Annotated in this window: 36 protein-coding genes (1 of these 36 only partly in view); 11 read left to right on the forward strand and 25 right to left on the reverse strand. The window is 49.1% G+C overall.

Translation table 11 applies throughout. From position 1 onward, the window contains the following. Both VC28_RS11435 and VC28_RS11440 read right to left on the reverse strand, forming a co-directional pair. Positions 1–452, reverse strand: the start of a protein-coding gene (locus tag VC28_RS11435) for a hypothetical protein (RefSeq protein WP_049630758.1). The gene continues 1,750 nt to the left of window position 1, outside the view; only the first 452 of its 2,202 coding nucleotides appear in the window; the start codon lies at positions 450–452; its stop codon lies beyond the left edge, outside the window. Between the two features lie 315 nt (positions 453–767). Continuing rightward, positions 768–2,762 (reverse strand): L,D-transpeptidase family protein, encoded by a 1,995-nt coding sequence (locus tag VC28_RS11440; protein WP_082191511.1) that lies wholly within the window; start codon positions 2,760–2,762, stop codon positions 768–770. 263 nt (positions 2,763–3,025) lie between these two features. On the opposite strand from VC28_RS11440, the gene VC28_RS11445 reads away from it, so the two are divergent. From VC28_RS11445 to VC28_RS11465, 5 genes are all read left to right on the forward strand, one after another. Beyond that, positions 3,026–3,781, forward strand: a complete 756-nt coding sequence (locus VC28_RS11445; protein WP_082191512.1) for a murein L,D-transpeptidase catalytic domain family protein — start codon at positions 3,026–3,028, stop codon at positions 3,779–3,781. A 234-nt stretch (positions 3,782–4,015) separates the two neighbouring features. Further along, positions 4,016–4,825, forward strand: coding sequence for a 3-keto-disaccharide hydrolase (locus VC28_RS11450; protein WP_082191513.1), 810 nt, complete (start codon positions 4,016–4,018; stop codon positions 4,823–4,825). 109 nt (positions 4,826–4,934) lie between these two features. After that, positions 4,935–8,189 carry a DUF7133 domain-containing protein gene (locus VC28_RS11455; RefSeq protein WP_049630759.1) on the forward strand — a complete coding sequence of 1,085 codons (3,255 nt, stop codon included), beginning with the start codon at positions 4,935–4,937 and terminating at the stop codon, positions 8,187–8,189. A gap of 180 nt (positions 8,190–8,369) precedes the next feature. Then, positions 8,370–10,232: a TonB-dependent receptor plug domain-containing protein gene (locus tag VC28_RS11460; protein WP_049630760.1), complete on the forward strand. Its 1,863-nt coding sequence runs from the start codon at positions 8,370–8,372 to the stop codon at positions 10,230–10,232. Between the two features lie 225 nt (positions 10,233–10,457). Then, positions 10,458–11,096 (forward strand): hypothetical protein, encoded by a 639-nt coding sequence (locus VC28_RS11465; protein WP_049630761.1) that lies wholly within the window; start codon positions 10,458–10,460, stop codon positions 11,094–11,096. A 90-nt stretch (positions 11,097–11,186) separates the two neighbouring features. Here VC28_RS11465 and VC28_RS11470 read toward each other — a convergent pair whose 3' ends face one another. From VC28_RS11470 to VC28_RS11530, 13 genes are all read right to left on the reverse strand, one after another. Continuing rightward, positions 11,187–12,707, reverse strand: coding sequence for a tryptophan halogenase family protein (locus VC28_RS11470; protein ID WP_049630762.1), 1,521 nt, complete (start codon positions 12,705–12,707; stop codon positions 11,187–11,189). 12 nt (positions 12,708–12,719) lie between these two features. Continuing rightward, the gene (locus VC28_RS11475; protein WP_049630763.1) at positions 12,720–14,210 is read right to left on the reverse strand and encodes a tryptophan halogenase family protein; all 1,491 of its coding nucleotides are present in this window, start codon (positions 14,208–14,210) and stop codon (positions 12,720–12,722) included. A gap of 10 nt (positions 14,211–14,220) precedes the next feature. Continuing rightward, the gene (locus tag VC28_RS11480) at positions 14,221–15,723 is read right to left on the reverse strand and encodes a tryptophan halogenase family protein (RefSeq protein ID WP_049630764.1); all 1,503 of its coding nucleotides are present in this window, start codon (positions 15,721–15,723) and stop codon (positions 14,221–14,223) included. Positions 15,724–15,794: 71 nt separating this feature from the next. Continuing rightward, entirely contained in the window at positions 15,795–19,070 is a 3,276-nt protein-coding gene (locus VC28_RS11485; protein ID WP_049630765.1) for a TonB-dependent receptor, read from the reverse strand. Positions 19,071–19,414: 344 nt separating this feature from the next. Next, positions 19,415–20,713, reverse strand: a complete 1,299-nt coding sequence (locus tag VC28_RS11490; protein ID WP_049630766.1) for an adenylosuccinate synthase — start codon at positions 20,711–20,713, stop codon at positions 19,415–19,417. Between the two features lie 44 nt (positions 20,714–20,757). Next, positions 20,758–21,930, reverse strand: coding sequence for an ATP phosphoribosyltransferase regulatory subunit (locus VC28_RS11495; protein WP_049630767.1), 1,173 nt, complete (start codon positions 21,928–21,930; stop codon positions 20,758–20,760). 189 nt (positions 21,931–22,119) lie between these two features. Continuing rightward, positions 22,120–22,992, reverse strand: coding sequence for a protease modulator HflC (hflC, locus tag VC28_RS11500; RefSeq protein ID WP_049630768.1), 873 nt, complete (start codon positions 22,990–22,992; stop codon positions 22,120–22,122). After that, the gene (gene hflK, locus VC28_RS11505) at positions 22,992–24,125 is read right to left on the reverse strand and encodes an FtsH protease activity modulator HflK (RefSeq protein ID WP_049630769.1); all 1,134 of its coding nucleotides are present in this window, start codon (positions 24,123–24,125) and stop codon (positions 22,992–22,994) included. The genes hflC and hflK overlap by 1 nt, the downstream gene beginning before the upstream one ends. 50 nt (positions 24,126–24,175) lie before the next feature. After that, complete coding sequence (gene hflX, locus VC28_RS11510) at positions 24,176–25,519, reverse strand: ribosome rescue GTPase HflX (protein ID WP_049630770.1); 1,344 nt, start codon at positions 25,517–25,519, stop codon at positions 24,176–24,178. 36 nt (positions 25,520–25,555) lie between these two features. Continuing rightward, positions 25,556–25,822, reverse strand: coding sequence for an RNA chaperone Hfq (hfq, locus tag VC28_RS11515; RefSeq protein ID WP_039912679.1), 267 nt, complete (start codon positions 25,820–25,822; stop codon positions 25,556–25,558). 132 nt (positions 25,823–25,954) lie between these two features. Continuing rightward, on the reverse strand, positions 25,955–26,962 hold the full coding sequence (gene miaA, locus VC28_RS11520; protein WP_049630771.1) for a tRNA (adenosine(37)-N6)-dimethylallyltransferase MiaA: 1,008 nt from the start codon (positions 26,960–26,962) through the stop codon (positions 25,955–25,957). Next, entirely contained in the window at positions 26,962–28,866 is a 1,905-nt protein-coding gene (gene mutL, locus VC28_RS11525; protein ID WP_049630772.1) for a DNA mismatch repair endonuclease MutL, read from the reverse strand. The genes miaA and mutL overlap by 1 nt, the downstream gene beginning before the upstream one ends. A 24-nt stretch (positions 28,867–28,890) precedes the next feature. After that, entirely contained in the window at positions 28,891–30,555 is a 1,665-nt protein-coding gene (locus VC28_RS11530) for an N-acetylmuramoyl-L-alanine amidase (protein ID WP_049630773.1), read from the reverse strand. Positions 30,556–30,704: 149 nt separating this feature from the next. Here VC28_RS11530 and traF point away from each other — a divergent pair, with 149 nt between their 5' ends. Beyond that, positions 30,705–32,201, forward strand: a complete 1,497-nt coding sequence (gene traF, locus VC28_RS11535) for a conjugal transfer protein TraF (RefSeq protein WP_082191514.1) — start codon at positions 30,705–30,707, stop codon at positions 32,199–32,201. Between the two features lie 80 nt (positions 32,202–32,281). Here traF and VC28_RS11540 read toward each other — a convergent pair whose 3' ends face one another. From VC28_RS11540 to VC28_RS11550, 3 genes are all read right to left on the reverse strand, one after another. Further along, complete coding sequence (locus tag VC28_RS11540) at positions 32,282–33,898, reverse strand: glycoside hydrolase family 32 protein (RefSeq protein WP_049630775.1); 1,617 nt, start codon at positions 33,896–33,898, stop codon at positions 32,282–32,284. 92 nt (positions 33,899–33,990) lie between these two features. Next, positions 33,991–35,709: a RagB/SusD family nutrient uptake outer membrane protein gene (locus VC28_RS11545; RefSeq protein WP_231591733.1), complete on the reverse strand. Its 1,719-nt coding sequence runs from the start codon at positions 35,707–35,709 to the stop codon at positions 33,991–33,993. Between the two features lie 47 nt (positions 35,710–35,756). Continuing rightward, positions 35,757–38,738 (reverse strand): SusC/RagA family TonB-linked outer membrane protein, encoded by a 2,982-nt coding sequence (locus VC28_RS11550; RefSeq protein WP_053094196.1) that lies wholly within the window; start codon positions 38,736–38,738, stop codon positions 35,757–35,759. A 420-nt stretch (positions 38,739–39,158) separates the two neighbouring features. On the opposite strand from VC28_RS11550, the gene VC28_RS11555 reads away from it, so the two are divergent. Both VC28_RS11555 and VC28_RS11560 read left to right on the forward strand, forming a co-directional pair. Beyond that, a complete protein-coding gene (locus tag VC28_RS11555; RefSeq protein WP_049630777.1) occupies positions 39,159–40,094 on the forward strand; it encodes a carbohydrate kinase family protein in 936 nt (311 codons plus the stop codon). Between the two features lie 168 nt (positions 40,095–40,262). Beyond that, entirely contained in the window at positions 40,263–41,483 is a 1,221-nt protein-coding gene (locus tag VC28_RS11560; RefSeq protein WP_049630778.1) for an ROK family transcriptional regulator, read from the forward strand. A 105-nt stretch (positions 41,484–41,588) separates the two neighbouring features. Here VC28_RS11560 and VC28_RS11565 read toward each other — a convergent pair whose 3' ends face one another. The 5 genes from VC28_RS11565 to VC28_RS11585 form a co-directional block, all read right to left on the reverse strand. Beyond that, positions 41,589–42,917, reverse strand: coding sequence for a sugar porter family MFS transporter (locus VC28_RS11565; protein ID WP_049630779.1), 1,329 nt, complete (start codon positions 42,915–42,917; stop codon positions 41,589–41,591). 94 nt (positions 42,918–43,011) lie between these two features. Then, positions 43,012–45,837 (reverse strand): glycoside hydrolase family protein, encoded by a 2,826-nt coding sequence (locus tag VC28_RS11570; protein ID WP_197085519.1) that lies wholly within the window; start codon positions 45,835–45,837, stop codon positions 43,012–43,014. Between the two features lie 388 nt (positions 45,838–46,225). Further along, positions 46,226–48,559, reverse strand: a complete 2,334-nt coding sequence (locus tag VC28_RS11575) for an EAL domain-containing protein (protein ID WP_156184322.1) — start codon at positions 48,557–48,559, stop codon at positions 46,226–46,228. A gap of 127 nt (positions 48,560–48,686) precedes the next feature. After that, a complete protein-coding gene (gene tsaE / locus VC28_RS11580; RefSeq protein WP_049630781.1) occupies positions 48,687–49,151 on the reverse strand; it encodes a tRNA (adenosine(37)-N6)-threonylcarbamoyltransferase complex ATPase subunit type 1 TsaE in 465 nt (154 codons plus the stop codon). A 13-nt stretch (positions 49,152–49,164) separates the two neighbouring features. Further along, positions 49,165–50,664: a bifunctional ADP-dependent NAD(P)H-hydrate dehydratase/NAD(P)H-hydrate epimerase gene (locus VC28_RS11585; protein ID WP_049630782.1), complete on the reverse strand. Its 1,500-nt coding sequence runs from the start codon at positions 50,662–50,664 to the stop codon at positions 49,165–49,167. Between the two features lie 160 nt (positions 50,665–50,824). Between VC28_RS11585 and VC28_RS11590 the strand changes: the two genes are divergently transcribed. The 3 genes from VC28_RS11590 (at position 50,825) to VC28_RS11600 (ending at position 54,105) form a co-directional block, all read left to right on the forward strand. Next, the gene (locus VC28_RS11590; RefSeq protein WP_049630783.1) at positions 50,825–52,639 is read left to right on the forward strand and encodes a DUF1631 family protein; all 1,815 of its coding nucleotides are present in this window, start codon (positions 50,825–50,827) and stop codon (positions 52,637–52,639) included. A 32-nt stretch (positions 52,640–52,671) separates the two neighbouring features. Beyond that, a complete protein-coding gene (locus VC28_RS11595; RefSeq protein WP_197085520.1) occupies positions 52,672–53,025 on the forward strand; it encodes a PilZ domain-containing protein in 354 nt (117 codons plus the stop codon). A gap of 78 nt (positions 53,026–53,103) precedes the next feature. After that, entirely contained in the window at positions 53,104–54,105 is a 1,002-nt protein-coding gene (locus VC28_RS11600) for a GGDEF domain-containing protein (protein ID WP_049630785.1), read from the forward strand. A gap of 107 nt (positions 54,106–54,212) precedes the next feature. On the opposite strand, the gene VC28_RS11605 is transcribed toward VC28_RS11600, so the two are convergent. Together VC28_RS11605 and VC28_RS19855 are read right to left on the reverse strand one after the other, a co-directional pair. Next, positions 54,213–56,090 carry a tetratricopeptide repeat protein gene (locus VC28_RS11605; protein WP_049630786.1) on the reverse strand — a complete coding sequence of 626 codons (1,878 nt, stop codon included), beginning with the start codon at positions 56,088–56,090 and terminating at the stop codon, positions 54,213–54,215. 173 nt (positions 56,091–56,263) lie between these two features. Further along, positions 56,264–57,337 carry a PEP-CTERM sorting domain-containing protein gene (locus VC28_RS19855; protein WP_049630787.1) on the reverse strand — a complete coding sequence of 358 codons (1,074 nt, stop codon included), beginning with the start codon at positions 57,335–57,337 and terminating at the stop codon, positions 56,264–56,266. Between the last annotated feature and the right edge of the window lie 334 nt (positions 57,338–57,671).

Here is a 57,671-nt window from a genome sequence, read left to right on the forward strand (position 1 = left end):
AAAAACACCGGCTTGAGTTGATGTCCGCCCTTTAAATGCAGGCTGCGCTTGATCCAGCGCATAGGCTTGTCTTGTTCGCGGACTTCTTTTTCTTCGCTGTTGAATTCATTGAGATAAAAGTTGCGCGCGTTATAGACCAGCGACGCAACATCCAGTGCAATGTTGGAACCGCAGCGCCCCAAGCCAATCAGGCACACCGATGGGAATTGTGGCTGCTTGTAGTTATCGGAATCCTGCTGGTTGGCCAGGTGCGGGTAAACACTGGTGCGCAGGATATCCAGGTTATGCAGAATTTTGCTCAGGTCGCGCTCGGTAAAATACATGTAGCCACTGCCTGGCATGCCGGGGGCAGTCAAGGTATTGATAACGCCCTCTTCAGGCGGCGCATCCAGAGTGATTAACTCCTCCTGCTCTTGCGGTTCGGCGGTACGGGAGGATTTGCGAGTGGCCATGTTGGGTTGATCCTTATTGGTCTAAAGCATTTGTTATTGGATCAGGCGGGAACGCCTGGGAGCTGAACATTTGGCGCGCGCAGGCGCACGCACCACGACTAATGGTCTAAATTCCTATTAACGCTAGCCTTGAGTTGGGATAAATACAACTTTGCGCATTACAACAACGCAAAAAAGTTCCCTGAATGGATTAAAAAAGAACCAAAACAGCAATCCCTTGGTACTTTATCGTCACTGCCCTTTGGGGAGCCCAGCAATTAGCCTTAAAAACTATGGATCCCCGCTAGCGGGGATGACGATTTGGAGCTCAGGTTACTAATCACGTCGATTGAGTGCCGCCAACACCTGTGCATCGCGATTGTAGATGTCCGGTTTGAACGCCACTTCTGTCTCGCCAAGCGCATCCACCGTCCAATACGCCAGCAAGATAGGCACTCGCTTGGCCAGAGTGACATTGCGCGTCTTGCCTGTTGCCAGAGCTTTATCAATAGCGGCTTTATCCCAGCCGGGCGTCTCCGCCAACAGCAGTTCAACCAATTCCAGTGCGCGCTCAACACGGATACAACCCGAGCTAAAGGCGCGCTGGCTTTTATTAAACAGCTTTTGGTGCGGGGTATCGTGCAGATAAACCGCATAGGAATTGGGGAAGCGGATTACCGCTTTACCCAGTGCCGCATGGGGCCCTGCATCCTGACGCAGGGTGACATTGCCCGGTTTGTACCAATCCACAGTCGCCGGGTCCAGCTCCTTGCCATTGCTATCCAGCACACGGATGTTGTTATCGCGCAGATAACTCAGGTCCTTACGCAATTTGGGTAGTACATCCTTGCGCAAAATAGTGGGCGGGATGGTCCAGGTGGGGTTGAGGGTAATGTAATTCACTTCCGAGCGGAAAATCGGGCTGGTGCGGTACGACATGCCCACCTGTACACGCGAGCGCCAGATAGGCTGGCTGGCCTTGAAATAGGTAATTTTAAAACCGGCCACATCCACCAGCAGCATTTCCGGCGGGATGTTGTGCAACAGCCAGCGGGCGCGATCGAGGTTGACGCGGATCTGGTCAATGCGCGATTGCACCGATACATTCAGCGCCGCCCGGGTCGCAGGCCCAACGCTGCCATCATCCTCCAGATACTGCGCGCGCTGGAAGCGTTTGACCGCCTCGACCAGGTGCTCATCAAATACCTCATCGGGACTTACCGGCGCGGCACTGGAGGCACTGGAAGAGGATGCAACACTGCTTTCATCTAGCGATGACGCGCTCGCAGCAGAGCCATTGATCACGGCGCTATTAACACCAGCACTATCAACGGCGGCAGCATCAGCTGATACAGAAACAAACGACGATGCCAGCGAAGCATTCGATGACGCAGCCAGCGAGGACGCTGCAGCCGCACTTGCAGCAGCGGCTTTGGCGTTCGCTAACACACACACTTGCGCAGGTGTCAGCGCCTGCGGATCTTCATCTGGAGTTGGCTCAATGTATTCGCCTGTGATACGCAAACGCTGGCGCAGTACGGCCACCTGCGGATCAATCATGCAAGGTTTTAGCGTCGGTCCAACGGGCAATGAAGGCCACCCACCTTGCCCGGCCAAATAACGGTAATGTTTTAAACCCGCGACAAAACTGCGGTAGATCATATGTTGGGGACGGGTTTGGTCGAACAGACTGGCGATTTGTCCGGTCTCGATCACATCGGCAAGGCGTGCGGCATCGGCTATGGGTGCCATGTCCTGCAAATCAAAGTTCCACTGGGGATCAAGCCCGGCAGGATTCACCTTGCCGTTGTACAGGTGATACAACGCACGCAGGTAAGCATTGGTTGCGCGCAGCTCATCGGCAACACGCGCGGACAGCTCGCGGGCACTGTTATCGCCCTGCAGCGTATCGCGCAATTGACCAATCTGGTAATCATCGGGGGTTAAACCGTCATCCGCCAGCGACTCCAGCGCGGCAACCAACTGCTGTACACGTGCGGGTCTGTCCCATACAGGGCGATACTGCCGCTGCACATAAAAGGCAATCAGCGCCTGCGCCAGATGCCCCGCACTGTCTTTGGCTTCACCCGCGACCGCATCCAGCTGAAGGGAGATCATGTGCGCCTCTATCGCTTGCGCCATTTCTTGCTCTTGCGCCTGCAGATTGCGGTAATCCTGTGCCTTGCCCAGCGCCATTGCGGCATCGCTCACCTGAGCCTGCGCAGGCTGCACCAGACACAATATGGCCAGCATCGCTAACAATCCCTGTACCACCTGCAAGCGCTTCTGCAACACCTGCACGCGGTAAAAACAACCATCCAATAACAACATAAACAAGCGCCTCTGCACGCTATTTACCCGGTAAAAACCATAAAACTCACACAATACGATGAATTTGCTGAACTTTTGTTATTTGCCGCACTCCCAAACGGATGCTAGCATTTCAGCAGATCCCGTATCTGCAGGACAACTTTATCCGCAGGACAACTATAAAAAACCCGGCGTACTGTTTTTTAAGCGCGATTTCTTTTTATAGCCATAAAACCATAGCAAGGTCGCTACAACTTTAATTACCCAGAATTTCGGGGATATCCATGTTGTACACCAGTTTCAGGGCCTTGTCTTTTTCCGCCCTTCTTAGCGTCGTCTTCGTTAGTTTTGTGTCATCTGCGCAAGCAAGCGTAGCGCAAACTCCCGCTGAAAACCCTTTTAGTCAGGTGTTTAATCACGAGCACACACAGGCGTTATTAAACAAACTGACGCGTGCAGCACCGGCGGCCAATCCACAAGTTATCAGCCTTGCACTGTCGGCACTGGATTGCGCCCTTGCGCAAGGCATGTCGCCCGCGCGCAACCTGACGGTAATTGATTATTCATTGGTGTCCACCAAGCCCCGCCTTTGGGTGTTTGATCTGGTCAGCGGCAAATTACTGTTTCAGGAACTGGTCGCCCACGGCATGAATACCGGCAAAAACGTTGCCCGTCACTTTTCCAATGATTACGGCAGCCACCAGACCAGTCTGGGGTTGTTCCGCACCAAAGACACTTATGTCGGTGCCAATGGCTATTCCCTGCGTATGGAAGGTCTGGAAGACGGCTTCAACGACAGGGCGATGGAACGTGCGATTGTTTTCCACGGTGCCGATTACGTCGATCTGAAACTCGCCCAAAAACTGGGGCACCTTGGCCGCAGCCACGGCTGCCCGGCAGTGCGCAGAGGTATCGCACGCAAAGTGATCGACACCATCAAAGGTGAGCAGTTTTTGTTCTCTTATTATCCCGACAAAAACTGGCTGAGCAGATCGCAATTCCTGAATTGCCCCGCCAGCCAGCGCTGGGCAAAAAATTGATGCGCAACGCCTGCGCAATACCCGATTGATACTGCGATGCTTGTGCGCCGCAGCATCGCTTCTGACCGCACTGTAAAGCAACGTTAACGAAATCCATATTTATCAGATAATTTTATCAAGCTGTGTAAAAGACTTCGCATATCCCTTATCTGGCCGCTATAAATAAACTCACTTTCTATAAAAAACCAAAAGCAATCATCATAAAAACGACCACAACACAATCAGGAACCATCCATGAACAATCACCTATTGAAGCGCGGCCTGACACCGGCTTCCGTTGCCTGTTTCAGTGCAGCACTCGTGTGCTCTACTTTTACCTTTGCCGCTGAAAAAGCCGCCCAGGAAAAAGCCAAAGAGCCGTGGCAATTAGCCGAGGAAACTGAAGTTTGGGAACCGGTTCCTCCGGTCATCAGCTCACCGGCCAACGGCATTCCCTCTGATGCAATTGCCTTATTCGATGGAAAAAATCTGGCGCAATGGCAAGGTGCCGAAGGTGGCGAAGCCAAGTGGAAAGTGGCCGATGGTGTGTTGACCGTAGTGCCATCGACCGGCGATATCAAAACCAAAGAATCATTCTGCGATGTGCAATTGCATATTGAATGGAAAACCCCGACCTTGATCACCGACGACAAGGGCAAGTTGTTAGAAGGCCAGGCGCGCAATAACAGCGGTGTGTTTTTCCAGGAACGTTATGAAATCCAGGTGTTGGATTCCTACAACAACAAAACCTACCCCAACGGGCAAGCCGGTTCGGTTTACAAGCAAACTATCCCCCTGGTAAATGCCTCGCGTGCACCGGGCGAATGGCAAACCTACGACATTATCTTTACTGCGCCTAAATTCGATAGCGCACAAAAACTCAGCAAGCCGGGTTATGTCACCGTGTTGCACAACGGTGTGCTGGTGCAAAACCACGTTGAAATACAGGGCACTACCGAGTGGATTGGTAAACCGGTATACAAAGCCCACGGCTGTGCACCTCTGCGCTTACAGGATCATGGTAATGCCATGGCCTTCCGCAACATTTGGGTGCGCAAACTCTAATTTTTCCGCTCTATCCGCTGACTGTTATAGCTAAACGCTTTGACCGTCGTCTGTTTGCGCCGCAGTGATTCACTGCGGCGCTTTTTTAATTAGATCGCAGGTACGGATTATGTCTTTTCTGAAAAAAACATTACTCTCTTCTTTCATCGTTTTCAGTGCACCACTGTTTGCCGCGAATAACGCGCAAAACCCGGCCGAATATTTCAAGGTAAACAGCGACTGGATCAGCGCCAGTAAAGTCAGCGCTGTTGGCAATAAATTGCAAATCACACCGGCAACAGATGGCGATATTCTGGTGCTTAAGGCTAACGGCAGCAGCGAACATCTGAACACCATCGAGCATATTGGCGATTCAGTACTTGAAACTGAATTTCTGGTTCCCGAAGGCAGCGATGCAAAATTGTATGTGCAAGGCCGCTATGCCATAGATCTCAAAAACGTTAACAACGAATGGCAAAAGCTCTACGTGACCTTTCGCGCACCGCGCTATAACGAGGCGAGCGCAAAAGTGGATTCGGCCTTGATTGTAGAAGTCCGCATCAACGGTGAAACGGTAACGGTGAATGACATTCGCACCGGTATGAGCGAGAACGCCAATGTCGGCTGGGAAAACCCTGCGGGCATCACCAGTTTTTTAGTGAACAAAGGCCAGCTTGCACTGCGCAATTTCACCATTGCACCGGCGGATTTTTCATTGCTCACCATGCCCAAAAATTCTGGCGAGATGACTAACCAAAAAGAGTTGGTCGATTTTGTTGCGCTGGGCAAAGAGACGTTTGAGTCAGTCGGTTGTAATGCTTGTCACTCCACCATTAAAAACGATGCAGGCGTGAGCACCGGGCCAAATTTGTTCGGCTTGTTTAAACGCGAACCGCGTGACCGCGAAATTGTTGAAGGCGGCGAAGGTCATCGCTTTACCATTAAAGCTGATCGTCAATACTTGCACCGCAGCATCCGCGCCGCTACCGACCAATTGGCTGTTGCAGAAAGTGGAGCGAAGAAAGGCGAGCCCTTCTTGCCGATCATGCCGGCGTTTTCGCAACAGGTATTGAGCGATGTGCAAATTGATGCGATTGGCGATTACCTCGCAACATTAAATGACCTGCGCGATCAGGGTCCAACCATTAAATTACTCGCGCAAACCGGCGCAGAAGAATACGACCCGATTGCCGACCGTTTGCAACTTTTGGTGGATGATGAAGTGCGCATCCAACGCGGGCCCCTCGCAGGAAATGTGGCGACAGGTGTATCCGGCCGAGCCATTCACGTGGGATCGCCTTGGGGTGTTAACTATTCATTTGATCCACGCCTGCTCGCCATTACCAAAATTTGGCAAGGCGGCTTTTTGGATATGACCGGCGAATTTACCAACCGCGGCGGTAAAGGTTTGAAGATGGGCTTTGAGAGCCGCGAAATTAATTTCGGCAATCAGGAATTTTTATTTGCGCCACTGAATGCACAAGGCAAGATCATCGACTTCTCGTTTAAAGAAGCCAAATTTGGCGATGTAGAAACCATTAAGGCATCGCTCAATAGCAAAGAAGATCACCTGCCGCGCGTGGCTGCAATGGATGCGCAATTTTTGGGTTACACGCGCAATTCCAAACAAAAAAATGAATTGCCAACCTTTAACTATCGCGTTGGCAAAAACACGCTCAATATCCAAACTGCCATTGCGGCTAATGGCGATGTCACCATCAAGGTCAATGGCGATCTAAAAACAGCGCAACAATTTTCATTGAACACGCAGCTTTTACAAAATGCGGCCGTGAGCAAAGGTGAAATCAAAGACGGACAATGGACATTGCCAGCCGGCAGCAAAAACGTAACGCTCACCGCAAAAATGCAAGTGGCGGCCAATGTGTGGCATGCGAAAAAATCTGAATTTGATTATCGCAAACAACCCATCCGTATCACCGAATCCAAAGCCGATTTGCCAGCGGGTTATCGCGTTGAAAGTTATTACCCACCAAAAGATAATTTTGGCCGTGAGCAATTATTTGAAGCACTGGGGCTGACGTTAACCGATGACAAAACCGTTGTTGTGGCCACGCGCACTGCAGGTATTTGGCGCATCGTGAAAGGCCAGTGGCAGTTATTTGCCGAAGGGACATTTGACAGCCTCGGCGTGTTAGCCGAAGACAAAAAAGGCCTCACCGTGATTGCCGGACAAAAAGCCGAACTCACACGCATCCGTGACACTAACGGCGATGGTATTGCCGACAGTTACGAAACATTATTTGATGCGCACTCCTATCACGGCAATTACCACTCGTATATGCACGGCCCGACACGCGGCAGTGATGGAGCTTATTACATCAGCATCAACCTCGCTGATGGCGGTGATGGCTCCACTTACAAAGCCGGTGGCAAATACATGGGCACTCAAGGTGGTTTATCCGGTTGGAATATCCGCGTTGAACCCAATGGCAAATTTGAGCTTTGGGCAAATGGTTTGCGCAGCCCTGCAGGCTTGGGCACAGCGCCCGATGGTCGCCTCTGGTATTCCGATAACCAGGGCGAATACATGGGCACGTCAAAATTGTTTGATATCCAAAAAGATATGTTTTTTGGCCACCCATCGGCACTGGTTGATTTACCCGGCATGACACCCGATTCCGCGGAAATTGCATGGGAAAAAGTACAAGACAAACGCACTAACGCGATCGTTTTGTTGCCGCATAACCGCGTTGCCAATTCACCGGGTAACCCGGCGTGGGATACCACCAAAGGAAAATTCGGTGCATTCGCGGGGCAAATGTTAATGGGCGACCAAACCCAATCGAATTTGCTGCGCATCGCGATTCAAAATGTCGATGGTGTTGAGCAAGGCAGTGTCATGCCGTTTATCGATGGCTTGGAATCCGGCGTGATGCGCCCGCTGTTTTTACCGGACAACAGTTTGCTACTCGGTCAGACCGGTCGCGGCTGGCAAGCCAAAGGCGGTCATGTGGCCAGTTTGCAGCGCATTGTGTGGGATGGAAAAACCATCGCACCTGCGATAACACAAATGCTTGCAACACCAACAGGCTTTGCAATCGAATTCACTCAGGCAATTAGCGCCAAACCCACGGCAGATGAATTACTATCGCTGATAGCGCTGGAGTCCTGGGTTTACCGCGACGCGCCGGATTACGGCTCTGAAGAGATGGATGTAACGCAAGAAGCAATCAAAGCCGTATCCATTAGCACTGATCGCAAAACAATAAATATCGATTTGTCATCACTGGTACAAAAACAGGTTCATCCACAACAAACAGCGCGGGTTTATCACGCACAGGTAAAAACCCAGACGCTGTTTGAAAAGAATGCGCCGGAAAAAATGGATGCGTATTACACGCTGTATCAATTTCCCAAAAAGTGAGATTAGAAATCTTTCCAAGTGAGATAAAAGTGGAATCCGGCATTTACTCCGGGACCGTGCGCAGCATAGATGCTGTGCTCGAGCCTACAGGGATGTATTTACGGCGCGTCCCGGAGTGAATGACGGAGTCCGCTTCTCTTGCACATCAGTAAATTTTGTAAATCACGCTCAAGGTCTTCAATGAAAATTTTTCGCTTTACTCCACTATTCCTCGCTATCGCTGCCGCGCCTGGTTTTTCTGCGACGGAAGAACTCATCGTCACCGGTAGTTATAACCCTGTTACCAATGAGCAATTGTCTTCATCGGTCTCGGTCATCAACAAACAAGAATTGTTGCAATTAAGCAGCAACAACGTGATTGATGCCCTGCGCCAAATTCCCAGCCTGTGGGTTGAAGAGCAAGGCGGCCCGGGCGGCGTAACGTCCATTGCCCTGCGCGGCGCAGAAGCAAACCACACACTGGTGTTATTGGATGGTGTGCAATTAAATGACCCAACCAATACCCGCGGCGGTGCATTTGATTTGAATAGCATTAATATCGAATCGATTGAACGAATTGAAATTATTCGCGGCGCACAATCGGCTGTGTACGGTTCAGATGCATTAGCCGGTGTTATCCACATCATCACCCAGGCACCGAGCAAATCCACCACCCAGTTTAATGGCACAGTAGGCAGTGACGACTACGGCAGTGTCGGCATGAGCACCTCGGGTAAATTCAATAATCTGGGTTACGCCTTCGCGGTGCAATCCAAGGATGCCGGTGAACCCGTTCCCGGTAGCACCGCAAAAAATACTGAATTCACCAGCCGCTTAAACTGGCAGCAAGACAATCACACCGTGAATTTTAATTACCGTTATTTTGATGGCGAGCGCACCAGCTTCCCCGAACAAAGTGGCGGCCCGGAATTTGCGGTAGACCGCAACCTCGACCGCAGTGAATACACCGACCAAAACGCGGGCTTGGGTTGGACCATGCAAGTGAATGATGTGTGGCAATCGCGCGTGCAAACCAGTTGGTATCAGCGCGAAGAAACTATCGATTCGCCCGGTATCGCACCGTATTTTGAATTGCCACCCAATGGTTCGGTGATTGATTTTGATCGCACCAATGCAAGCTGGATCAACACACTGGGCGATAAAAATACGCTGTGGTTTAACGTCGGCGTAGAACACAAACGCGAACAAGGCACCAATCTGGGTTACGCCGTATCGCGTGATGTATTCCCGTTGGATTTCAGCCTCACGCGTGAAATCAACAGCGCCTTTATCAATGCAAATGCTTACGTGACAAAAGAATGGTTGATACAAGCAAGCGTGCGCCATGACGACCCGAGTAATTACTCGGCAGAAGACACTGCACAAATCGGTACACGCTATCAGTTAAATGATCAGATTTCGCTGTTCGCCAACTGGGGCGAAGGCTTCAAATTGCCGAGCTTTTTTGCATTGGGCCACCCGATGACGGGCAACGAAGATCTGGTGCCGGAGACTGTCAAATCAGGCGATGTCGGAATTGAATTTTCGGGCAGCGAATTTTCATCGCGCATCAGTTATTTCGATCACCACTACCGCAACCTCATCGACTTTGATGCGGAGGCATTCCAAAACGTGAATCGCTCGCGCGTGGAAACCAGTGGTGTGGAATCGGAATTTACCTGGCAAGTGCAAAGCCATTTGAAATTGCGCGCCCATGCCAGCTACACCGATATCGATATGATGTCGTCGGACAACCATTTGCTCGGCCGTCCGCAAACCACCTACGGTGCATCAGCACATTATGCGCTCAATGATGATTGGCAATTTAACCTGAATTATTTGCGCGTCGATGAACGTTTTGCGGCGAGCCTTTATACGGGGAGCACCGTTGAGCAAGTGTTAGGAGCTTACGACCGCTTGGATGCCAGCGCGAATTGGCAGATGAATACCAATGTCCGCTTTAATGTGAGCCTGGATAATCTGACCGATGAAAACTACTACACCGACATAGGTTTTCCTTCGGCTGGCCAAAGCGCCAAACTCGGCGTCACCATTACGTTTTAACTTATGCCTCATGCTCCCTGTGCCCCGACAGGGAGCAAAACCCCTGCTGTAACGTCATATACAGTCGAGTTGTTTTACAACTGTCCTCTTAATCATCTTTTTGAGCAAAATACAACCTATTGTTTCACAAGCAAATTTGTGAACTGGCACACATAATGCTCTTATCCATAACTGCATAGATCATTTTTACTCACTCATGTAGTTAATGGACAAAGGAAGATTGCAATGAAACTCATCAAAATCGCCGCTGCAGCGCTCATTTCCTTGAGCTCGTTTGCAGCACAAGCGGGACTGCTTTACATCGACAGCCCTTATGCTGATCAAGTCGTCGCAAACAGTAACGACTTCAAATTCGGCAAATCAATGGCAGCCTTGCCATCCGGCCAAATGTACAACATTGGCGGAAACCTAAAAGCAAATCAGGACGCAGTGCTGGATCTTGACTTCGTATTCCTGGGCAAAGAGGCTGGCTGGAACAATAAGTTCACCTCGGGCGCGCTGACTAACCTCATCACCACTGGTGGAGGCGGTTCGTTCTCGTACAGCCAATACTTCGCTGCAGGTGCGCTTATTCCGTTCACCTTCACCACTGGCGGCGCAGTACTGCCACCTAGCGTGTCAAATGGCAGCAATAACGACGGCGACCACTGGGTATCTTTCGCGATTGCGTTGGACACAACCTTCAAAGGTATTAAGTACGATGCCATCCTGTTCTTTGATGATACCGGTGGCTACAACGATGACGATAACCACGATGATTTGATTATCGGCCTCAACGTCAAAACAGTACCCGAATCATCAGCATTTCTGCTGATGCTGATGGGCTTGGCAGGCTTGTTTGCTGCGCGTCGCATGAAATCTTAATCAACGTTAAGTGCTTGAAAAAATAAACCCGGCCTATGCCGGGTTTATTTTTTCTGTGCAATTACTTTTATAGAAAATAAACTCTCAGTTTCAATAGACGCTTTTTTCAGCCCTGCAATTCTCGCTAATAAAATGCTCGTGTGTCGGCATCATATTCAAGCGATTCTGGATGCCGGTGCGGATCTGGGTAAGGCGGACGCGCAAATCATCATCCGACACCACATCCGCAATCGGGTGATATGACTCCGGATATAACCCCTGCCCCACCAATACACTGAACCAACTTTGCTCCTTGAATAACTCATCCAATTTCACCATCACATCGCCACGGGTGCGGAAGGTATCCAGTTTTTCCTGCAACGTTGCCGGTATATCCATATGCTTCACATAACGCCAGAATTCGGTATCTTCCCGTTCAGACACTTTGTAATGCGCGATTAAAAAATCTTTGATGTCAGTATATTCGTGCAACATTTCGCGGTTAAATCGATCGACAACAAAATCGCTGATATTGTCCTTGGGGAACATGGTCAGCAACTTTGCAATCACAACCTGAACCAAATGGATGCTAGTGGATTCCAAGGGTTCTAAAAATCCGCTGGCAAGACCAACCGCAACACAATTTTTAATCCAGCATTTTTTACGCACACCGGTGACAAAACTCAACACACGTGGCGATGCGGTAGCTTTGCCATCCAAACGCGACAACAGTGTTTCAGTCGCTTCATCGACATTTAAAAATTTATCGCAAAATACATAACCATTACCGGTACGGTGCTGCAACGGAATCCGCCACTGCCAACCAAATTCCTGCGCAGTCGCGCGGGTAAAAGGCAACAAAGGCCCGGCGCTTTCACAGGGAACAGCCACAGCCTTATTGACCGGCAACCATTGGCTCCAATCTTCATAACCGGCCTTCAAGGTTTGCTCAATCAGCAAGCCTCTAAAACCGGAGCAATCAATAAAAAAATCCCCTTCAATACCCGTTCCGTTTTCCAGTATGACCGACTCTATGTATCCGGAATCGGAATGCTGTTTTACTTGGGTAATTTTGCCTTCTATGCGTTTAACTCCACGCAACTCGGAATAGCGGCGCAAATAATTTGCGTAAAGGCTCGCATCAAACTGGAACGCGTAATTAATTTTTGGCATGTACGCGGGGCCAGTTTCTGAATTGGTGCGGATAAATTTATTGGCGCGTGCCGCTTCGGTTTCGATACTGAACTTGGAGTAATCCAAACCGCCGCCACTGTTTTTCCAGCGCATCCAAAAATGATTAAAGCTAATGCCCTCCATGTCCACACCCAATGAACCAAACGGATGAAAATAGGTTTTGCCTATTTTTCCCCAATTGACAAATTCGATGCCTAATTTAAAAGTCGCATTGGTTTCACGTACAAACTCATCTTCATTCAGGCCGAGAATGCCGTTAAACAAATTGATCATTGGAATAGTCGCCTCACCTACTCCGACTGTACCAATCTGCTCTGACTCGACCAGCGTTATCGTGTAATTATTGCACCCCAACACTTTGGCAAAAACAGAAGCGACCATCCACCCCGAGGTTCCACCTCCCACAATCACAATATTTCTGATTTTATTTTTATTCATAATTTTTCATACTCACATTAAATTCATTTCAACATAAGCCTGCATACTGGGCATATGTTGTATTTCATTTTTGATATTCGAGAGTAATGTTTGGAAATATTCAATCAGCTCTTGTTCCGGCAATACATCTACCAATGGATCGTAGGTTGTGGTTTCCAGTTTTTGCCCGACAAATAATGAAGTCCAGTTTTCCTGTAGAAACGTTTCGTTTTCATTCAGGGAAACCACACCGCGAGCCGCAAATAAATCAATTTTGTGTTTTAAGGAATCCGGAATCGCCATATGACGAACATAATCCCACAGCGGTTCGTCATAGCGTTTATTTAAATGGTAATGCGCAATTTGGAAATCGCGGACATTTTCCATAAACGAAAAAAACTTCTGGTTATACACATTCGCTTCCGGCATGGCACTACTATTGTTCGGAAACAATTCATGCAGCAAAGATAAACCAATATGCAAAGGATGAAGCTGCACGGCATCTAGCGGCTCCAAACTCACCGCAGTAGCGCCTAAGGCTATACAATTGCCAACCCATGATTTTTTGCGCGCACCGGCGGAAAAAGGCACATCCGTTACATCGATAATTGGCATGCCGGTATACACGCTGGCAAGATCCGCAAGCGCAGCCGGGGTCACTTCTTTGGATGAATAGGCAAAGTTAATTGCTGTTCTATCCAACAGTGGATAGATTCCAAACCAGCCATGTTTAAACGCTGATATCTGGCTGAATGAGGGCAGCGAATTTAATACCGGTGCCGATGCAACCATGATGTGATCGGCAGGCAGCCAATCGGACCATCGCTCAATATTATTTTTTTCTACCGCTTTCATTAAAACGGCTTCTGTTCCTGAAGCATCAATAAACAGATCGGCTGTTATTGTTTGCCCGTCTGCCAGCACAACAGATGTTATTTTTTCACCCTCGGTATTCACAAGGGCAATCTGCGCAGGTATGCGTTTCAAACCATTGGCCATCACACCTTTTGCAATAGCCTGCACGTATTCCACAGCGCTTAAATGGTAGCCACAGGAGGCACGCGAAAAGATTTTTGCTGCGCGCTCAGGCTCAACATATTTTTGCTGCTTGGCAGCCGCTGCGCCCAGGCAAAAATCTTCAAGGGGGACTTGCAACCCATTCGCTTTTGCTTTGAGCCAGTACTGATAAAAATCAACACTGTTAAAATCAAAACCAAAACGGTCATAGGCATGCATATAGGGCGCAGCACCACCACACCAATTGGAGAAGCGCTGCGCAAAACAATAATGCCCTTTGGATTCCTTTAATAGTTTTCGCTCGTTCGCGCCCAATACTTTATGCAAAATTTTATAGGCTGGGATGACCGAAAAAACATCCTGCCGGGTTAATTCTGCAGGCAATTCAATCAACACAACATCAACCGCAGGTTGAACACCCGCCAGTGCCTGCTGCAAATACAACGCCGTAATCCAGGCATCTGCATCGCGCCCTACAATTGCGACTTTTTGAATAGCATTACTCATGCGTGATACCTCAGGACTTGGCAGGACAGTAGCGTGCAATAAAGTCTTTGTGCGATGGCGTATCCGCAAGTGCTGTGGTGATATTCTGATAAATACCCTGCAGCTTTTGGCTCGCCATTTCTACACTTATTTTTGATGCAAAGGGATCTATCCCCTCTTGTTTAAGATCCTGGCCAGCCAAAACCGACACCCAACTGGGTACAGAAAACAAACCATAGGTGTAAGAATCCACATAACCCCTGTGTTTAAACAACTGTATTTTTTCTTTGAGGCTGTCAGGCACTTCCATTGCGCGGCAATAGCGCCACAACTCTGAATCGTCCCGCTGGTTGAGGTGATAATGCAATATCAGAAAATCGCGGATCCGCTCATATTCAATATCCATCAAGCGATTGTATTCATCCAATATCGCCTGCTGCGGATGTGCACCGGGAAGTAGTTTTATAAAATTTAATATAGCGGCCTTAATTAAATAAATACTGGTTGATTCCAAAGGCTCCAGAAACCCACTGGCCAAACCCACAGCGATACAATTTTTAGTCCAGGATTTTTGATATCGCCCCGAGGTAAATGTTAATAACCGCGGTTCAGACAACGCATCGCCATTAATATCCTGCAGCAGGGAACTTGCCGCCTCATCATCACTGATGTAATGGCTACAAAATACATAACCATTGCCGGTGCGATGCTGTAAGGGAATGCGCCACTGCCAACCCGCCGCTTTGGCTTTTGATTGTGTATAGGGCGGGAGCTCATCGGTCAACTTACTTGGAACAGCAAAGGCTCTATCGCACACCAACCACTTGGACCAATCCTCAAACTGAGCCTGAAGATTTTTACCCAACAACAGCGATCTGAAACCGGAGCAATCAATAAAATAATCACCACTGATTTTTTCACCTGACGCCAACACGATAGATGTTATGTTGCCACTATCAGGATGATTAGTGATCTGGGTTATCTTGCCTTCAATACGTTTGGCATTTTTTTGCTCTGCAAAGCGCCGTAAATAATTCGCATACAGCCCTGCATCAAAATGATAGGCATAGGAAAACGTAGAATTAATATTCTGCTGGTCTTGGCCAGGAAATTGAAATTTATTCTGCAACGCACTTTGGATAGCAAAAGAATAGGCATCGATTGGCTTTGTTGCATCCAGATGCTGGGCTCTCGCCCATTGCTGATGAAATTCCACGCCGTCAATGCGCGCACCATGACTACCAAAAGGGTGGACATAGGAATTGCCCAACGCCCCCCAATCGACAAATTGTATTCCGAGCTTAATCGTTGCTTGAGTCTGTTTCATCATATCGGCTTCATCGATACCGATACGATCATTGAAAAATTTCATGTGTGGCAAGGTTGCTTCACCCACGCCCACACTACCAATCTCATCAGATTCAACGAGCGTGATATTGCAAATTTTTTCTCCGGCCAGCGATGCCAGTGCGGCTGCACACATCCAACCTGCTGTACCGCCACCTACGATAACAATTTCCAGTTTTTTTAACATTTTTATAATCCAGAAATAAAAAACGCCACTACAGCGTAGCAGCGTTTTTTTTCAACAACAATATAAACAACTTAGTACTTCAAACGCAGACCAAGCGTGTAACGACGATCGTTTTCATGCCACGCATTCGGCAATCTCAAACCACCTTTGTCGTAATCTTGAACTTGCTGGGTAAGTACAGTTTGCTCATTCAGGATGTTACTGATCTGGAATGACACCTCAACATTATCATTGAAAGTATATTTCACCGATCCATCCATTGTACCTGTCGCTTCTGTCCAAATAGGCACAGCAACACAGCAATCGATCGCGGTGATCATATACTCGGAACGCCAGTTATACGCAACACGGGCAGCCCAATCATTCTTCTCATACATCAACACGAAGTTGGCTGTGTGATCCGACAGACCTTCCAAACGATCTACCTTAACGCTATCAGGTGCTTGTCCGGATACCGCATCAGGGTTAGAGGTATCGTTTTTGATACCGGTATTGGTAATACCATCGTTTTTCAGATAGGTGTAGTTTGCTTGCACACCAAATCCATCAAATGGCTCAGGCATAAAATCGAAGAAGCGTTGGAACGCAAATTCAAGACCGCTGATTTTTGCACCTTCACCATTCACCGGCCCACGCACTTCAACCGTATTGGTTATACCACCATTGGTAATTTCACGGTTGTAACGCGAGAATTGAATGTAATCTTTAAACTCTTTTGCAAAGGCTGTAGCAGTAAATGATCCCACCGCCGCAAAATAATATTCAAAGGTCAAATCAATCTGATCAGCAATGATCGGTTTCAAATACGGGTTTTGCGCATCTGCGGTATAAACGATCTCGGCACCGGTGATATTTCCACTCGCATCTTTAATCCACAATGGATCAGTTGCAGATGAAATTGAAGGCGCTGTTTTACTGACAGAAATGTAATTGCGCATGTTACCGATATCCGGACGCGCCATTGCACGCGATATCGCCAAACGCATTAACATTTCATCGTTGAGCTCATACTTGATGTTCAAGCTTGGCAATGCGTTGTGATGTGTAACAGTGGTACTTGAGAGGATGTTCGCACCATTTGCGTAGGCTATATCTGCAGCCGACAAATAGTGCCCCAAGGTATAAGGTACTGGTGGAGTTTCCGCCGGGTTCTCGGAGACAACTGGCTCATCTTTCAAATCGGCATCGGTAAATTGCGGAAGCTTGATACCGCCCGAGCTTTCCACTTCGGTCTCGACATAACGAACACCCACGTTACCGGTAATAGGCTTGCCGAAGAGATTTAAATTATCGCCACCAAAATGCAACTGCACATAGAAGGCATTCGATACTTCAGAAATGTCCACCATATCGGCTGGCTCAAAACAGGTACCGTCAACTTCATCACTGCGATCACCTTTGCCGGAACAAATCGGGTTCCAGCCATTAAAACCATCCGGAATTCCCAGTGCATCTTTCGACATCAAAGATGCCCAACCCTTACGGTCTTGCAGCAGTTTTGCATCCGCAAACACAAACTCCATATTGCCGGTTGATGTAGCAAGAGTGCCCACACCTGCGTCAAATGTTTTGGTTCTGAATACATCCGGATAGCCTTTGAAACCCGTTGTTGCATTAGGGCCGCTATCCAAGTTAAACCAGCTGGCACTGGCACCACTGGTCCAGGTGTTGGAAACACCGTTCCAGTTGTAGCCCGCATTTCTGATTTGTTGTTCACGATCAGCAAAACGGTAACCAAATTTCAACGAATCAACCCAGCCGGAATCAATGTCTAACTTGAATGCGGTCTTGAAGGCAAACTCGTCACCCTCACTCGCTTCATAGTGATCCATGATATTGGCGAGGTAGTAGTTGTTAGGATCAGACCACAGCGCTGAACTCAGGTTTTGGTTTGGCGGAGCTGAGAGTGTCAAAGAAGGCACGCCTCTTAAATCAACAGCGGCAGTGGCAAAGCTCTTGTTGTCGGTACTGATGTCGTAACCATCAACAGTCGAATCTACGTAGTGCACATCAAACACCGCGTGCAACGTATCGGTTGGCTCCCACTTCACATTGACACCAAAATCCTGGGTCATGTTTTTGCTGGCAGATGCGCGGGTGGTACTCAGGATACCCATACCTCTGTTAACCGGCTCAGGGCCATCGGTACAACCGTTCCAGGCAAAGCACACATTGGTTAAAGGCAAGCCGCTAGCCATAGTCGCGAACTGCTTGGACTCTTCATTACTGCCACCCCACCAACCATGCTGGGCGGTCAACACACCGGTCTGGAACATACCTCTGTCATCAAACGTGAAGGGGTCTGAACCATCAGCCGGAAGAGGGATCTTGTCACTGCCAGCCTCAACTTCCCAGAATACGCTCTGACCAAACGAGGCATTACCCATATCGGTCGCAACAACATACTCTTCCATGCTGTTTTCGTATTCGGAGCGATTGTATTGGAGGGCAACTTCGTATTTACCATCGTGGTCTTTCCACTGTGCCGCCAGCGCAACGCCTTGGCGATCGCGGTCATAGGTGATATCACGGAAATAAACACCATCAGGAATGTAGGTCAGCGATGGCGCATCGGCACCGAAGGTATCGCGGAAACGGTTGATACGGAACAACTGGACACCCTGTGAAGCCGTTTCGATTTGGGACATCGCTATGTTGCCCAAAACCCCGAACTCACCGGCAGCGGTATCCCAGCGGGTACTGTAAAGCGCTGAAACCTCTGGTGTGTATTCTTTAGACAGATCGCCGTAGTTGTAATTGAGCGTCACGGCTTTCAAGTCGCCTTCCTGATCAAAAGGAAGACGGGTACGCAGGTTAATGGTACCGGCGATACCACCTTCAATAAGCTCTGCAGTCTGGTTTTTGTAGGTATCAACACCAGACATCAGTTCGGGCGATACATCACCCCAACTCAATCCACGTGAAGCATTGGCGCTGAAAGAATCGCGCCCGTTAAATTCGGAACGAACTTGCTGTAAGCCACGAACCACCACACCGGCTGGCTCCGCCGAGAAGTGCGATGTATCAGATGGCGCAGCAAAGCGGCTGACAGATATACCCGCAACGCGTTGCAATGCCTCACCTACTGATTTATCCGGGAAAGAACCCAGATCTTTTGCAGTAATTGAGTCAACAACAGTATCTGCATTTTGCTTGATGTCCTGGGCGGTACTCAGCGCTTGACGCATACCGGTAACGACCATCTCCTCAACTTCTTCCCTCTCTGGTACAGCGCTGTCATTTTGTGCAAAAGAGGGCGCGCTCAACGCCATTATGCACATTGCCAACATGGATTTTTTAAACTGTATCGATTGCTGTGCGGTCTTGTGATTTTTATTAAAAACCATAGCCAACCCCTTTGTTAAATTTATGATTAGGTAACTTTTTATTTGCCTGTTGCGGGCAACCAAACTTAAAACTCGTAAATCAGGGAGTTAAATACCACCCTATCCCGATACTTTTATGCACTCATACCTAGGATCACCTAATATTATGCGAATGTAACCGGTTAAGTCAATTTGACAATAAGATAAATAACATCCAATTTGCTTGTGTTTTGATAAAAAACAGCAATATTTGACAGCGCTATCAATCAAAAGCGAATTGCGACTTCAAAGATGAGCGAAGGTTTTGTAAATAAAAAAGCCCGCTGTCAGAAGCGGGCTTTAGAGGAGTAGAAATGAACGACTATTTAAGCAGAAAACGGATGACGCAAAACGATCGTTTCAACACGATCAGGACCGGTAGAGATGATATCAATCGGTGCCTTGATCAGCTCTTCCAAACGACGGATATACGCGCGAGCATTGGCGGGCAATGCATCCAATGATTGCACACCAACAGTAGATTCGCTCCAGCCAGGCATTTCCTCATATACAGGCTTGATGCCCGCCCAACCATCCGCATCATACGGCATACCCACAATAGGCTTGCCTGCAGCATCCTGGTATCCGATACAGATTTTGACCGTCTCCAAGCCATCAAGAACATCAAGCTTGGTCAAACAAATACCCGTCACACTGTTGATACGGTTAGCGTGGCGTACAGCAACCGCGTCAAACCAGCCACAGCGGCGCTTGCGGCCAGTTGTCGCACCAAACTCATGGCCTTTCTTGCCAAGATATTCACCAATCTCACATTCCAATTCGGTCGGGAAAGGCCCCGAACCTACACGAGTGGTATAAGCCTTGGTAATACCCAATACATAATCAAGGTAAAGTGGACCAAAACCGGAACCAGTGGCTGTACCACCAGCTGTCGTATTGGATGAAGTCACAAACGGATAGGTACCATGATCGATATCTAACAGGGAACCTTGAGCACCCTCAAACAGAATGCTCTCGCCGTTCTCACGTGCGGTATGCAGCTGCTCGGTTACATCCACCATCATTGGTAACAACTGCTCTGCCCATACGATGCAGTCAGCCATCACCTTGTCGAAATCAACAGCTTCCACCTTGAAATACTGGGTCAACACAAAGTTGTGGTAAGCCAGAATATCTTTCAGCTTAACAGCGAAGCTTTTCAAATCAGCCAAATCACCAAGGCGCAAACCGCGGCGAGCAACCTTGTCTTCATAGGCTGGGCCGATGCCGCGACCGGTGGTGCCAATTTTGGCATCGCCACGCGCCAACTCACGCGCCTGATCAAGCGCAACATGGTAGGGAAGAATAAGGGGGCAAGCTGGTGACAGGCGAAGATTCTGACGCACCGCTACACCGTTTGCTTCAAGACCTGCGATTTCCTTGAGCAATGCTTCGGGTGATAACACCACACCATTACCAATAAGGCAGGTCACACCCTCACGTAAAATGCCCGATGGAATCAGATGAAGTACGGTTTTTTTACCGTCGATCACCAAGGTATGGCCTGCATTGTGACCACCTTGGAAGCGGGTCACCAGGGAGACCTGATCTGTCAGCAAATCTACGATCTTGCCCTTGCCTTCGTCACCCCATTGGGTGCCCAATACCACGACGTTCTTGCCCATGACTGGTTTAACTCTCTGTGCTAGATAAAAAGAAAACGGTTTGATTAAAGCGCGATGACTTGATACTGGCCATCTTTTAACAACAGCTGGCGATCACACCCCAAAGCGGCAATATCTTCGTTGCGGCCAACGGCAATAACTCGCTGCCCGTCTTGCCTCAGTTTTTGAACCGCCTGCCATTGCAATACATCGCCCGTATCAACCACAGCAATAGCCGATACAGACGACTTGGACAGTAAGCCCAACTTGCTAATGGCTGTGATATCGACTGCAAATCCGGTCGCAGGACGCGCACGCCCAAATACTTCGCCGATGTGATCGTAGCGGCCACCACTGGCGATGGGATTACCATAACCGGGAGCAAAAGCGGCAAATACCAAACCGGTCAGGTAATGATAGCCGCGCAACTCGCCCAGATCGAAGTAGAGCTCTGCTGATGGATAACGCTGCTCAATAACTTTTGCAACCTCATCAAGCTGGTCTACTGCAACCTGTGCAGCCTTGACGCTCTTGAATAGATCACGAGCTTTGTTCAATACACTGCGGTTGCCTGCCAAACCAGGCAGCGCCAAAAACAGCTGCGCTTTGGTTGCATCCGAAATGTTTGACGCGACCCAACCGCGAATCTCCGTGGTCGCCTTGCGTTGCAACAATTCAAAAAAAGTATCTTCTTGGTCTTTAGTCAGACCGGCATCCACAGCAATAGCGCGATAAATCCCCACATGCCCTAAATCGATATGCAATCGAGGCAAGCCCGCAACCTGCAGGGATTCCAGCAATAACGAAACCACTTCAATATCAGCTGCGATACCCGATTCACCATAGAATTCAAGACCGGCCTGAATAGGAGTTCGTGTCGCCAATGGATTTTTTGGTCTTGTGTGAACAACATGTCCAGCATAACAAAGACGGTTGGCACCATTGCGATCAAAACTGTGGGCATCCATACGTGCTGTTTGCGGGGTGATATCCGCACGGATACCTAAAGTGCGACCACTCAGCTGGTCAGTCACTTTGAAGGTCAATAAATCGACATCACGCCCCAAGCCAATCAGCAGGGAGTCTGTGTATTCAAGTAATGGTGGGATCACCATGTCATAGCCCCAAGTGCTGTACAAATCCAGCAAGCGGCGGCGCAAACTATCTATGGCTTTGGCCTCGACCGGAAGGATTTCTTCCACTCCGTCCGGCAACAGCCAGCGATCAGCGTAGGTCATAAGCGACTCTAGGTTCAAGATGCAGGGTTAAATGCAGGTTATCCAGCAAGCGCGCATAAAAAAACCGAGCTCCTGGCTCGGTTGCGGCATTTTAACACTGTTTACTAAAAGATTTGTAGGCCAAATGCAAACAGATGCCCTACAAAGAACATCGCCCGCAATGCGGGCGATGGGATCAAGCCTTGATATCTAGTTTTTACCCTGCGGATCCTTCAGATAGCGGAAGAAATCACTGTTGGGGTCAACCACCATCAGATCTTCTTTGCCACTGAAGCTTTGGCGGTAAGCATTGAGGCTACGCACAAAACTATAAAACTCAGGGTCTTTATTGTAGGCCTCGGCAAAAATCGCTGCCGCACGCGCATCGCCATCACCGCGGATACGCTCTGCATCGCGGTAAGCATTAGCTTCCAGTACAGCAACTTGTTTATCCGCATCAGCACTGATTACCTCAGCCTGTTCTTTACCCTGTGAACGGTATTCACGCGCTTCTTTTTCACGATCTGCAGCCATACGGGCAAATACAGATTGACTTGCCTCTGGAGGGAAATCGATACGCTTTACACGAATATCTTTTACTTCAATCCCCAGCAATTTCACTGCATCAACATTGATGCTGGCAGTGATTTCACTCATCAGCTCATCACGTTTACCCGATACAACATCATGCAAAGTACGGCGACCAAACTGGTTGCGCAAACCATCCGCTACACGCTGGGCCAAACGGTTTTCAGCTGTCGCCTCATCGCCGTTGGTTGCCTTATAGTAGGTCTCAACATCTTTCACTTGCCATTTAATGTAAGAGTCAACTACCAAGCGCTTATTTTCGACAGTAAAAAAACTTTCGGGTGTCATATCAGCCGTCAGTATACGGGCATCAAATTTGGCTACCTTGGCCCAAGGTTTTTTAACATGCAAACCGGGCTTGATATCTGCCTCTACCAAACGACCGAACTCCAACTTGATTGCGCGCTGATATTCAGTAACCACGAAAATTGAGTTAAATGCCAAAAGCAACACAATTATCAGCGCAATTAATGAAGCAAAACCTTTAGTTGACATTAGCGCATCTCCCGACGAACAAGTGGCTTGGTTGGCTCAACCGTCTGGGTGGCCCTGCTGTTGTAGCTCTCTGCCGGTACTTGGGTTTGTGGCTCTACTGCCGACGAACGGCTGCCCATACGATCAAGGGGCAGATACAACATATTATTGCCACCCTCTACATCAACCATCACTTTCGATGAATTTTTCATCACACTTTCTACAGTTTCCAAATAAAGTCGTTGACGCGTCACTTCGGGAGCACGCTTGTACTCGGTTAGCAGACTTTCAAAGCGGTCAGACTCACCCTCTGCACGAGCAATCACTTCTGCTTTGTAGGCCTCTGCCTCTTCGATCATACGTTGAGCGCGACCGCGCGCCTCAGGGATGATGCCATTCGCGTAAGCTTGCGCCTGGTTTTTCAACCGCGCCTCATCCTCTTTTGCCCTGATCACATCATCAAAAGCAGAACGCACTTCTTCCGGCGGACGAGCATCTTGAATATTGACATTAATAACCTGGATACCCGCACCATAAGAGTCCATGTAAGCCTGCAGGCGCTGTTTAACTTCCGCTGCAATTGCTTGACGCCCCTCAGACAACACCTGATTCAATTCACTTGAACCAATTACGTGACGCACAGCAGAATCTGTCGCATGACGTAAACTGATTTCAGGATCTTTTACGTTTAATACATAAGCGCGCACATCAGACACGTTGAATTGCACAGTAATTGGCAACTCAACAATACTTTCATCTTCGGTCAGCATCAGGCCGCGAGAAGGATACTGGCGCTCGCCGGTTACGTTGACTATGTACACCTCGGTGATAAACGGCGCATTCCAATTCAGACCCTCGGTTTTTATCTCCGAGAAGGCACCAAACTTCAGAACCACTGCACGCTCTTTGGCATCTACCTGATATACGCCAGCGCCCAGATACAAAACCAAAGCGACAACCGCAATAATCGCGAACAAAGATCCAAAACCACCACTGGAGCTTTTGCCACCTCCACCGGAGCTGCCACCAAACATACCGTTCAGTTTTTCTTGCAATTTTCTGAACGCCTCATCAAGGTCTGGTGGACCATCGTTATTCCTGCCACCACGCCCCCCCCAGGGGTCTTTGTCTTTTCCCGGTTCATTCCAGGCCATAGTTTTTCTCCACGTAGAAAGTAAAGCTGTCATGGGGACGATGATTCAATTTACAACTCCCCGGAATTCCCATTAATTGGCTTCTGATCCAACACCGGGGTCTGGTCAACCCACTGCAAATCATCAAAAGCAATTGCAACTGCACTGAGAATTCTTAATAAATCACTTTTGGGTATACGGATATGAAGCAAAGTGGAGCCATCATCCCGATACCCTTCATCCAGTACTGCTTGCTGGGTGTAGAGCATAGCGCGCAATCGCCCTTGGGTGGGAGTCAAAACCAACCGACCTTGCACGACCTCTTTACCCAACAACTCAGAGATAGCCGCTGTCAGTAAATCACAACCTGCGCCTGTTTGGGCAGAAAGCCAGACAGCAACAGGCTTGCCCGCGTCATCCCGATCAATATGCGGCTCGGTATCCGCTAGCAGATCCAGTTTGTTATACACACGCAATTGCGGTAAATCTGCCGCACCAATCTCTTCCAACACCAACTCTACCTGCTCGGTATTGCGCATACGCTCATCGGCAGCGGAATCTATCACATGTAAAAGTAAAGTTGAGTTACTGGCCTCTTCCAAAGTCGCACGGAAAGCTTCGACTAATTTATGAGGTAGATGACTGATAAAGCCCACAGTATCAGCCATCACAACCGCACCAATGTCAGATAACTCAATACGGCGCATAGTAGGATCAAGAGTTGCGAATAACTTATCAACCGCATACACATCAGAGCCCGTAATGCGATTAAACAACGTCGATTTTCCAGCATTGGTGTAACCAACCAAAGATACCGTCGGTATCGCTGCTCGCTGGCGAGAGCGACGGCCTTGCTCTCGCTGCGAACGCACTTTTTCCAAACGCTGTTCGATCATGGTGATACGGTTACGCAATAGACGGCGGTCTGTTTCCAGTTGGGTTTCACCTGGGCCGCGTAACCCGATCCCGCCTTTTTGGCGCTCAAGATGTGTCCAACCACGAATCAATCGTGTCGCAGTGTGGCGCAGCTGCGCCAACTCCACCTGCAATTTACCTTCAAAGGTGCGTGCGCGCTGGGCAAAAATATCCAATATCAATCCTGTCCGATCAAGCACACGGCACTGGAGAACTTTCTCAAGATTACGCTCTTGGCTCGGCGTGAGAGTGTGGTTAAAAATCACCAGCTCAGCTTTATGTTCAGCAACCAGATCAGCTAATTCTTGTAGCTTGCCCGTGCTGATAAGGAATTTAGCGGTAGGGGTGACGCGAGAACCGGTCAGGAATGCCACAGGATCACCACCTGCCGACAAAACCAGTTCTTCAAATTCGCGGGGATCTTCGGCTTCTTGGCCGTGAGATAAATTCAGGTGAACCAGCACCGCCAGTTCACCCGATTCGGGGCGATCAAAAAACAATTAGCGACCTCGAGGCTATATCAATAGCTTGATAGATTACTCGGCTTGCTCGTCTTCTTCGCCTTCGATACCACCTGCTTCGTTCAGCAGAGGTACGCGTACTGCACGTGATGGAACTACAGTGGAGATGGCGTGCTTGTAAACCATTTGGCTTACTGTATTTTTCAACAGCACGACAAACTGATCAAATGACTCAACCTGACCTTGCAACTTGATACCATTTACCAAATAAATGGATACAGGTACACGTTCTTTACGCAGAACGTTCAGGTAAGGGTCTTGTAAACTATGCCCTTTTGACATGTTTATTCTCCTCGGGACAATAAAATTTGCAGTTTAAGACTGCATTAGTTACCCACCCAAAACACCTTATACATCCAGTAAGGAGGGGGTGGAAGAAAGCATGAAAATCTGACTAGGGTTCTCACGTGGACATTATATGGCTGCGGAACCTATAAAATTCAAGGCGCAACGCACAATTTCTTCCTTTGTGAGTGAAATTCCCTGCTCAGTCTCAGTGTATATCCAGTGTAGATCACTATTTGGTGTTGTCGACCAGCCGCGCAACCAAGTGAATTGACGCTTGGCTAATTGGCGCGTGGCGATCACACCGCGCTCAATCATTTCATCGTAATCCCACACACCATCAAAGTGATCCCATACCTGGCGATACCCCACAGCACGAATCGCGGGCAAATCTTTATGCAAGTCACTTCGATCATAAAGTTTTCGCACTTCATCGAGCAGACCGCTTTTGAGCATTTTTTCAAACCGAAGTTCAATACGTTTGTGCAGTACTGAACGATCACGTGGTGCAATCGCTAATTGACAGAGATTGTAGCGTTCGGAAAAAGCACCTACCCCAGCCTGTGAGTGTTGTCGCTCGCGTAACTGCGACATAGTTTTGCCGCTTACGCGATATACCTCAAGCGCACGACTTAACCGCTGTGAATGATTGGGATGGATCTCTGCTGCTGTTTGCGGATCTACTGCTGCAAGTTGCGCATGAATGTAGGGCCAGCCAAATTCTGCCGCCTCGCGCTCGATTTGCGCACGCACTTCAGCATCAGCTTCTGGCATATCGGCCAAGCCATCAAGTAATGCGCGAAAATAGAGCATGGTCCCGCCAACTAACAGCGGGATTCTGCCTGCGCGATGAATGTCGGTAATTTCCCGCTCTACATCTGCAAGAAAATCAGCCACGGAATAGGGTTCAGATGGATCGCGAATATCAATCAGCCGGTGTGGTGCTGCGGCCAATTCTTCCTCGGTGGGCTTGGCTGTGCCTATATCCATGCCGCGATAAACAAGCGTCGAATCAACACTGATCAATTCCACCGGCAAATGCCCGCGCAATGCGATAGCCAGATCCGTTTTTCCGGAAGCCGTTGGACCCATTAAAAAAATAACGGGCAACTTTTTTGTAGCCGTTTCAACATTCATTACTGGCCGCGCATGAATAATTTATCAAGGTCATCAAGCGACTGTAACAACCAGGTCGGGCGACCGTGATTGCACTGGCCGCTGCGCTCAGTTGCTTCCATATCGCGCAAGAGCGCATTCATTTCTGGAATCGTTAATTTGCGATTAGCACGCACTGAACCATGACATGCCATAGTGCCAAGAATTTCATTGATGTGATGCTGGATGCGCTCGCTGGTGCCATGCTCAATCAAATCGGACAATACATCGCGCACCAACTGTTCTACTTTTGCGCGATGCAAAATCACCGGTAGCTGTCGGATCAATAATGTCTCTGGCCCTGCACGCTGCAATTCAAAACCGAGTGTTTTAAAAATGTCAGAAAAATTCTCTGCACAATCCGCTTCTTTTTCACTGACCGCAATACTCTCAGGGACTAACAGCGGTTGCGTTTGGATACCCCCGCAAGCAAAGGATTCTTTCATTCGCTCATACGTAATGCGTTCATGCGCTGCGTGCATATCCACCACAATCAAACCCTGCGCATTTTCGGCGAGAATATAAATACCTTTGAGCTGCGCAATTGCATAACCAAGAGGCGGAATATCCTCACTGGAGGATTCAGGCAAAGCGTAGGTCGCAGTGGAATTTACAGGGCGATGCAATTCACCATAACTCGCCATCTGCTCGCGCACAGCATCCACATTAATCGCGGCAGGTTGATAATCTTGTGATGAGTAGCCTTGTGATGAGTAGCCTTGCGATGAATAGCTGGCGCTTGGCGATGCGCGAAAGCCGATTGTTTCTTGCCCTTTGAATTCACCCGCTGCGATGCCTTGTACAGGGCGCATTGATGTCAATGCAAACGGATTTACGCCTGCATCGTCCCCCGCCATATCACGCCGTGCGAGCGTGTCTTCCGGGCGCACTTTGGCGAGCGCGTGATGCAAACTGGAATAAATAAAATCGTGCACGCTGCGGTTATCGCGAAAGCGCACTTCATGTTTGGTGGGATGCACATTCACATCGACAGTCGATGGATCAAGCTCCAGATACAACACAAATGCCGGATGACGGCCGTGATATAAAACATCTTGGTACGCCTGACGCACCGCGTGGCTGACGAGCTTGTCGCGGATAGCGCGGCCATTCACATAAAAGTGCTGCAGGTCTGCCTGGCTGCGCGAAAAAGTCGGTTGCGCAACCCACCCCCACAAACGCAACGGACCGCGTTCAATATCGATATGCACCGCATTTTCCATAAATGCAGGCCCACATACCTGTGCAACACGGCGCTCTTGCTCCAACTGCGAATCGCCCGCGCGCCAGGAATAAATCGCGCGGCCGTTGTGGCGCAAATTAAACGCGACATCAAAGCGCGACAACGCCAAACGTTTTACAACATCTTCAAGATGGGTGTATTCGGTTTTATCCGTACGCAAAAATTTTCGCCGCGCCGGTGTGTTAAAAAATAGATCGCGCACTTCAACGGTTGTACCGCGCGGATGCGGTGCCGGTGACACTTGCGTTTCCATATCGCGCCCTTCTGCAACCACTTGCCAACCTGCACTGTCATCGTTAGTGCTGCTGATCAACGCAAGACGCGCGACAGAACTGATACTCGCCAGTGCTTCACCGCGAAACCCCAAAGTGGCAACGGCTTCAAGATCATCCAGTTCATAAATTTTGCTGGTTGCATGGCGACTGAGTGCGAGCGGCAAATCTTCTTTGTCGATACCACTGCCGTTGTCACGCACACGCATCAATTTAATTCCGCCCTCCTCCACATCAATTTCCAAACGCGTTGCGCCAGCATCGAGCGAATTCTCCAGCAACTCTTTAATCACCGAAGAGGGGCGTTCTACCACTTCACCAGCAGCAATCTGGTTGGCAAGGCGCGGGCTGAGTAATTTAATTTTTGACATGGGACGGAACCGCAGCAGGATCAATCAAGAAGTAGGAATTTTCAGGGTTTGGCCAATCCTGACCGTCGAGCTCTTCATATTGTTGTGACGTTGCAATGCTCTCACACTTACACCATAGCGCGATGCGATGCGCGATAAAGTATCGCCCGCTACGACACGATGCTGTTTTGGCAATGCAGCCGGAGGTGTATAGGTTGCGCGCGTGACAGGTTGACTTGTGACCGCACTCGCAACAGGCGCTGAGCCGCCGGGAATTTTGATTGTCTGGCCGATGCGAACATTGGTATCGCGCAGGTTATTGTGCTGCTGTAATTGCTTCATGCTCACACCATAACGCGCCGCAATTCCCGATAAGCTATCGCCTGAGGCAACCGTATGCTGCCTCTCAAAATCTTTCAAATTACCTGATTCCAACTGCGCTGCAACGTAAGTCCCGGCAGGAGGATGCTGGTAAAAATATTGTTTGATGCCTTTAAAAACCGACTGCGCCATTTGTTTACGATACGCCGTTGTTGCCAGTTTGCGCGCCTCTTCCGGATTGGAAATAAAACCGGTCTCAACCAAAATCGATGGCACATCCGGCGATTTGAGCACCATAAATCCCGCTTGCTCGACATGACGCTTGTGCAAATGCGCAATACCACCCATGGAGTTCAATACGTGATGCCCCACTTGCAAACTCGAATTCAAAGTCGCCGTCATGGACAAATCTACCAACACACCGGCCAACACCTGATCTTTATCATCCAGACTGATATTGCCCACACCGCCAATCAAATCTGATTCGTTTTCGCGCTGCGCGAGAAAGCGTGCCGTTTCAGAAGTCGCACCGTTTTGTGAAAGCGCAAATACCGAGGCACCGCGCGCGCTGGCTTTGGTGAACGCATCGGCGTGGATGGAGACAAACAAATCCGCTTTCATGTTGCGTGCAAGGTCGCGGCGTTTTTTAAGCGGGATAAAATAATCACCCGTGCGCGTCAACTTGCCGGTAAAGCCGGGTTGCGCATTGATCGCCGCAATTAATTCTTTGGCAATCGCAAGTGTGACTTCTTTTTCGCGCAAACGGTTTGGCCCCATTGCCCCCGGGTCTTCACCGCCGTGGCCAGCATCTACCGCAATCACAATAAAACGCTTGCCCGCCACATCGGCTTTTACCACCGGTTGAGGTTGGGCTGCGGGTTTATTTACCGGCTTATCGGCGACCGGCACGGTTGATGTGTTGGGTACCGGTTTGTTGGATGTCGGCGCTGGCGCTGCTGTAGAGGGCGTTGCCGTCGCAGTGGCTGCCGGAACATCATCGTAGAGATCAATGACCAACCGGTCGTGCATGCCGCCATGGGCTTTCAGCAAAAAACTATTGGGCGCGACTTTGTTTTTTAAGTCCAGCACCAAGCGCAGATCGGTTTTATTTTGCACAGAGCTACGAATGATTTTGACCGGCGTATCGGCAAGCGGCAGGCGCGACACATCGCCTTGCAGGCGCGTGTTGGACACATCCAGAATAATACGATCCGGATTGGCAGCCAGTGTAAGGCTGTGTTTCACCGGTGCATCCAGATCCAACACAATTCGGGTGTGGTCAGGCGCGCGCCAGACACGCACCCCATTCACCGTGGCGGACTGGGCAATCTGGGCGAAAATCAAAAGCCCAAGACAAAAAGCCGTGCTCAGCCAGCGAAAAAAAGACATAGGCAATCTCAGCAACATCAAAACCAAACTGATTGTAGTTATAGGGAAATCGTTAAAGGCAGACCGCGGGTTCCGCACTAAGAGCACCAGAAACCGGCACAAGTTCGCACTTTACCGCAAAACGCCAATGTCGCCCTAGCAAAATTGCCATGGCAAGTTCATCAGGCATGGGGGATTACTGTGCGTTTTACCCCGTTTCTGTGAACCATGTACGGCTAATCGCCATAGAGTCTCTGCATTATGGCGGCCAGTATTTTCATCTGGTACTTATCATGTCACCTATCACAGCGTTAGCCGCCCAGCTTTCTCACCCACTCCGCCCAGTTGTCGCCACCTGCTTCGCGCTGGGCGGACTGTTGATGGCCGCCCCAGCCAGCGCAATCAGTTACGGCGTTTATGATTCACGGGCACTCGCGATGGGGGGCGCAGCGACCGCCATAGGCACCCATGCCCAAGCTGCGTTTTACAATCCGGCTCTGCTGGCATTCCATAACCGTGAAGAGGAGGAAGGCCGCGATGGCAGGGTTTATCTACCCAGCCTTATTGTGCAGGTTTCAGACGGCGCGCAGGATGCCGTAGATGCAGTAGAAGATGAACTGGACATCCAGCTCAGTAATGCCGTCAATCAATTTAACAGTGCGCCCTTACAAACATCCGCCGGGCTGGTACGCGATGTCGCAACCGACCTGCGCGACCTGCTCGATGACATTTCAGATGATGATTTATCAGTCGATAGTTTTGTTGGCATCAACATCAGCGAGCCAAGCAACGGCGAAGGTGGCAGCTTTTATGTTGGCTCGCGCGTGATTGCCGGTGGTGTTGCCAATGTAAGCGATGAGGATCGCGCGCTACTGGAGGACTATATTGAATCCATGGGCAGGGTTGCCGCAGGCGAAGACCCAGGCAGCGTAGCGGCGGATTATCCGCAATTGATCGACACCAATGGCCAACTGATCGACCCCACCGAGACGCTTACCTCTAATGCTGATGTCAACGCACTGGTGATCAGCGAATGGGGCATGGCGATGGCCAAACAATTTGAATGGTTCGGGCAAGCGGTCGCTATTGGAGTTACCCCGAAATTGATGCGCGTTGATGCCTTTCGCGATACTGCAGACTTCAACGATAACCTGGGCTCAGTTGATGAAGCCGAAGATGAGTTTAAAGATACCCAGGAAACTCATCTGGCATTTAATGCTGACTTCGGCATTGCCACCACACTCGCCGAACACTACCGCATCAGCCTGACAGTGAAAGACGCGTTCAAAAAAACCTTCAGCACCAAACAGCAACCCGACTCTATCACCGGCGAAACACCCGAGCGCGATATCACATTAAGTTCGCGTGCGCGTATGGGGCTGGGTTATGTGGGGGAAAATTTTACCCTTGGACTGGATTACGATTTAAGTGAATCCACCCCCATGGCAGAAGAGGCAGGCATACAGGAATTATCGCTCGGTGCCGAATACCGCTTGTTTGATAGCCTCGCGCTGCGCGTAGGTTATCGCAATGACCAAACCGGCCTGCGCGACAATTTAATTAGCAGTGGGATTGGTTATCGCTGGAAACGTTTTGTGATTGATGCAGCTTATGCAAGCGGTGGCGATTATCGCGGTGGCGGCTTGCAAATGGGTTGGACGTTTTAATAAAAACATCAAAAAAAACCGGGCATAACGCCCGGTGAAGAACCACAAACACAAGCAAACCGTTTACAACTAAAAAAGTATTAGTTCCAAATTGAACCCAGAACAAAGGCACTCGCTGATTGCAGTGTCACCTCGGCATCGGCGTTCAGGCTGACGCTGTCATAGGGCGCGGTGGGAAATATCTGGCTGGTAAAAACACGCTCACCGCCATTCACAAAAATTTCAATCGATGAACGATCCAACACCACATCCAAATCCACTCGCGTTAACGCACCCGATAGCGCAGCGATTTGTGGCTTGGCAAACCCACTCTCAAATGCGACCTGACCTGAATCGGCGCGCTGCAACTGCAATTGCTTGCGCTGATTATCAATACTGAACACCACTCGCTCATCGCTATTGCCGATCACCAGACTTGCAGTTGTTGCCTGTTGTAAATGAATACTTAATTGGAAACGCTGGCGCATATTTTTCATCGCCAAGGCTTCGCCAACGTTGATGCTTTTAGCGGTGATGGGCTTGGTTAGTTTGAGCGGTGTTTGATGCAACTTTTCTATTTCTGCCACCAGGCGCGAATGCACGCGATAATCATCGCCGCGCTTCACCAACACCAATTCACGCGGCAAAGTCATGGCTCCGCGCCAGCGGTCAGTTGGGATCTGGTTGGCGTAATTCCAATTATTCATCCAGCCAGCAAACAATGTGCGCGAGTCTGTCGCAGGCAGGTTTGCCCAAGTGACACCGGCATAATTGTCCGTGCCATGGTCGAGCCATACACCTTTATCCATAACATCCGCAGCCGGGTGCGACGTTAGATCGCGCGCAAATTTTTTATCCAGCGTAAAGGTTTTGCCATCAAAATCGCCGACAAAATATTGCGTACCCGATCCACCGTTTGGCGCACCGGGATTAATACTCACCAATAGAACGTACTTTTCTTCCGCACTCCCCTCGACACGCATTTTGATAAGATCCGGACACTCCCACACGCCACCGTGTGCGCCAATTTGTTGGCCGAAATCGCTCAAGTGCTGCCATTTTTTGAGATCTTTGGATGCATAGAAACTGATTCGATCTTTTACTGCCAAGGTCATTAGCCATTGTTTTGAAGCTTCATGCCAGGTTACTTTAGGATCGCGGAAATCGGGAATATCCGGGCTTTTTAATACGGGGTTGCCTGCATACTTCGTCCAGCTGCGTCCTTTATCCAAGCTGTAAGCCAAGCCTTGTGATTGAAAGGTTTTTGCGCCGAGCTTTTCCGCCCAGTGATCGTGGTACGTGAAAATGGCCACCATCGGCGGATTTTTTTTGCTGCCAAACCCACTGGTGTTATTAAGATCCATTACCGCACTGCCAGAAAAAATAGCGCCGTGATGATCTGGAAATAATGCAATCGGCAAATGCTCCCAATGTACCAGATCCTTACTCACCGCATGCCCCCAATGCATAGGCCCCCAGATGGTGCTGTAAGGATTGTGCTGGTAGAAAAAATGATATTCACCCGCGTAATACACCATGCCATTAGGATCATTCATCCATTGCTGCACAGGTGAAAAATGGAATTGCGGGCGATACTGTTCCTGATATAAACCGGTTGCAGAACTTGCGCCGCCAGACGCAAACGTCTGCGTTAAGCTGCAGGTTAAACCGAATGACAGACCCAAGGTCACACCCAGCACAGAAAGATACCGTTTCATAAATTGGCCTTTTACAAGAAGTAATGATTCAAGCCATGCTGGACATGGGTGATACCCATATCCAGCACAGATTTCACAGACAACAATACGTATCAATAACCCGGCAACTGTTTGTACAAGCCGCCACTCAAATTAATTTGTTGCTGGGGAATCGGCAGATATTCATCGCGGCCTTTTACAAAAATGGCTTCATCCAAATAGGGTTTACGCAAACGCTCTACTTCGAGATATTCATCGATTGTTTCTTTCGCCACACCCCAACGCACCAAATCAAAAAAGCGATGCCCTTCTTGCCCCAACTCCAGACGACGCTCCCAGCGCAACGCGCGACGTGCAGCCGCTTGGTCAGCGAACGCTGGATACAAACCCACTTTATAAATACCCGCATTGTTCAACATGCCGGTACTGTTGGCAGCGCGGGCACGCAACCGGTTGATAATTGGTAATGCTTCATCCTGACGGCCGAGTTCAATTAGCGCTTCTGCTTTCCAAAGAAGTACATCGGCAAAACGCACCAATACCGTATTCAATGAAAACACCGGAAAGGGACCATTCTGCATGCGGCAATCACATTCAGGATGCTCCAATTCCTTCATCGAGATAAAGTTGCCGTAAATCGCCGGTGCGCGCGCCCATGCATTGGCATTTTCAATCATCAACGCAGTGTCGTATTTAAAAGGCTTACCTTGCATAGCGACAGTGTGATCCAAGCGCGGATCGACTGCATCGGTTGCTGTTACGTAGTTGGCAAGGTTAAAACTATCAAACAAAGGCAAACCTGCCGCGCTGGTTTTAAATGCATTGACAAAATTTTCGGTGGGCACATGGAACCCACAACAGCCAAATCCACCTTGCAAAGGCGCATTTAACGCGCTTGCCCAAGAGCCGCGGCCATCGGGCGATCCATCGTTATGCGAGCGCTGGATCGCGAAAACAGACTCTTCGCTATTTTCAAACTCATGCATAAAGTTATAGCCAAAATCATCGAGCAGGCCGTAAACATTCGCCGCCTCAATTTCACTGACCAAATTGACCACTTCAGTTAATTTGGTTTGGTTAATGGCAATGACCGCGTTGGAATCATCCTGCTCATAAGCTTGGAACAACAGGGTTTTGGCAAGGTAAGCTTTCGCACTGAGCTGATTGGCGCGGCCAATTTCAGGCTGAGTTACCGGTAAAGTAGTTGCCGCAAAACGGAAGTCTGCCGCTATGGCATCCCACAATTGCTGATCCGTCAAATCCATATTGGATACGGTTTTCACCTGATCGGAATCCATAGTTTCATCGATAAACGGAACGCGTTTGTGATGAATTTTCAAATCAAAATAAAAAATGGCGCGAATGAATTTTAACTCAGCCTCGCGAATTTTCTTTTTGGGAAAATCCGCTTCAGTGACATTCGCCAGCGCTTTCAGCGCGGTGTTTGCACGCGAAATTCCAGTGTAATTGCGCACCCATTTTTTATTATTGAGATCAATAAAATCCGGCGGATAGGATTCCATATCCGGAATAATGGCCGAATAGACTGACATAGCGTGATAGGCAAAAATATCGCCCGGCCCATTGCCGCCTTTGTGTGCATCACCCGCGCGCAGATCACCTGTTGGCCACCAGAAATTCGGCGCGGTGTAGTGATCATTGCCCAAATAGGAATACGCCGCCGTCACCAAGCCTTCAAGATTTTCATTGCTGGAAATTTGCTCTTCAGTCAATGTGCCTTTTTGGTCTTTACTCAAATCTTCTTTACAGGCAGTTAGGCCGCCGATCAATAAAGCAGCCATTAATACGCTTAACAATTGTTTGGTTTTCATCATCGATATCCTGTGAATTCTCGCTGTTGTTATTTATCGATCAAGGATTAAAAATTCATCTCGACACCCAGAGTGACTCGACGCGGATTGGGGAACACGCCATTAGGTGCTTCCGGGTCCTGACTGAGCGTACTGCTGGGAACGATAGTGATCAGGTTTTCACCGCTGAGATAAACACGCGCCCGTTCAAAACCGATGTTTTCAAAGGTGTAACCAACCGAGAGGTTGCGCAGTTTCAGATAAGTGGCCGACTCCCAATAAAAACTGGATTCGCGCCCTTCGTTATTGCGGTCTACCAAGGTGAGTGCGGGCACATTGGTGTCAGTATTTTGTGGAGTCCAGGCATCGAGCGTGCGGTCACCGTAATTGGAGCCGATATTCAGCGAGGTAAAATCAGTGAACAAACGCCATTGGTTTTTAATGTACCCGCCATGTACGCCTTGCCAGAACATATTAAAGTCCCACTGCTTGTAAGTGACTTTAACATTCAGGCCGTAAATAAAATCAGGATCTGTCGTTGCGAAAAAATCCTGATCCTGATCATTGATAACACCATCGCCGTTCAAATCTTTGTAGCGAATGCGCCCAAGACCCGCGCCCGATTGGGTGGCGTGTGCATCTATCTCTGCCTGATTCTGGAATAAACCATCGGCCACATAACCATACACAGTGTTGATGGATTCACCGAGAATCGTTTTATCGCGGCCATTGCCACCAAATGAATTAACAACCGCAGCAGGTAAATCGACAACCTCATTTTTTACCGCAGAAATATTGCCGGTGATGTCTACACCGAACACACCAAGTTGCGCCACTTCAAATTCATCGACATAACCCAACATTAATTCCACACCGCTGTTATCAATGGTGCCGCCGTTAACAATCATTTGCGCACCTTCACCTTCGGTGGCCAATGGCTGGGTTGTTGTCAAAATATCTTCCGTGCGCTTTTTAAACCAATCGACGCTGCCATAAACACGGCGATCCCACAAATCAAAATCCACACCAAAGTTTGTCTGGGTTGAGGTTTCCCATTTCAAATCAGGATTGCCGGTTTGGATTTTGGCAAAACCGGAAGGCAATGTGCCTTGGTCTGCACCATATAAATCGTAAGCAGTGCCTTCATCTTGCAAGGTAGTGAACAGCGACTGGGTGGCGTAACGCGATTCATAAATCGTAGCAATTGCGCGGGTGTTAATTTCCTGGTTGCCGTTTTGGCCCCAGCTCGCGCGCAATTTCAACTCATCAATTGCATCGATATTAAAAAAAGTTTCGTCGCTGATCCGCCAACCTACCGATGCTGAAGGGAAATCACCCCACTGATTGTTTTCACCAAAACGCGAAGAACCATCGCGACGCACAGTAACAGACGCGAGATATTTTCCATCGTAGTTATAATCGACTTTGCCGAAGTAGGATTTCAAAATCCATTCATTGCCCGAACCGGTCACTGCCACACCGCTGGAACCTTGCGACAAAAATGCATAATCACGATCTTGCGACGCAAAACCGGAAGCAGTGCCGCTAAACGCTTCACTTTCAAAATCAATCGTCTCGGTACCAATCAAAGTATCAAAATGATGTGCATCCGCGAGCGTGAATTTGTATTGCGCTGTGTTAGACCACACAGTGCTGAGATTCCAATCGTCGGTCACTGTTAAACGATCACTAAACTGCAAACTGCCTGCGGTAAATTTTTTAGTGAAATTGCGGAATTTGAATTGCCCGTAATTAACACCGTAACTGCTGCGCAAGGTCAGGTCGTCAATTGGGGTCACTTCAACGTACACATTGCCCAATACTTTATTAAAGCGGCTGACATTGTCACGGTTCATTTCAATAATGCGCACCGGATTGTCGCGGTCGGTAATGCCCGCTGTCGGCCCGCCCCAACCTTCACCATCTTCTGTGCGCACCGGCACAATCGATTGCTGCTCTATAGCAAGGCCGAGAATATTGCCCGCTAAATCATTGACCAGATTTTGCTCCTGATTGGTAATGGTCAGGTTCTCACCAATTTTGACTTTGCCGTCGGCAAATAAATGCTCCGAATTCAGGCGTGCACTGATACGCTCAAATGCCGAACTATCCACAACGCCTTCGCGCTTCAAATAACCGAGCGATGCATAGGCCGATGTATCGTCATCGGCACTGGATAAACCTATGTGCACATCTTCGGAGGTTGATGAACGGGTGACCAAATCAAACCAATTGGTATCTGCCGGGCGCATGGTTTTTGCGCCGTCAATATAAGTGGGCAGGATCACTGAATAGAGTTGCGGATTTTCATAATCACCATTCCAGTCATAGGAATAAAGCGGGCTGGCATTATTGGGATTGGAGCCGTCATTCACTGCTGCGCGCCATACGGCTTCGCCGCGCTGTTGGGTGTTGAGCGGATTCAGATCGTAATCAAAATTTTCTGTTGTATGGTTGACCTTCACATCCAAATGCGTGCCTTCACGGCCTTTTTTGGTGGTCACAATAATGACCCCGTTAGCCGCGCGCGAACCGTAAATACTGGCCGATGCTGCATCGCGCAATACCGCTATGGATTCAATATCGTGGGAATTAAGCTCATGCATGCCCGAATTGGTCGGCACACCATCAATCACATAAAGTGGATCGTTGTAACCCAGCACCCCCAAACCCTGGCCGCGAATGCGCACCGTTGCGTTTGAACTGGGGCTACCATTGGTAAGGATCTGCACACCGGGGATACGGCCTTGCAAATTTTGCATGATATTGCCGGACGGTTTGCTGCTCACTTCATCCAAATTGACAGCAGCAACCGCGCCGGTGATGTCTTCTTTTTTGGCAGTGCTGTAACCCACCACCATCACTTCTTCTATCTGGCTCTCTCCTGCCTCTCCCGCGGTATTTGCTTGCGCATCGAGCGCTTTTTCTGCTGCAGGCGCAACCTCAGTACTGACGATCTCCTCCTCGCTTTGCGCTTGCGCAGCCGATGCCATCACCGCCGAATGTACCGCACAAAAAACGGCACTTAGCACAAATTGTTTTTTATTCATGATCACGATGCCTCGTTGATTATTTTTTAATAGTTATTTTTCAAGCGTTAAATTATTCGCTCCAGACAAATATATAACACTGATTAACTTAATTAAAGATTAATTCGCTATAAAAATACCAAACAACGACCTATTACCGGCAAACACCCATAAAATAAAATACTAACTTATTGATTTTTATCAATTAAAATAAACCAAAATGAATAATCACAAAAAATAAAAATTTATTACATTGATTTACTTATAAAACTAAATAACAATAGATAAAACATATAAAAAGAATATTTTTTGTGTTTAAAAACTGAAATTTTGTTACCAGTTTTCACTAAAAAATGAATTGTGTTACCGATTAACACAATACAAACACATAAGTTCACTTTTTAAAAATGCAGCGTTTCTAGTTTCGCAGAGGAAAAAATAATGATTGCGGTGATTGGCGAGAACATTGTTGATTTATTGATGCAAGCCGATGGCAGTTTTAAACCCCATCTGGGAGGCTCACCTTTTAATGTGGCAATTGGCATTGGCAGACAATTAATTCCCTGCGCTTATTTAACGCCAGTATCCGAGGATGTGTTTGGTGTGCAGTTTGTGGATTATTTAGCAACAAATGATGTGCACTACGCTGCTGGTCGCCGCTCGCCTCTGCCATCGTCAATTGCATTGGTAACGCTGGATCACAGTGGCCATCCGCACTACAGCATTTATCGCCATCACATTGCCGACCGCGACACCACCGCCGCACAATTGATTCACGTACTACCCGATACCACCCGGATTCTGCACACAGGCTCACTCGCACTGGAGCCGCAAGATCTGCCAGCCATTATTGAAGTACTTAACCATGCTAAAAAGCGCGGGATAAAAATCAGCGTGGACATTAATGTCCGGTTGCAATTTGTTTCCGATGTGCGCGCTTATATTGATGGCCTGCAGCAAATTATTCCGCTGTGCGATTATCTGAAAGCCAGCGATGAAGATCTGGCGATGCTCTACCCCGGCCATAGCGAAGCGCAGGCCATCAACATTATCCGCGAGCAGCTGGACAATTCCCTGCTTGCTTATACCAAAGGCGATAAGGGTGCTCGCCTGATAACAAATTCGCTCGACATCAGCACCCCCGTTATTACCCCCAGCACAATAGGTGACACGGTCGGCGCAGGCGATACTTTCTACGCTTGTTTGCTGGCGTATTTGCATGAATTTAATCTGGACAGCTGCGACAACAGCCAGCTGGATTACAAGGACCTTCACAGCGCATTGATACGCGCGGCTACCGCAGCGAGCATTAATGTCTCACGTCATGGTTGCCTGCCACCCACCCGCAGCGAACTCCTGCTCGCACTAGGCCACTAATGATCCGCTGATAAAACAGCGCAGCAAAAACGGAGCATTGAATATGCCGCCCAACTGGCGGCTTGCACATCATAGGGTTATCATCACACCCGTTTTATCCTGCACTTAATTTATTAATTTCATATTCATGTTTTTTATTGCCCACAAACAACTTGCAAGTAACCAACCATGAGTCAAGGCAGTAATTCTTCCACCCTCCGCCAATACAACGAACGCGTTGTCATTTCCGCATTGCGCAAAGCCGGTGCAGCATCCAAAGCCGATTTATCGCGCTTGATGGGATTAACACTGCCCGCACTCACGCGCATTGTGGACGATCTGGAACAGCGTGGTTTGATTGAAAAATCCGGGCGGCGCAGCCAGGGTGTTGGCCAACCTTCGCACCTTTATCAAATAAATGATGATGGACTCTATTCGGTGGGCATTAAATTAGGCAGGCAAAATATTGAATTTGTGCTGGCCAATTTTGCAGGTCACTTGCTGGCAAAATCTACCGCCGATTACAGCTCACCAACGCCATCAGATTTGTTGTCCATTATCGAGCAGGGCGTTGCGCACATGGTTAGCCAATTGGATGCCGCCGCGCGCACACGTTTCGTGGGTGTCGGCATTGCCATGCCCTGGTTTATTGGAAAATGGGCCGAGCATAACGAAATGAGCGATGAAGTCGCGGCGCAATGGGCCGCCGTCGATTTTGCCAAAGAATTGGAAGCGCGAATTGATTACCCTATTTTCTTTGAAAATGATTGCTCGGCTGCAGCCGCGGCTGAATTGTATTTCGGTAAAGGCAAACCCTACGAACATTTTTTATATATTTACATCGGTAGCTTTGTCGGCGGCGGTTTGGTGTTGAATGGCGACCTTGAGCGCGGTATTCACAGCAATGCTGCATGCCTTGCCACTATTCCAGTCCCTTGCTCATCACTTGATAGCCGCGCACGCGAACAAAAATGGGACACACTGATAAACCGCGCTTCCATTTCCACACTGATCGCTCATTTAAATTTCCACCAGGTTGCTATCAATCACATTTCAGAATTGGCATTAGTCATTGATGAGAACCGCTCACTGGTACACGACTGGATGGTGGATTGCGCCGACAGTTTAGTACACACAATTCTCTGCAGCATCGGCTTCCTGGATTTGGAAGCCGTCATTATCGATTCAGAATTACCGAACTATTTGCTCAGTGAATTAGTCAGTATGGTTCGTCGCCGTCTGACGTCTATGCAACAACAAAATTTATTCATCCCTCAATTACAACAGGGGAGTCTGGGTGAAAATGCGATTGCAATTGGTGGAGCCATTTTGCCGCTGTATTCACACTTTGCCCCGGACAAAACGGTGCTGCTAAAAGGTGGCGTTCCTGATCGATTATCGAACCACTAACATCCAGTAACACATTTTTTATTATCGATACCTATAAAAAAGCGGCTTATTTCAGCCGCTTTTTTATTTCATTGCTCTTTTTTATTTGATTGTTCCCGTAAAAACTCAGCGCACATCAGCACTCTTGTCAGACATATTTTCCGAAAGCGATTCCAACGTGCGCCCCTTGGTTTCCGGCATCATGAAGAGCACAAAAATCAATTGCAGCACCATCATACCGGTGAAAAACAGGAAGATAATGTGTGGCTTGAATTCGTTGAGGAAATACGGCATCAGCAACGCAATCAACGCTGCAAACACCCAGTGCGTACCCGAGCCCAGTGACTGCCCTTTTGCCCGGACACTGTTGGGGAATATTTCTGAAATAAATACCCAGATAACAGCGCCCTGACCAATAGCATGTGACGCAATAAACAGGAAAATAAAGAACACCACCAGCAAACCGCCTGCACCGGTATAAAATGCCCAGGCGACGACAGATAGCGAAATAATGTAACCAAAAGAACCTATCAACATCAGCAATTTGCGCCCGGCCTTATCAATCAGGTACAAGCCCAACATAGTAAATATAAGGTTGGTAATGCCCACACCCGCGGTGGAGAGCAAGGATGATGAGCTATCCATTCCCGCCAACTCAAAGACGCGCGGCGCAAAATAGATAATAAAATTAATTCCCGAAAGCTGGTTAAAAAATGCAATCAAAAACGCCAGTAATATCGGCACATTAAATTTTCCGGAAAACAATTTATCGCTCGATGCTACCTGTTGGCTGTGACGGACATCGCGCACAATTTTTTCCACATCTGGCTCATTCATCATTTGCCATACAGCGCGCGCATGTTTTTCGTCGTTTTTCTTCAACAACAGCCAGCGTGGGCTTTCCGGCACCTTTAATACCAACACAAGAAAAATAAAGGCGGGAATCACTTCTACACCCAGCATCCAACGCCAGTCATTTTCACTGATACCGGCCAGTAAATAATTGCAAAAGAATGCCACCAAAATACCGAGCACTATTTGGAATTGGTACATGGCCACCAAACGGCCGCGGTGTTTAGCGGGCGCGATTTCCGAAATATACGCAGGCACAGCAATGGACGAAGCGCCCACCCCCAAACCACCGATAAAACGCAAGAGTGAAAATGTATAAGGGTCCTGCGCGATAGCTGAACCGAGTGCAGAGACCAAATATAAAACACCAATACCGATCAGCGTCAGTTTTCTACCGTACTTATCGCAGGGAATGCTACCGAATAATGCCCCCAGTACTGTCCCCCAAAGCGCGGAAGACATAATCAGCAGACCATGCACCAATGGGCTGGTATTCCAGAGCCTTTGTATTGGTTGATCCGCACCGGAAATGACCGCCGTATCAAAACCAAATAAAAATCCGGCGACCGCAACTGTAATCGCCCAAAAAATAATTTTATTCATACCACTACACCTGTTTATTTCTAAAAATGCCGCCGGTGCTTGCTAACAAGCAAATACCGGCGACCAAAAAACGTTGTTATTTTTATAACAATAACTATTGCGCAAAACGCTCCAGATTACTGACGCTGATTGCATCTGCAGTGGCATAGACACCAATTTGATAATCCGCCAATTCGTACAATCTGAAACTGAGTGCGCGATAGCGGTTAAAATACACCGCACCGACACCTGCTGCAGGATCTAACAGGATCTCAACCTCCACTCCCGCAACAGCATCCAGAGGTGTCGCCACAACAGGATTATCGGCATTTGCCGCATCACCTGCGCGGTAGTATTTCGCCCACTCTTGCGCGGCATTAATTTCAATAACCGCCAATTGATTAGTCAGCGGATTGCGCAACTGAACACCAAAAGTTGCATCGGCGTTATTACTGGTGACACGGAATGAGAGCCGGTTTTTTTGTGCAGATTCTGCAAGGGTGAAACGCGCATTTGCCGCTACCGCAATCGCGCTTCCGCTCTCACTTACATCGCCTTCATTCCAGACACGGGTAACAGGCTGGGCGCTTGCCAAACCGGCACGCAATTTTTCCGGTAGGAATACTGCCAACTCATCACCCGCTGTTTTACCAACCTGATGCACCATTAAATCGCCACCCCAGGTGGAGGCACCGGTATCACTCCGCCCCTGCTTGTGCGCCACCCAACCAAACAGCAAACGCTCATCGTCATGACCTGCGGTACGCGCAGCATAAAACGCTTTGCCATCCAGCGCTTCATACACTGGCTTACTCCATGCAGATCCTGTTTTTTGCAAATATTTCACCTGCCGTGAATTATCGCGTTGATCGGAATACACGATAAATGGCGTTTGTGCCAGCGTGAAATAGTCCGCCACTTCAAGATTGAGCGGTGAGGTTTCAGTATAGAGTGGAGCCGCCGCTGTCCAACTATTTAAATCATCCGATGTATATAAACCTATCGCCGCTTTTGATTGGTACCGCGATGTAATCAGCATCCAATATTTTTGTTCCGCTTCATTCCAGAACACCAAAGGATCACGAAAATCAAAATCACTGTAACCTGCCGATCCGGTAAACGTCAGCGATGGCTGGGGAGACCAGCGCGCTAATGTAGCGTCATCCGCCGTTGCATGCATTACCGCTTCTACTGGTGTAATTTGCGCATTGTGCCCGGTGTAAAAAAGATGATACTGGCCATTGCGATCTTTGATCACACTGCCCGAACCAATCCACTGATCCTGACGCGTGGCATCGCCCGATGCAGGTAGCACCTCCAACGGGTAGGTCATGCTCAACAGATCATGGGTTTTTGCCAAATACCACGGATGAAAACCGCTGTTCTGCAAGTAATAAATATAATAGTTTCCGTTGTCGTAAAACGGATTGGGGTCGCCCATATCCAATCGTAGCGATTTGCCATGGCCCGCTGCGATACTGACAACACTATCCGCAACCGGTGTGGCCGCCGCTTTGTTGCCCTGACGGAATTCATCCAACAAAATAAACGGGAAAGAACCATCTTCGAGCGAATTATCGTGCGCATCGATAATTTCAATTTCTGCCTGCTGGCCAATTAACGCCGAAACGTCCCAGCTCGCCCAGCTCAATTCTTTTTCCAAACCATTGCCCGTTGCATGACGAACAATTTTTCCATTCACACGTAGCACAACCGCCGTTGCGCGCTCACTGTCAAAACGATTAATGCCACCGCCTGCCAAAAAATTAATATAGCGAGCGTTAATGGTGAACCTTGGGCTGCGCAAAGTGCCGGTTGCCTCCCAGCCATACCAACTGCCAGCGACATCGGCACCATCTGCAAAACCTTGCCCGTAACTGGCAAAGACACGATCTCCTAATTTGTTAATGATATCGCTCGCCCATTGGCCGCCGTCAAAGCGAATAAAATCGCCGCTCGCAATAAAACTGTGATTTTGATAAGTGTCGTAACGGCCACAGCAAAATTCAAATCCGGCAATGTGCTGATTGGCATCGGTCAGACGAGTAAATAATGCATCACCGGTAGACTGGGGCGCAGTGGTAATGTCTACCGCACTGACTGGAACCTTTGAGTCCGCTGCGGGCACCACAGCCGCCTTATTGGCACTGCGGAATTCATCTGCCAACACATAAGGCACTGCAGTATCGGAATTATCATTCGGGTGGTTATCAATAAATTTTATTTGCGCCGTTTTGCCAGCAAACTCGCTCACATCCCAGGATTCCCAAGTCACCTTGTTGACCTGATTTTTGCCGTGAGCCTGACGCACGACAACACCATCAACGAGCAAGACCACTGCGGTTGCATTGGCTGCATCAAAGCGATTGGCTCCGCCACCGATCAAGAAATTTATGTAGCTGTGCCCAATGGTGAATGCAGGGCTCAACACACTGCCTACCGCTTGCGGCCCCAATTGCGCAGCCGATGTATCCTCAGGGTTTTCGTAACCATCGCCGTAGCTGGAAAACACTCGTTCACCGAGCGTGCCTTCAACGCCGCTTCCCCAAAATCCACCATCCAACTTGATGAAATCACCCGTCGCCTCGACAAAAGAATGCTCTTGATAGGTGTCGTACTGGCCGCAACAAAATTCGAAACCGGAAATATTTTGTTGGTTATCACTGGCGCGCACAAAAAGGCGATCCCCTTCGGTGCCCGGTGTTTGGGTAATCGGTACCGTAGTTGAGCCGCTGGAAGAGTTACCCGCACTGCTGGATGGGCGCGACCTCAGCACATCCGATACTGTTTGCCCCTCTTCCAAAATAATCAGTTCAACGTCGCTGTTGGCACTGCTTTTACCGTCACTTCCGCCCCCGCAACCACCCAACAAAAGGGTTAGTGCGCAGAAGCTGGATGCTCCCGCTCGCATCCAAAGTAAAGGGTTGATTATGTTCCGCATTATTTTTATCTCCACGATTAATGTGCTATTGAGACCTGTTTTGGTTTTTGCTTGCCTGTGGTTCTGGCTTATTGGCCATAGCTTATTATTAACTTACATTGATTTATGTATTAGGTTAGTTATGGGCTTGTATTACTGTCAATTGGTTTTGGATAAATGTAGATTTTTCGGCTAAAAAATGCCTTTTACTCAAGAAAGTATTACCGAAATACACACAATAGATAAAAATAACTGTGCTTAAGTTAATACTTAAAATTTCAATGGGAATGTCGAGGAGACAAAACAAAGAAAGGGACGAGCAGGATAGTTGGCAGGGAATAATAGGAAGGTGTATGCCTGAACAGGCACACCAATAACCCAAAAGAATTAATGCCTAAGGCAAGCTGGGCTATTTCATAAACTTGCTGATATCAAATATCTCGGCCGCATGGGCGCGCATAAATTCGATGAATTCGGCCTCAGGTAGCGGCCGCGCAATCACATAACCCTGGGCAAGATCGCAGCCGTCTTTTTTCAGTAAGTTGAGTGTTTGGTCATCCTCGACACCTTCGGCAACGGTGATCAGCCCGAGTTCGCGCGCCATCAAAATGGTGGAGCGGACAATGCTGTGGTTGCGCGGATTGCCGAGCATGTCGCCAACAAATGAGCGGTCGATTTTTAATTCGCGAATGGGGAATAAACTTAAATACGATAGCGATGAATAACCGGTGCCAAAATCATCAACCGCTGCGTAAATACCCAGCTCGCTTAATTGCATAAGCACATTTTTCACACGCTGCGGGTCAGAGGCGACCGAGGTTTCGGTCAGCTCCAATTTAATATCGCCGGGCACACCCTGATAACGTATCAGCGCCTGATTAATAATTTCAGCAAGATTGGTTTCAATTAAATCGTACGCGGCAATATTCACACTGATGCAACAAGGCAAGCCGCGTTTGCGCAACAGCACGGCAACACGTACGGCATCGTCAATCATTTGCTCTGTGACTTGTTCAATTAATCCAGAGTTTTCCAATAACGGGATAAATACATTGGGCGGTACCATTCCCAATCGCGGATGCTGCCAGCGCACCAGAATTTCGGCCGAAAGAATTTTGCCGGTGCGCAAATCCAGCTGCGGTTGGAACACCGGAAAAAGCCCCTGTACGTTGCCATCAATAAAAATAGAAATAATATCCAGATCAACGCGGCTGGGCTCCATTGATGGCTCATAAGCCAACCAACGGCGACGACGCGCCTCACTCATCGCCAGCGCCGTTTCCGCATGACGCATTAATTTACTCGCCGAGCGACCATGTTCTGGCCAATAGGCCGAACCACCGACAAATTGCGAGGTGAAGCCAGGATCGGAATCGGCAAGGTCTGCATACAACTGGTCAAATAACACCAGCGCATTGCTTTTATTGCCTCTTTCTTTATTGAGAAAAAGCGCAAACACACCGCGCCCTAAATACGATGCCAACACATCGTCCATTTTTAACAAGTGCGCCGCAAACACACTGACAATCATTTCGGCGCGTGAAAAACCGAGCGTGCGCACAATCACATCCAGATCGACCAGCTTGATCACCAATAACTCTTTTTCCTGCTTCACAGGTAATTGGTGCGCGTGAAAATAATCATCCAGTTGATCGATAAAATACGGCAATTTCGCCAGACCTGTTTGCGAATCAATATTCGCAACGCGGCGCAACTCCCCTTCAACAACATCCCGCTCATGCAGCGCACTGCGCAACTCTTGTGTGCGCAATTCTACGGTGCGTTTCAAGCTCCAGTACCACACCCCGCCCAACACCACTACAACTAATAAAATGACAAAACCCGTGAAAAAAAAGTTCAGCCATTTGCGCGACGTTTGCACTGGCTCTAATTCACTTTGCCACGCTTGGTAGAGAGTTTGGTAAGTGCCATCAGCAATCACAGTACCCAGCGAATTTTGTAACCATTCCGCTAATTCAGGTCTGTTTTTATTGATCGCAAATGCATAACCTCGCGACCAAAAAGGCGCGCCCATACGCTCCAGTTTCCAATCGCGCTGGCGCAACAAATTATCCACCGTCAAGCTCGTCAGCACTGCATATTCCGCATTTCCGTTTAGTACCGTTTCAATCGCGGTCAACGTATTGGATGTCAATACCAATTGCGGTGCGAGCGCGGCGGCACGCAGCTGTTGATGGGCAAAGGATTCTTCTTCTACCGCAACGCGTTTGCCAATAAGTTCATCAATAGAGGAAACGCGCTGGGTGCCGGGCACAGCGTAAATAGAATGTGTTAGATAATAATAAGCGTGGGTAAAAATAAATTTTTTTGCGCGCTCAGGCGAATAGTACATAGGCACCACATCAATACGCCCTTCTTCCAGCGCGCGCATGGTGTCGGGCCAGGCATCCAGAACATGTTCAGCACGGCTTCCGCCTTTTTGAGCGACGGCGCGAGCAAGCTCAACATTGAACCCTTTGGCCTCACCATCTTCGAGCCATTCCAGCGGGGGATAAGCGAGATCGCCACCAAACACGACTTGCGATGGCGGCTCATAGAGAGCATCTGGAGTTTGGGGAATTTGCGCCGCTAGTGGGGCAGCAAACACGCTGGCAACAAGCAATAACAAAACCTGTTTGCCTGCGCGCAAAATGGTCGCGCGCGCAATGACTGCGATGATGCAAGCGATATACAAAATCATGCAACGAAGGAGGGAATCAGGGCGCATCCTTTTAATACTCACGATTAATCCGCAATATCCGCCGAGGACATTTGAGCACTCTCGAATATCCACTAAGACTAGGGTATGAAATCCATTTCTACCAATGGCTGAACGCTATGTCAGGAAGTAAAAACAGCGAGATGATTGGCTAGAAAGCCAATACCAATGAGCGGGATTCAAGCTGGAGCTGGCGACCTTCACCGGCAACCTGAATGCGAACCACCAAATCCGGCGCAGGCAACACGCCCTCACCGCGCGCAGGCCATTCAATCAGGCAAATATTGTCGTCAGCAAAGTAATCGCGGATGCCCATGTATTCGAGCTCTTCCGGATCGCCAAGGCGATAAAGATCAAAGTGATAAATACGGCGCACTGCGCTTTGGTCGCGGTTGAGCTCATAACCCTCAACCAATGTATAGGTGGGGCTTTTCACGGCTCCTTGATGGCCAAAGGCGCGCAAAATTCCGCGGGTGAGTGTGGTTTTGCCTGCGCCCAATTCGCCCAACAAATGTACCGTGACCGATTGCGGGTGCATCGCCAATAAATCGCCCACACGGCGGCCAAACGCAACCATCTCGTCTTCGCTGTTCAATTGGCATTGATACTGGTGCATCGCAAACCGCCCCTTACAGCAACTGCCCAAGGTAGGGAATTAAATCGGTCGCCAGCAGACTGCGCTGGCCAAGGTCATCGGCAGCGAGATCGGCGGCGCATGCATGAATGACCGCTCCCAGACGCGCTGCATCGGGTAGCGACAGCGATTGGGCAACCAAAGCACCGAGGATGCCCGAGAGCACATCGCCCATGCCGCCGGTCGCCATGCCCGGATTGCCATCGGTTACGACACCGATCACACCATCAACCGATGCCACCAAACTGCCTGCGCCTTTTAAAATCACACTGGCGTTGTAGCGGCTTGCCAGCGCACGCACTGCAGCAAAACGGTCGGACTGGACTTCCGCCGTGGTGATACCAAGCAAACGCGCGGCTTCAGCCGGGTGAGGTGTTAACAACCAAGGGCTATGTTGCTGATGCCCGGCGGCAGGGACTACGCGCCCTTCGGCGAGAATGTTCAATGCATCAGCATCCAGCACCAAAGGCAAACCTGACTTCACTGCTTGCTGCAACATCTGCTCGGACCAGGGCGAGCGCCCCAAACCGGGCCCTACCACCAATACTGTCGGGCGCGCCAACAAAGGCTCCAATTCCTGACCAGAGACAACACCGCACGCCATCACTTCAGGGCGGCGCGAGAGAATGGCTGGAATATGCTCAGGGCGTGTCGCCACACTGACCAGACCAGCACCTGAACGTGCGGCCGATTCTGCCGCCATCAGCGCGGCACCGCCGTAGCCGGTATCGCCACCAATCACCATCACATGGCCAAAATCACCTTTGTGAGCATCGGCGGCGCGTGGAGCAAGTAGCGCGGACAAACTCGACAGATGCAAACGCTCCACGTCTGGCTGGGCATGATCATAAGTAGACTCAGGCACCTCCAGATTAGCAAGGACTAACTCACCAACCAGTGCTGCACCGCGCCCGGTGAGTAATCCACGTTTGAGCGCAATAAAAGAGATGGTCAAGCTGGCCGACACCGCAACGCCTGCTGTGGCACCGGTATCGGCATTCAAACCAGAGGGAATATCCAATGCCAGCACCGGCAACCCTGATTGGTTGATCTGGTTAATCGCTGCGGCATATTCCTCCGAGGGTGCGCCGCGCAGTCCAATGCCCAGCAGTGCATCCACAATCACACCTGCCGAAGGCGCTATCGCGTGTGCGAAAGACTGCATCTTTACGCCTTCCTGCAAGGCGAATTCATAGGCCTGGCGCGCTTCACCGGTGAGCCTTTCAGGCGCGGCTAATTGAATCACCTGCACCGGCAAGAGCCTCTGGGCAGCCAGAGCCGCCAGTACATAACCATCGCCGCCATTCTTACCTGCACCGCAATAAATATTGATCAACTCCGGAGCAGGAAACCGCTCCTGTAGCAGATCAAATGCTGCCCGTCCGGCGCGCTTCATCAATTGGATGGAGGGAATACCACCGGCGATAGCCGCAGCATCCAACGCGTAGGTGTCAGCAGCGGTGTAAAGATAAGAAGAGTCGGCGGTGATTTTCATGAGCGGCAACCAAATAGCGAAAGAAAAATGAGGCGCGATTATACGCAACTTGGGCTAGCCCGGCACCAAACGACAGACGCGAAAAAACAGCAGCGCCCTGCCAAGTTGTCTATATTGAGCAAAAGCACTTGATCAGCAATTCCCGCTGTAACGGAACCGCATGTCTGAATTTACCCTACACAGCATCCTCAATGGTGATTCGCTTCAACTCAGCGAAGCCTTTGCCAGCATTGCTGCAGCAGAATCGATTGCACCAGAGACCATTCGCCAGCAACTGGCCGATGCACTGGTGCTTGCCCTTTCCCGCCACCGGTGGGATACACGCCTGCAACACTGGGGGGCAGAATTTCACTCTGCACTCCAGGCTCACATCGCCCAGGACGATGATTTCTACTGCTCCAATCAACATCCGCTGCGGGAGTTCCTCGCTGTTATTTACCCACCTGCCAGCCACTGGAGCCTACGCGACTCAAAACCCAACCAACAGTTACAGGAGAAACTCTGCGCCTTGCTGGATTTGGCGACTCGCTACGCCCACAGCCATGGCGAGGAACAATTGGCACTGGCCGCGGATCTCCATAACCAGCTGGACGATTTCCGCAACTGGCTCAGCACGGAAGATAAACGCGCCGCCATGCTGGAGAGCCGCTTGTGCGAGAGCGAACTGGCCAACCTCAAACTCACCCGAGCCGAAACCAAAGTGGTGGAACTGTTTAACCGCACGCTGGCAGGCCGGCCATTGCCTGGCGAACTGCACACTAGCCTGACAGGTAATTTAAAAGGCGAATTGCAGTATTGGGCATTCAACACGGATCCTGCTGAACTGCCCCAACTCCCCCTGTGGAAGAGCTGGCAGCGCATTTTGCCCGCCCTCGGGCAGATATTTGCCGAAGAAGGCGAAGATACCGACGACCAATATATCTACAACCAGATTCCACTGCTGTTAGCCGAGCTGGAGCGCAGCCTGCAATACCCCACCAGCAACCCTGCCGCCTATACCCAACTGGTAGAACAAACCAGTCAATTACTGATGGCGGCTATTCAAAAACAACCGCTGGAATGCGCAAGGCTTAACGCACTAACAAGCGATGCCGCGCAAGGCGAGCCCAACACTCGCATTCCCAATAGCTTGTTGCAACAGACGGAAAAAATCCGCGAGGGCGACTGGATAGGTTTTGATGGCGAAGATGAGAATCCCATCCGCTGCAAACTTGCGCTTAAAAATCCAGAGGTCGATTTACTGTTATTTGTCGATCACACCGGGCGCAAAGTCATGACCAAAAACAACAAGGATTTTGCACTGTGCCTATCAACCGGTATCGCGCGACCACTGGAAAATGTTGACCTGAATACTGCAATTATCGAATTACTAACGCCGCTACTTGAACGCGCCAACCGCAGCGTACAAGCACAATTACTCGCGCAAAAACGCAAAGCCGAGCAAGTGGTCGCCGCGATCATTGCGCAACAACAAGCCGCGGCAAAAGCAGCAGAGGAAGCGCGCCTTGCGGAGCAGGAAAAATTGCAGGCGCAATTGGAAGCAAGGCGCAATGCCGCGCGCAAAGCGCTCGCCGAAGCAAAAGCCCTGGCCGATGAAAAAAACCGGCGCGAGGCGGAGCAAGCAGCAGAAGCCGAACGTTTGCGCATTGAACAGGCCGCAGTGGATGCAGCGGAACAACTTGAACGTCAACAGCAGGCAACGCTCGCGGTAAATGAATTACAAGTTGGTGCATGGCTGGAAATCAGCGCACACGACAAGCCTGCAGAAACGCTGCGCGCAAAACTGTCTGTGATCATCAGCTCCACCGGTAAATATATTTTTGCCGATCAGGTTGGGCGCAAACTCGCAGAATACAGTCGCCCCGATTTGATTGAATTAATCGCTACAGGCACGCTGCGCGTATTGCGCAATGGCGATAACTTTGAAGACCAACTCGCTAAAGTGATTCGCGGCTTGCGTCGCGATATTCCCTGACAGCTAGCGACATCCAGATGGAAAATGCGCTTATGAATAATAATGATCAACGCCAGGAGTTCCGCCTCGACAATCAACTTACCGTGATTATCGAACTGGATTCTTCAGCCAACGGCGAACCGACACTGGTCGTCACCAAAAGCCTGGACATTTCCGCCAATGGTATGCGCGTGATTGCCCCACAGGCTATCGCCACCGATATTATTTTGCGCTGCTGCATTCGCGACGCTGACAACGATCGCCAATTTCTGGTCGTCACTGAGGTCAAATGGTGCCGCCCACACACAACCGAAGGGGATTATTTAATCGGCCTCAGCCTGTTTGATTCAGACGGTACCAACATTGTTGAATGGAAGGAGTTTATTGCACAGCATTGCGCTAGCTGAATGTAATGTATTGTGTTGCGTTGTTGTCTTGGCTCGAAGCTGTACTACACTTGGAGCTGAGTTTACGAGACATCACTCATGAACAGTCTGGATGCAATAGAACAAGATACCTTTATTAGTGCAGCAACACCCTTGCTGAATTTAATTACCCATATCACCGGGCTGAAAACCTCATTCATAACGACAATTGACTGGCAAGCGCAGCAGCAAACGGTAGTCATCGCCCAGAATAGGGGCAGCCTTCATATAGAATCAGGCTCGCAAGTGGCATGGACGGATTCCATGTGCCAGCTCATGCTCTCCGAACAACTTACTGCAACAACGGAAATACAACTCAGGTTCCCTGACAGCGGCGGCGCACAGCTGGGAATGCAAAGTTTTGTTGTGTTGCCTATCAAAATTGCCGACCAAATGATTGGCACACTTTGTGGTGCAAGCGATGACAAAGTTGAACTCAATAATCACCAAATTGGAAGCCTTGGCTATATTGCTGATGCGCTCGCACTACAACTAAAACTCACGATTGATGCACGCGATGCTGAAGCCAAGGTGGATTCGCTGCGTGACCAGATTGAAAATCTAGCGACCCTTGCCAACACCGATCCACTCACCGAGCTGCTCAATCGCCGTGCGTTTCAGCACCGCTACGAATTCGCCATTAAACTCAGCAAGCGAACCAAACAGCCATTGTCAGTAATGATGATCGACATAGATGGCTTTAAACAATTCAATGATGAATTTGGTCATGAAACGGGTGATGCCGTTATTAAAATCGTCGGCGATGGACTGAAACATATTGCGCGCAGCACGGATATTCCCTGTCGCGTCGGCGGTGATGAATTTATTCTGGCAGCCATGAATACCGATAGCGATGGATTAGTACTGTTAGCAGAGCGTTTGAGTGAATACGTCAAACTGCACAGCGAACAATTACAGCACCCTTGCTCACTCAGTATAGGGATTGCCTGCTCACGTCATGGTGCTCCGGAAGAGTTAATCCGTTTTGCCGATGAAGCGCTTTATATGAGCAAAGCCAGCGGCCGCGATGCGATTAGTGTTTATCAAGCGGACGATGCGTAACTTTTAAAAATCAAAAAACGACTGGCAGGGAGAAGGAAGCTGGTAGGATCAGCTCGCGCATGTAGACACGCGAGCTGAAATAACAGATGGATTTTACATATCCTTTATTAGGGAATGGCTGCAAGGCGCTGCCTGGCATCCTTGACCCAATAACTATTAGTATCCAACGACAACGCTTTTTCAAACACTTTCTTGGCTGCTTTGGTATTTCCAGAGGCCTCGTAAACAACGCCAGTATGGTAATGAATAACGGCGGCTTCGGGAGCCAGATCTGCAGCATTCAACAGTATCACAAGCGCCTCACTGTATTTGCGCTGCTGATACAAAATCCATCCCAAGGTGTCCATTATCTGAGGATTATTTTTAGCAAGCCCATGCGCCTGACGCGCCGTTTTTTCTGCTGCATCCAACTTACCTTGTTCAGCATGCAAGGTCGCAAGATTATTTAACGCAACCAAATTACCTGAATCCTGCGCAAGCACTTTCTGGTAAATCGCAGCGGCTTCAGCTAATTGTTTATCCTGTTGCAATAACGTTGCATAAAACAGCGCTTCAGGTATTGCCTCCCCTCTCACGCTATAAAGTTTGCCCGCTGTTTCTGCAGCGGCTTTGGTTTTTCCTAATTTAGTTTGCACCAAACTGTACGCGCGTAACACATCGGGATTTTGCGGCTTCAATTGAATCGCTTTTTCAAAATAGGGCAGCGATTCATCGTAACGACGCATAGCAGCCAATTCACTTCCCGTGCGGAATTGCAACAGACTGTTGTCCGGAAATTTCTCTATACCTGCACGCAGCGTATCAAGCCCTGCATCCAAATTATTTTGTGAACGCTCCAGCTCAGCTAGCAGCGTATAGGTTCTGACTTGGGCCACACCTTTTTGCATTCCGCTGCGCAAACGTTTTATGGCGTCCGCAGGTTTTTTATTTGCGATGTAATAGTTAGCGATTTTGTAATCAATCAATGCTGCATTCGTTCCTTTGCTTACAGCAGTCGCAAATGCGGCTTCAGCTTGTGCAACATCGTCATTTGCAAGTGCCAAATCACCTTGCTCAAGGTATACCGATGTCCAATCAGAATATTTACTTGCCAACTGTTTAAGTGTTGCAGCAGCTGCGGCCAGTTGGTTGCTTCGCCGTTGACTTATCGCCAACCCTAATTGGTATTCTTTGTTGTCGGGTTGCAATTCCACTGCGCGCGTAAAGCGCTCACGTGCTTTTTCATATTCACCCGCACCCATGTAGGAAGCAGCCAATATCACGTGCACATCTGCACTGGCCAACGTGAGTGGCGCGCGAGGTGCCAGTTTTTCAATCGCTTCCGGATAGCGGCGCTGCTTGTTCAGCAGCTGCGCTAAATTCGGCGCAACACCCAGATAATTATTCCCCGTTCCCTCTAGTCCTTTTTGCAAATGCTCAATGGCGAGATTATTTTTTTTCTGGTATTCGTACAGCAGCCCGAGCCGCTGGTTGGCAATACGATTATTGGCCTTGATGCCAAGCGCACTTAACAGAGATGCCTCAGCTTCAACCAACTTACCCAATTCCATCTGCACAATACCGAGTTTGATCCACGGCCCTGCTTGCTCCGGCTCCAATTGAGAGGCCTTGCTGAATGCGACCAACGCCTCGTCCATATCGCCCGAATAAAACAAAGCGGTACCAAGTACTTCATAGGCCAATCCGGAGTTGGGATATTTTTCTATCGCATCGCGCGCCATCTTTTCCAGATTTGCCAAACCTTCTTTACCCGGCTTGATAGTCGCTTGGGTAAAAGCCTCAGAACCAATCCTGTCCTTCAACTCAATATCCGGTGCGGGATTTGCGCCATTATCGGTGAAGGTGGCAAACGGATCCTGACTGATAATGGCTGAAGCAGCCAGATTGGTATTCAACAATAAACAGGTTCCCAGTACTAACGAACTGAGAAAGCTGACAGGTAAACGATGCTTTTTTTGGGGGGAAAATAAAGACGCAGGGCTCATCACTATTACCAACTCCTTTCTTTGAATAGGTTTTATCTATTTTGACTTTACCCGGCAGGGGCAGCGACCCATCTTATCTGCTCAGAGGTTATCGACAAGTCTTTTATGGCAGGAAGATACTGATCTCCAATAAAAAAGCGGCCATAAAGGCCGCTTTTCTTACTACATCAACATTAGGCTTTAAATTGACGACGGGTTAACCCCAAGCCCAACAAGCCCATGCCCAACAGCAGCAGGCTGCTTGGCTCTGGCACTTCAGTACCGGTTACGGTGATGCGATCTTTCTCACTGGCAACAATACCACCATCTACTAGACCGTGAGTCAGGAATGAGTGAGTACCGGTTTCCAAACCAGTGAAAGTTACAGAGAAGGTAAATGAACGAGCTACGCTACGATCAAAGTCACCCACCGCTGAATCACCTACGCAAGCACCAACATCTGCAGTGAGGCAAGTGACAGAAACACCAACGCCTGGCATACCTGCACCCAAATCATCTACAGTCACTTTATCGTAGGTAGCAAAAGAATCGTTGATACCCGCAACGATTGAGGCAATCAGCGCATCAGGACTAATTGCACTGGAAACAATTGAACCACCAGAAGCGGTTGCTAACACAGTAGGATCAATACCGCCCCATGAGGTGTAAGTCATGTAGCCAAAGTCGATACCGATAAAGGTAACATCGTTATCCGCCAATGCAGCTTGCGCAGATGCCAAGGTTGAACCATCTGATTCTTTGAAAGTTGCATCACCCAACGCAATGATGAAACGCGAAGAACCCGGTCTCCAGGAGGTATTTTTAGCGGCCAACTCAACAGCATGAATGCCCTCTTCAGGGAAATCACCACCGCCACCACCGTCATAAAGATTAATTGCGTTAATTGCAGCAACACCTGCAACTTCGTCAGTAGTGAGATCAGTATTCAAGGCTGAACCTGGCTCACTGTAATAGCCAGTACCTGTAGCCAGATCACCGAAACCAGCTAAACCTGTCAGCAAGTTAGCGGCTGCAGCTTTGGCAGCACTGATAACGCTACCCATACTGCCTGAAGTGTCAATTAAAAACACAACGTCAAGCACACCACTGGTTACAGATTCTTCGATAGTTACTGTTTTGGTAATGGTTACGCTTTCACCTACAGCCAAAGTTGCAGCGTAGGTTTCAGGAGAAATAGTGTCGGCATTTACTGCAGCCACTGGCAAAACCAGAGCAACAGATAATGCAAGTTTTTTGAAAAGAGTCATGGCATCAGATCCTTCATTTATAAACTGGATGAGTAGATTGAGAGACGGAAGTGCTTATCCGCTCCAGCTGAAACAAACGCTGCATGTTCGTGCAAAATGGCATTCTGTTTTAGATGCCATTTAATCCTTGAAACACACAACAATTGCTCATTAGCAAAACCCAAGCCAATACAAAAAAATGCTTACACATCAATGCAAAACATGACTGTAATAAGATGTAATTGTCGCATCAGTGTAAATATGCTCGACAATTCTTATGATGCAAAATGCGCCACTCATTGGCGCATTTTGTTCGCTGACTACTGAGAGAAATTTTCAGAAGCAGAATTAATTT

Origin of the sequence: Cellvibrio sp. pealriver, from assembly GCF_001183545.1 — a bacterium.
Classification (GTDB): domain Bacteria; phylum Pseudomonadota; class Gammaproteobacteria; order Pseudomonadales; family Cellvibrionaceae; genus Cellvibrio.

Excerpts from the sequence above, each read along its gene's own strand:
- VC28_RS11440 (WP_082191511.1), bottom strand. The coding sequence starts at position 2,762 with ATGTTGTTATTGGATGGTTGTTTTTACCGCGTGCAGGTGTTGCAGAAG.
- VC28_RS11445 (WP_082191512.1), top strand. The coding sequence starts at position 3,026 with ATGTTGTACACCAGTTTCAGGGCCTTGTCTTTTTCCGCCCTTCTTAGC.
- VC28_RS11450 (WP_082191513.1), top strand. The coding sequence starts at position 4,016 with ATGAACAATCACCTATTGAAGCGCGGCCTGACACCGGCTTCCGTTGCC.
- VC28_RS11455 (WP_049630759.1), top strand. The coding sequence starts at position 4,935 with ATGTCTTTTCTGAAAAAAACATTACTCTCTTCTTTCATCGTTTTCAGT.
- VC28_RS11460 (WP_049630760.1), top strand. The coding sequence starts at position 8,370 with ATGAAAATTTTTCGCTTTACTCCACTATTCCTCGCTATCGCTGCCGCG.
- VC28_RS11465 (WP_049630761.1), top strand. The coding sequence starts at position 10,458 with ATGAAACTCATCAAAATCGCCGCTGCAGCGCTCATTTCCTTGAGCTCG.
- VC28_RS11470 (WP_049630762.1), bottom strand. The coding sequence starts at position 12,707 with ATGAATAAAAATAAAATCAGAAATATTGTGATTGTGGGAGGTGGAACC.
- VC28_RS11475 (WP_049630763.1), bottom strand. The coding sequence starts at position 14,210 with ATGAGTAATGCTATTCAAAAAGTCGCAATTGTAGGGCGCGATGCAGAT.
- VC28_RS11480 (WP_049630764.1), bottom strand. The coding sequence starts at position 15,723 with ATGTTAAAAAAACTGGAAATTGTTATCGTAGGTGGCGGTACAGCAGGT.
- VC28_RS11485 (WP_049630765.1), bottom strand. The coding sequence starts at position 19,070 with ATGGTTTTTAATAAAAATCACAAGACCGCACAGCAATCGATACAGTTT.
- VC28_RS11490 (WP_049630766.1), bottom strand. The coding sequence starts at position 20,713 with ATGGGCAAGAACGTCGTGGTATTGGGCACCCAATGGGGTGACGAAGGC.
- VC28_RS11495 (WP_049630767.1), bottom strand. The coding sequence starts at position 21,930 with ATGACCTACGCTGATCGCTGGCTGTTGCCGGACGGAGTGGAAGAAATC.
- hflC (WP_049630768.1), bottom strand. The coding sequence starts at position 22,992 with ATGTCAACTAAAGGTTTTGCTTCATTAATTGCGCTGATAATTGTGTTG.
- hflK (WP_049630769.1), bottom strand. The coding sequence starts at position 24,125 with ATGGCCTGGAATGAACCGGGAAAAGACAAAGACCCCTGGGGGGGGCGT.
- hfq (WP_039912679.1), bottom strand. The coding sequence starts at position 25,822 with ATGTCAAAAGGGCATAGTTTACAAGACCCTTACCTGAACGTTCTGCGT.
- miaA (WP_049630771.1), bottom strand. The coding sequence starts at position 26,962 with ATGAATGTTGAAACGGCTACAAAAAAGTTGCCCGTTATTTTTTTAATG.
- mutL (WP_049630772.1), bottom strand. The coding sequence starts at position 28,866 with ATGTCAAAAATTAAATTACTCAGCCCGCGCCTTGCCAACCAGATTGCT.
- VC28_RS11530 (WP_049630773.1), bottom strand. The coding sequence starts at position 30,555 with ATGTCTTTTTTTCGCTGGCTGAGCACGGCTTTTTGTCTTGGGCTTTTG.
- traF (WP_082191514.1), top strand. The coding sequence starts at position 30,705 with ATGGCAAGTTCATCAGGCATGGGGGATTACTGTGCGTTTTACCCCGTT.
- VC28_RS11540 (WP_049630775.1), bottom strand. The coding sequence starts at position 33,898 with ATGAAACGGTATCTTTCTGTGCTGGGTGTGACCTTGGGTCTGTCATTC.
- VC28_RS11545 (WP_231591733.1), bottom strand. The coding sequence starts at position 35,709 with ATGAAAACCAAACAATTGTTAAGCGTATTAATGGCTGCTTTATTGATC.
- VC28_RS11550 (WP_053094196.1), bottom strand. The coding sequence starts at position 38,738 with ATGAATAAAAAACAATTTGTGCTAAGTGCCGTTTTTTGTGCGGTACAT.
- VC28_RS11555 (WP_049630777.1), top strand. The coding sequence starts at position 39,159 with ATGATTGCGGTGATTGGCGAGAACATTGTTGATTTATTGATGCAAGCC.
- VC28_RS11560 (WP_049630778.1), top strand. The coding sequence starts at position 40,263 with ATGAGTCAAGGCAGTAATTCTTCCACCCTCCGCCAATACAACGAACGC.
- VC28_RS11565 (WP_049630779.1), bottom strand. The coding sequence starts at position 42,917 with ATGAATAAAATTATTTTTTGGGCGATTACAGTTGCGGTCGCCGGATTT.
- VC28_RS11570 (WP_197085519.1), bottom strand. The coding sequence starts at position 45,837 with ATGCGGAACATAATCAACCCTTTACTTTGGATGCGAGCGGGAGCATCC.
- tsaE (WP_049630781.1), bottom strand. The coding sequence starts at position 49,151 with ATGCACCAGTATCAATGCCAATTGAACAGCGAAGACGAGATGGTTGCG.
- VC28_RS11585 (WP_049630782.1), bottom strand. The coding sequence starts at position 50,664 with ATGAAAATCACCGCCGACTCTTCTTATCTTTACACCGCTGCTGACACC.
- VC28_RS11590 (WP_049630783.1), top strand. The coding sequence starts at position 50,825 with ATGTCTGAATTTACCCTACACAGCATCCTCAATGGTGATTCGCTTCAA.
- VC28_RS11595 (WP_197085520.1), top strand. The coding sequence starts at position 52,672 with ATGAATAATAATGATCAACGCCAGGAGTTCCGCCTCGACAATCAACTT.
- VC28_RS11600 (WP_049630785.1), top strand. The coding sequence starts at position 53,104 with ATGAACAGTCTGGATGCAATAGAACAAGATACCTTTATTAGTGCAGCA.
- VC28_RS11605 (WP_049630786.1), bottom strand. The coding sequence starts at position 56,090 with ATGAGCCCTGCGTCTTTATTTTCCCCCCAAAAAAAGCATCGTTTACCT.
- VC28_RS19855 (WP_049630787.1), bottom strand. The coding sequence starts at position 57,337 with ATGACTCTTTTCAAAAAACTTGCATTATCTGTTGCTCTGGTTTTGCCA.